At 71.6% G+C, this 56667-nt stretch carries 51 protein-coding genes; 30 read left to right on the forward strand and 21 right to left on the reverse strand.

Going from position 1 to position 56667, the window contains the following annotated elements:
• Positions 1 to 214: 214 nt before the first annotated feature.
• The 3 genes from IEZ11_RS20460 to IEZ11_RS20470 all read right to left on the reverse strand — a co-directional run bounded on the left by IEZ11_RS20460 (position 215) and on the right by IEZ11_RS20470 (position 2547).
• Entirely contained in the window at positions 215 to 958 is a 744-nt protein-coding gene (locus IEZ11_RS20460) for a hypothetical protein (protein WP_229713220.1), read from the reverse strand.
• A 67-nt stretch (positions 959 to 1025) separates the two neighbouring features.
• Positions 1026 to 1946, reverse strand: coding sequence for a radical SAM/SPASM domain-containing protein (locus IEZ11_RS20465; protein ID WP_189264259.1), 921 nt, complete (start codon positions 1944 to 1946; stop codon positions 1026 to 1028).
• A gap of 358 nt (positions 1947 to 2304) precedes the next feature.
• Complete coding sequence (locus IEZ11_RS20470) at positions 2305 to 2547, reverse strand: hypothetical protein (protein WP_189264260.1); 243 nt, start codon at positions 2545 to 2547, stop codon at positions 2305 to 2307.
• Positions 2548 to 2654: 107 nt separating this feature from the next.
• Here IEZ11_RS20470 and IEZ11_RS20475 point away from each other — a divergent pair, with 107 nt between their 5' ends.
• The 3 genes from IEZ11_RS20475 to IEZ11_RS20485 all read left to right on the forward strand — a co-directional run bounded on the left by IEZ11_RS20475 (position 2655) and on the right by IEZ11_RS20485 (position 4962).
• Positions 2655 to 3398 (forward strand): helix-turn-helix domain-containing protein, encoded by a 744-nt coding sequence (locus tag IEZ11_RS20475; RefSeq protein ID WP_189264261.1) that lies wholly within the window; start codon positions 2655 to 2657, stop codon positions 3396 to 3398.
• A 2-nt stretch (positions 3399 to 3400) separates the two neighbouring features.
• Positions 3401 to 3871, forward strand: coding sequence for an NUDIX domain-containing protein (locus tag IEZ11_RS20480; protein WP_189264262.1), 471 nt, complete (start codon positions 3401 to 3403; stop codon positions 3869 to 3871).
• A 545-nt stretch (positions 3872 to 4416) separates the two neighbouring features.
• The gene (locus IEZ11_RS20485) at positions 4417 to 4962 is read left to right on the forward strand and encodes a hypothetical protein (RefSeq protein ID WP_229713222.1); all 546 of its coding nucleotides are present in this window, start codon (positions 4417 to 4419) and stop codon (positions 4960 to 4962) included.
• Positions 4963 to 5081: 119 nt separating this feature from the next.
• Here IEZ11_RS20485 and IEZ11_RS20490 read toward each other — a convergent pair whose 3' ends face one another.
• Both IEZ11_RS20490 and IEZ11_RS20495 read right to left on the reverse strand, forming a co-directional pair.
• Positions 5082 to 7667 (reverse strand): helicase-associated domain-containing protein, encoded by a 2586-nt coding sequence (locus tag IEZ11_RS20490; RefSeq protein ID WP_189264263.1) that lies wholly within the window; start codon positions 7665 to 7667, stop codon positions 5082 to 5084.
• 162 nt (positions 7668 to 7829) lie between these two features.
• The gene (locus IEZ11_RS20495) at positions 7830 to 8366 is read right to left on the reverse strand and encodes a GNAT family N-acetyltransferase (RefSeq protein ID WP_189264264.1); all 537 of its coding nucleotides are present in this window, start codon (positions 8364 to 8366) and stop codon (positions 7830 to 7832) included.
• 108 nt (positions 8367 to 8474) lie between these two features.
• Between IEZ11_RS20495 and IEZ11_RS20500 the strand changes: the two genes are divergently transcribed.
• From IEZ11_RS20500 to IEZ11_RS20515, 4 genes are all read left to right on the forward strand, one after another.
• Entirely contained in the window at positions 8475 to 9377 is a 903-nt protein-coding gene (locus IEZ11_RS20500; protein WP_229713223.1) for an RNA polymerase sigma-70 factor, read from the forward strand.
• A 120-nt stretch (positions 9378 to 9497) separates the two neighbouring features.
• A complete protein-coding gene (locus tag IEZ11_RS20505) occupies positions 9498 to 10244 on the forward strand; it encodes an SDR family oxidoreductase (protein ID WP_189264266.1) in 747 nt (248 codons plus the stop codon).
• Positions 10245 to 10471: 227 nt separating this feature from the next.
• Positions 10472 to 11422: a hypothetical protein gene (locus tag IEZ11_RS20510; protein WP_189264267.1), complete on the forward strand. Its 951-nt coding sequence runs from the start codon at positions 10472 to 10474 to the stop codon at positions 11420 to 11422.
• 125 nt (positions 11423 to 11547) lie between these two features.
• Positions 11548 to 12177 (forward strand): HAD family hydrolase, encoded by a 630-nt coding sequence (locus IEZ11_RS20515; protein WP_189264268.1) that lies wholly within the window; start codon positions 11548 to 11550, stop codon positions 12175 to 12177.
• Here the strand turns inward: IEZ11_RS20515 and IEZ11_RS20520 are convergent.
• Entirely contained in the window at positions 12150 to 12404 is a 255-nt protein-coding gene (locus tag IEZ11_RS20520) for a hypothetical protein (RefSeq protein ID WP_189264269.1), read from the reverse strand. The genes IEZ11_RS20515 and IEZ11_RS20520 overlap by 28 nt on opposite strands.
• A gap of 188 nt (positions 12405 to 12592) precedes the next feature.
• Between IEZ11_RS20520 and IEZ11_RS52215 the strand changes: the two genes are divergently transcribed.
• A complete protein-coding gene (locus tag IEZ11_RS52215) occupies positions 12593 to 12976 on the forward strand; it encodes a cold-shock protein (RefSeq protein ID WP_189264270.1) in 384 nt (127 codons plus the stop codon).
• A gap of 26 nt (positions 12977 to 13002) precedes the next feature.
• Here the strand turns inward: IEZ11_RS52215 and IEZ11_RS20530 are convergent, their stop codons facing one another.
• The 4 genes from IEZ11_RS20530 to IEZ11_RS20545 all read right to left on the reverse strand — a co-directional run bounded on the left by IEZ11_RS20530 (position 13003) and on the right by IEZ11_RS20545 (position 16454).
• Complete coding sequence (locus IEZ11_RS20530; RefSeq protein WP_189264271.1) at positions 13003 to 13854, reverse strand: 1,4-dihydroxy-6-naphtoate synthase; 852 nt, start codon at positions 13852 to 13854, stop codon at positions 13003 to 13005.
• Complete coding sequence (locus IEZ11_RS20535; RefSeq protein ID WP_229713225.1) at positions 13841 to 14563, reverse strand: futalosine hydrolase; 723 nt, start codon at positions 14561 to 14563, stop codon at positions 13841 to 13843. Before IEZ11_RS20535 ends, IEZ11_RS20530 begins: the two co-directional genes overlap by 14 nt.
• Before the next feature lie 11 nt (positions 14564 to 14574).
• Positions 14575 to 15048 carry a DUF2771 domain-containing protein gene (locus IEZ11_RS20540; protein WP_189264273.1) on the reverse strand — a complete coding sequence of 158 codons (474 nt, stop codon included), beginning with the start codon at positions 15046 to 15048 and terminating at the stop codon, positions 14575 to 14577.
• Positions 15049 to 15110: 62 nt separating this feature from the next.
• The gene (locus tag IEZ11_RS20545) at positions 15111 to 16454 is read right to left on the reverse strand and encodes an MFS transporter (RefSeq protein ID WP_189264274.1); all 1344 of its coding nucleotides are present in this window, start codon (positions 16452 to 16454) and stop codon (positions 15111 to 15113) included.
• A gap of 466 nt (positions 16455 to 16920) precedes the next feature.
• On the opposite strand from IEZ11_RS20545, the gene IEZ11_RS20550 reads away from it, so the two are divergent.
• From IEZ11_RS20550 to IEZ11_RS20565, 4 genes are all read left to right on the forward strand, one after another.
• Positions 16921 to 17847 carry a DUF3027 domain-containing protein gene (locus IEZ11_RS20550; protein ID WP_189264275.1) on the forward strand — a complete coding sequence of 309 codons (927 nt, stop codon included), beginning with the start codon at positions 16921 to 16923 and terminating at the stop codon, positions 17845 to 17847.
• A 485-nt stretch (positions 17848 to 18332) separates the two neighbouring features.
• Positions 18333 to 21452: a sacsin N-terminal ATP-binding-like domain-containing protein gene (locus IEZ11_RS20555; RefSeq protein WP_189264276.1), complete on the forward strand. Its 3120-nt coding sequence runs from the start codon at positions 18333 to 18335 to the stop codon at positions 21450 to 21452.
• Between the two features lie 131 nt (positions 21453 to 21583).
• Positions 21584 to 22507 (forward strand): hypothetical protein, encoded by a 924-nt coding sequence (locus IEZ11_RS20560; protein WP_189264277.1) that lies wholly within the window; start codon positions 21584 to 21586, stop codon positions 22505 to 22507.
• A 183-nt stretch (positions 22508 to 22690) separates the two neighbouring features.
• Positions 22691 to 23476: a hypothetical protein gene (locus IEZ11_RS20565; RefSeq protein WP_189264278.1), complete on the forward strand. Its 786-nt coding sequence runs from the start codon at positions 22691 to 22693 to the stop codon at positions 23474 to 23476.
• Positions 23477 to 23549: 73 nt separating this feature from the next.
• Here the strand turns inward: IEZ11_RS20565 and IEZ11_RS20570 are convergent, their stop codons facing one another.
• Entirely contained in the window at positions 23550 to 25949 is a 2400-nt protein-coding gene (locus tag IEZ11_RS20570) for an HAD-IC family P-type ATPase (protein ID WP_189264279.1), read from the reverse strand.
• A gap of 247 nt (positions 25950 to 26196) precedes the next feature.
• A complete protein-coding gene (locus IEZ11_RS20575; protein ID WP_189264280.1) occupies positions 26197 to 26451 on the reverse strand; it encodes a DUF2530 domain-containing protein in 255 nt (84 codons plus the stop codon).
• Between the two features lie 112 nt (positions 26452 to 26563).
• On the opposite strand from IEZ11_RS20575, the gene IEZ11_RS20580 reads away from it, so the two are divergent.
• Complete coding sequence (locus IEZ11_RS20580; protein WP_189264281.1) at positions 26564 to 28015, forward strand: NCS2 family permease; 1452 nt, start codon at positions 26564 to 26566, stop codon at positions 28013 to 28015.
• Between the two features lie 10 nt (positions 28016 to 28025).
• On the opposite strand, the gene IEZ11_RS20585 is transcribed toward IEZ11_RS20580, so the two are convergent.
• A complete protein-coding gene (locus IEZ11_RS20585) occupies positions 28026 to 28220 on the reverse strand; it encodes a ribbon-helix-helix protein, CopG family (protein WP_189264282.1) in 195 nt (64 codons plus the stop codon).
• Positions 28221 to 28373: 153 nt separating this feature from the next.
• Here IEZ11_RS20585 and IEZ11_RS20590 point away from each other — a divergent pair, with 153 nt between their 5' ends.
• Entirely contained in the window at positions 28374 to 28811 is a 438-nt protein-coding gene (locus IEZ11_RS20590; RefSeq protein ID WP_189264283.1) for a MarR family winged helix-turn-helix transcriptional regulator, read from the forward strand.
• A 30-nt stretch (positions 28812 to 28841) separates the two neighbouring features.
• Positions 28842 to 30200: an MFS transporter gene (locus IEZ11_RS20595; protein ID WP_189264284.1), complete on the forward strand. Its 1359-nt coding sequence runs from the start codon at positions 28842 to 28844 to the stop codon at positions 30198 to 30200.
• 46 nt (positions 30201 to 30246) lie between these two features.
• Here IEZ11_RS20595 and IEZ11_RS20600 read toward each other — a convergent pair whose 3' ends face one another.
• A complete protein-coding gene (locus IEZ11_RS20600) occupies positions 30247 to 30798 on the reverse strand; it encodes a GNAT family N-acetyltransferase (RefSeq protein WP_229713227.1) in 552 nt (183 codons plus the stop codon).
• A gap of 68 nt (positions 30799 to 30866) precedes the next feature.
• Between IEZ11_RS20600 and thpR the strand changes: the two genes are divergently transcribed.
• Positions 30867 to 31439: an RNA 2',3'-cyclic phosphodiesterase gene (gene thpR, locus IEZ11_RS20605; protein WP_189264285.1), complete on the forward strand. Its 573-nt coding sequence runs from the start codon at positions 30867 to 30869 to the stop codon at positions 31437 to 31439.
• 200 nt (positions 31440 to 31639) lie between these two features.
• On the opposite strand, the gene IEZ11_RS20610 is transcribed toward thpR, so the two are convergent.
• From IEZ11_RS20610 to IEZ11_RS20620, 3 genes are all read right to left on the reverse strand, one after another.
• The gene (locus IEZ11_RS20610) at positions 31640 to 32632 is read right to left on the reverse strand and encodes an aldo/keto reductase (protein WP_189264286.1); all 993 of its coding nucleotides are present in this window, start codon (positions 32630 to 32632) and stop codon (positions 31640 to 31642) included.
• A gap of 65 nt (positions 32633 to 32697) precedes the next feature.
• Positions 32698 to 33285 (reverse strand): Uma2 family endonuclease, encoded by a 588-nt coding sequence (locus tag IEZ11_RS20615; protein ID WP_189264287.1) that lies wholly within the window; start codon positions 33283 to 33285, stop codon positions 32698 to 32700.
• A gap of 88 nt (positions 33286 to 33373) precedes the next feature.
• Entirely contained in the window at positions 33374 to 34057 is a 684-nt protein-coding gene (locus IEZ11_RS20620; protein ID WP_189264288.1) for a GDSL-type esterase/lipase family protein, read from the reverse strand.
• 100 nt (positions 34058 to 34157) lie between these two features.
• Here IEZ11_RS20620 and IEZ11_RS20625 point away from each other — a divergent pair, with 100 nt between their 5' ends.
• From IEZ11_RS20625 to gcvH, 3 genes are all read left to right on the forward strand, one after another.
• The gene (locus IEZ11_RS20625) at positions 34158 to 35177 is read left to right on the forward strand and encodes a TolB-like translocation protein (RefSeq protein ID WP_189264289.1); all 1020 of its coding nucleotides are present in this window, start codon (positions 34158 to 34160) and stop codon (positions 35175 to 35177) included.
• Positions 35178 to 35348: 171 nt separating this feature from the next.
• Positions 35349 to 35888, forward strand: a complete 540-nt coding sequence (locus tag IEZ11_RS20630) for a hypothetical protein (protein ID WP_189264290.1) — start codon at positions 35349 to 35351, stop codon at positions 35886 to 35888.
• A gap of 108 nt (positions 35889 to 35996) precedes the next feature.
• Positions 35997 to 36380 carry a glycine cleavage system protein GcvH gene (gcvH, locus tag IEZ11_RS20635; RefSeq protein WP_189264291.1) on the forward strand — a complete coding sequence of 128 codons (384 nt, stop codon included), beginning with the start codon at positions 35997 to 35999 and terminating at the stop codon, positions 36378 to 36380.
• A 54-nt stretch (positions 36381 to 36434) separates the two neighbouring features.
• On the opposite strand, the gene IEZ11_RS20640 is transcribed toward gcvH, so the two are convergent.
• Complete coding sequence (locus tag IEZ11_RS20640) at positions 36435 to 36917, reverse strand: hypothetical protein (RefSeq protein WP_189264292.1); 483 nt, start codon at positions 36915 to 36917, stop codon at positions 36435 to 36437.
• Between the two features lie 140 nt (positions 36918 to 37057).
• On the reverse strand, positions 37058 to 38176 hold the full coding sequence (serC, locus tag IEZ11_RS20645) for a phosphoserine transaminase (RefSeq protein WP_189264293.1): 1119 nt from the start codon (positions 38174 to 38176) through the stop codon (positions 37058 to 37060).
• Positions 38177 to 38332: 156 nt separating this feature from the next.
• Between serC and IEZ11_RS20650 the strand changes: the two genes are divergently transcribed.
• The 7 genes from IEZ11_RS20650 (at position 38333) to IEZ11_RS20680 (ending at position 48723) form a co-directional block, all read left to right on the forward strand.
• Positions 38333 to 41557 carry an FAD-binding and (Fe-S)-binding domain-containing protein gene (locus tag IEZ11_RS20650; protein ID WP_229713229.1) on the forward strand — a complete coding sequence of 1075 codons (3225 nt, stop codon included), beginning with the start codon at positions 38333 to 38335 and terminating at the stop codon, positions 41555 to 41557.
• Positions 41554 to 42312: a metallophosphoesterase family protein gene (locus IEZ11_RS20660; protein ID WP_229713231.1), complete on the forward strand. Its 759-nt coding sequence runs from the start codon at positions 41554 to 41556 to the stop codon at positions 42310 to 42312. Before IEZ11_RS20650 ends, IEZ11_RS20660 begins: the two co-directional genes overlap by 4 nt.
• 236 nt (positions 42313 to 42548) lie before the next feature.
• Complete coding sequence (locus IEZ11_RS20665; RefSeq protein WP_189264294.1) at positions 42549 to 43676, forward strand: lipid II:glycine glycyltransferase FemX; 1128 nt, start codon at positions 42549 to 42551, stop codon at positions 43674 to 43676.
• 275 nt (positions 43677 to 43951) lie between these two features.
• Positions 43952 to 44077 carry a hypothetical protein gene (locus IEZ11_RS51980; RefSeq protein ID WP_268239917.1) on the forward strand — a complete coding sequence of 42 codons (126 nt, stop codon included), beginning with the start codon at positions 43952 to 43954 and terminating at the stop codon, positions 44075 to 44077.
• Between the two features lie 93 nt (positions 44078 to 44170).
• Complete coding sequence (locus IEZ11_RS20670; RefSeq protein ID WP_189264295.1) at positions 44171 to 46396, forward strand: ABC transporter ATP-binding protein; 2226 nt, start codon at positions 44171 to 44173, stop codon at positions 46394 to 46396.
• Positions 46397 to 46589: 193 nt separating this feature from the next.
• Complete coding sequence (locus IEZ11_RS20675) at positions 46590 to 47477, forward strand: hypothetical protein (RefSeq protein ID WP_189264296.1); 888 nt, start codon at positions 46590 to 46592, stop codon at positions 47475 to 47477.
• Between the two features lie 223 nt (positions 47478 to 47700).
• Positions 47701 to 48723 (forward strand): EamA family transporter, encoded by a 1023-nt coding sequence (locus IEZ11_RS20680; protein ID WP_189264297.1) that lies wholly within the window; start codon positions 47701 to 47703, stop codon positions 48721 to 48723.
• Here IEZ11_RS20680 and IEZ11_RS20685 read toward each other — a convergent pair.
• Together IEZ11_RS20685 and IEZ11_RS20690 are read right to left on the reverse strand one after the other, a co-directional pair.
• Positions 48693 to 49466, reverse strand: coding sequence for a TIGR03943 family putative permease subunit (locus tag IEZ11_RS20685; protein WP_189264298.1), 774 nt, complete (start codon positions 49464 to 49466; stop codon positions 48693 to 48695). The genes IEZ11_RS20680 and IEZ11_RS20685 overlap by 31 nt on opposite strands.
• Positions 49463 to 50521, reverse strand: coding sequence for a permease (locus tag IEZ11_RS20690; RefSeq protein WP_373294947.1), 1059 nt, complete (start codon positions 50519 to 50521; stop codon positions 49463 to 49465). The genes IEZ11_RS20685 and IEZ11_RS20690 overlap by 4 nt, the downstream gene beginning before the upstream one ends.
• A gap of 231 nt (positions 50522 to 50752) precedes the next feature.
• Here IEZ11_RS20690 and IEZ11_RS20695 point away from each other — a divergent pair, with 231 nt between their 5' ends.
• From IEZ11_RS20695 to IEZ11_RS20710, 4 genes are all read left to right on the forward strand, one after another.
• A complete protein-coding gene (locus tag IEZ11_RS20695) occupies positions 50753 to 51547 on the forward strand; it encodes a TIGR03084 family metal-binding protein (RefSeq protein WP_189264299.1) in 795 nt (264 codons plus the stop codon).
• Positions 51544 to 53259: an acyclic terpene utilization AtuA family protein gene (locus tag IEZ11_RS20700; RefSeq protein ID WP_189264300.1), complete on the forward strand. Its 1716-nt coding sequence runs from the start codon at positions 51544 to 51546 to the stop codon at positions 53257 to 53259. Before IEZ11_RS20695 ends, IEZ11_RS20700 begins: the two co-directional genes overlap by 4 nt.
• Positions 53256 to 54854, forward strand: coding sequence for an acyl-CoA carboxylase subunit beta (locus tag IEZ11_RS20705; protein ID WP_189264301.1), 1599 nt, complete (start codon positions 53256 to 53258; stop codon positions 54852 to 54854). The genes IEZ11_RS20700 and IEZ11_RS20705 overlap by 4 nt, the downstream gene beginning before the upstream one ends.
• Positions 54855 to 54862: 8 nt before the next feature.
• Positions 54863 to 56667 (forward strand): acetyl/propionyl/methylcrotonyl-CoA carboxylase subunit alpha (locus IEZ11_RS20710; protein WP_189264302.1); only part of this gene is annotated, 1805 nt, incomplete at its 3' end.

The following is a 56667-nucleotide window of genomic DNA, read 5'->3' on the forward strand; positions in this document are numbered from 1 at the left end:
AAACGGCGGGGCCACAGCCCCTGAAAACTGCCCAACACTCAGAACAAGCACCGTTGCAGTACTAACTCGCCAACGTAGAAGGTGGGTTGCAGCAGCACCCGAATCAGGGCACGCCAACTGCCCCGGTACTATCGGCACCGGGGTCCTGATCAGGGCTTCCGCGACCGGACCACCCGGATTGCTGTCCAGGCTGAGGGTGGTCCGGTCTTCTGTGCTACTCCACGCTGACGCCTCTGTGTTCGGTCCACGCCCGGCACGCGTCGACCATGGCCTTCAACCAGTCCACGTCGGGCTTCCGGTCGACGGCGGCCTGGTACATCCGCAGGTTGGCGGCAGCGAAAGCATCGACCGCCTGCGGAGCCGCCCCGCGCCATGCGGGCAACCGCTCCGCCCACTTCTCGGCGTTGCCCGGGGTGTGCTCGGCCGCAATGAGCTGGATGACCAGGAGGGCAGGGTCGATGAACCCCGCGCCCCGGGTCGGCCACGCCCAATCGACAACCCACACTCGTCGCTTCATCACGAGGAAGTTGCTCGGATTGATGTCGGTGTAGAGGAGCGAGTCACCCCGGAACAGCTCGGCCTCCGAGCTGTCCGAGGCGAACCGGTCCCATCGTGTCTCGGCCCAGTCATGGGCGATCTGTGGGAGGGGAAGACGACCGATCTCGCCGATCGCGTCGACCACCAGGGCAAGATCAGACGAGTCCGGCGCGAAGTCGGACGACCCACCGTCGACCACATCGAAGCCCAGGACCAACCAGTCTTCGGCCTCCACGTCCCATAGCAGCGGCGGGGAGACGTGCCCGAGGTAGCCGTTGATCCGCCGTTCCCTGATCAGGGACTCCCTCCGGCCACCAGGCCGGTTGCGCATGGCCTTGACGAAGAAGGGCCCTTTGGCGCAGTCGACCACGGCCGTCAGATCCGAGCTGAAGCCGCGCTCGGTCCGGCGGATCGCGGCCACGGAGCCCGTGTGCTCCTCGATCAGGGGGAGGATCGCGGATTCGGGGAGATCGGTGTCCATGGTCCGTTCAGTTCCTCGGGGTGCACTCACTTCCGGGTGTCCCCGGAGAGCACTCGTCGTCGGTGTCGGGAGTACAGGATCGGGCGTCGGCGTTGTCCGGGCCGCAGGGACTGTCCGGGCCGCAGCCGAGGGAGCCGCCGACGTTGCGCCCCGCTCGAATGGTCGCGTTGGCCCGTGCGATCTCGGGGCCGCCGAGGATAGTGCCCAGCGGCGCATCCTGGACGTTTCCCACGCTCAGCCACGTGGAGAACACGCACGGGGAGACCGAGCCGTTCGGGCCGATGGACGCGCGCCCGTCCCCGCATCGCCCGCAGAGTCCGTCCGTGCACGGCTCCTGCCCGTTCGCACCGCGCCCGAAGGGCCGGACGTGATCGACGCGTACGTTGCGAACGCCCAGGGCCAGGAGTTCCCGCCTCGTCTCCTCACCGGTGTCGGACGGGGCGGAGACGATCACGGAAACCCGGATCGGGATGTTCTCCGTCACCGCCTTCACGATGTTCGCTCGGGTGCGGGCGTGGCTGTTCCGTCCGGTGACCGCGTTGTGCGTGTCCTCCTGGCCGTAGTACGACGTGGCCAGGCCGACGTTGTCCCGCCGGAGGAGGCTCCACCAACTCTCGCTCAGGTAGACCATGTTGCTGTACACCTCGACCGTCAGGCCGAGCTTCAGCGCGTACTCGATCAGGGTCGGCGCGTCGGGGTGCATGGTGACCTCACCCCCGGTGAACTGCACGCGGGGGACGCCGGCCGCGGCGGCTTCGTCGAGCACGCGCGTCCAGTCCGCGGTGGTCATCGAGCCGTGCGTTCCGTCCGGGCCGGACTCGTTGTGGCAGTGGCCGCAGGCAAGTTGGCACTTTCGGGTGAGGTCCAGCCACACAAGGCCGGGGGTGTCCGTGGCCTTGGTGATCGGTGCCTCTGCGACGACAGTCATGCGCTTCCCTCTCGTTCGTTGTTTCCGATTGGAGGTGTTGCGTATTGCGCCCCGCTCCGGGCGGAGCATGCGCGGTCCGGCCGCCAAGAGCGGAGTTCAACTGACGGGCTACTGGCCCCAGGTAGGAGAAGGACTTGGACCTCGTCCGTCCTCCACGGGGAGGCGCGACGGACGGGCAAGGAGTTTCAGGAGGCGTCGCGGAAGGCCGGCCCCGAAAGGGGACGGGGGAGCCAAGGCATTGGCACCCCGTTCGGGGCGGCCGGTCTACTGACTGATACCGAGGGCCATGCCGTTCAGCAGGCCAAACGACCCGCTGATCACGACGCTGAACAGCCCCTGTACCGGCCGAGGGTGCGCATCACACGCCATCTCTGCTGCTGGCGTTCTTGATGGCCAGGCGAGCGCTCAGTTCCTCGCGCGCGGTCGGCGCCACCACGTTGTCCGGCCGGGCGTCCCACTCGACGCCGCCACTGATGGGCCGTATCTGCACCCGGGCGCCGATCTCACCCATGACGACACCGATACGCCCATTGGCCGTGTCCTTCGCCAGTTCACCGATGCCCGGTCTGGTCTGCTGGTTGCTCGCCATACGCACGAGCATCCTGCCGCTCATCAGGACGTCGGAACCTCCGACAAACCCCACTTCGGGACGTCCCGGGTCGAGTAGAACGTCCCTAGTGCCGTCCCCGAATGTTGGGAGAGATTGGGATGCCGAACGAGAGGCTACGTGCTGCCATGGCGGCCGGCGGCTGGACGTACGCCGCCCTCGCGGACAAGGTCGAAGTCGATCAAAAGTCCGTCGAACGATGGGTCAATTCGGGGCGTACACCGCGCCGTGCTACGGCCATGTTGGCAGCGGAAACGCTAGGAGAAGACGTGCACGCTCTATGGCCCGCGCTCCGGCAGGCACGCCCTGCCCGCGCTGTCAGTCCGGAACTTGTGGCTCTCTACGACCAGCGGGCAGACATCCCCGTCTCCACCTTCGTGGACATGCTCGCCCAGGCACACGAGCACATCGACGTGTTGGTGTATGCCGCCGTCTTCTTGCACGAGGTGTACCCGCGGCTCAACGACCTGTTGCGAGAGCGGGCTGCTGACGGGTGCGCGGTCCGTATCGCGATCGGTGATCCGGAGAGCGTGAACGTCCAACAGCGTGGCAAGGAAGAGAAGTTCGGCCACGGGATCGAGTCCCGGTGCCGACTTGCCCTCATGCACTATCGCCCACTTGCAGGGGTATCCGGCATCGAGGTGCGGACACACGCGACCACGCTCTACAACTCGATCTATCGTGCAGATGACCAGGCGTTGGTCAATGCCCACGTCTGGGGCGTGAACGCCTACGGTGCTCCCGTGTGGCATCTTCGGCGCAGTGGAGAGGGCGGCATGTTCGACACCTACGCCAGCAGCTTCGACGCGGTGTGGGAGACCGCCACGCCGAAAACAGAAGGGTGACCATGGCACGGACCGAGTACTACGACGACCCGGTGGCACCGGAGCCGAACAGCTTGGTGGTCGCCGCGTCCGCTGTGGTCACCGACGACGAAGGGCGCGTGCTCCTTCAGCGCCGCCGGGACAACGATCTCTGGGCGCTCCCTGGTGGAGGCATGGAGATGGCCGACTCACTCCCGGGAACGGCCGTCCGTGAGGTGAAGGAGGAAACGGGGCTGGACGTGGAGATCACCGGGCTTGTGGGCACGTACACCGACCCTCGCCACGTCATCGCCTACTCGGATGGTGAGGTGCGTAGACAGTTCAACGTCTGCTTCACCGCCCGTATGGTCGGCGGCCGACTCGCTATCTCGGACGAATCCACAGAACTGCGGTTCGTCCAGCCGGAGGAGATCGATCAACTGCCGATGCACCACACGCAGCGGCTTCGGATCCGTCACTTCCTGGAGCACCGTGAGCGGCCCTATCTTGGCTGACTTCGTGGTGTGTGGGTGACGGCAGATTTGTGGCGACGACGATACGCAGAAGCTGTTGATCATGGCCTCCTTCGGTTAGTAGCAGGGAGGCCGAACGCCTGCCTAACTCGTCCTCCAAGTCGTTGAGAGGGTGCCTTGACGGGTTTTAAACCGGCCCCAACCCTCTCAACTGGGGAGTCTGTTGTCGCTCCTCGCCAAGTGCTGCCCGATCCTTCGGATCAGAAGGTTGAAGGCTCGAACGCAGCCAACCGCGCGGTCATTCCGAGACTGGCGGCACCCCTGACCAGGCAAGCCGCTCCACAGTTCACGCGCGGCACGGCACCCTTTCCCTTCGGCTCGTGCGGCCATCGCCATGGCGGCCATCGTCACGGGCCAAAGTTCCAGTGTGCCTCATACCCGAACGATCACCTTCGCCACTGGAGGGAACGTGCACCGCATCCGCCCGGTCTTTGTGGGTGTCTGATCGTCCGGTGCAACCTTGGGCCCGTTTCGGGTGTCATGTCCGAGGGAGCCGCGGACACCCGCGGCTCGGTGGGGAGGTTGGGGTGACGTCCGTACGCATCTGGGGACCCGGCGCGGGGGCCGTGGTGGTGCTGGTGGCGGCCGGGGTGTGGGCGCGCGGTTCCAGCGCGGTGGACGCCGGGCTGTGGGACCAGGTACGTCCCGCGGTCGAGGCGCGGCTGGTGACGCAGTCCGCCGGGACCGGGGCGGGGGAGAGCGAGCCCGCTCTGCGGTCGCGGTGGTTCTGCCGGGCGGAGGCGCTGGACCTTCAGGAGAGCGGGGGCCGGGTACGGGCCGGTGTCAACACCCTGTGCGAGGAGTACGGGGAGCACGCCGGGTCCCTGGTGCTGTGCGGTGGCGCGGAGACACCTGAGGTGGTGCGGCTGGAGCGGGACCCGGCCGACGGCGGCTATCGCGTCGTCTCCGCGGAACGGGCGCCGGAGGACGACGGGTACGGGGAGTGGGAGGAGAGCCACTTCAGCCACTACGCGGCGTCCCGCCTCGACCGGGGGATGTCGTCGACGGGTCTGCGGTCCGTGGCGCGCACCCACTTCGGCCTGCCGGCCGATGCGCCGGTACGGGAGTGTTAGCCGGGGCGGACCGGGACAGCCCCCGAACTGTGCAGCGCCGCGAACCAGGGCGCCCCGAAAGGGGCGCGGGGAACTGCGCGACCGGCCCCCACGGCGCCGCAGCCGAACGACGGCCCGGGTCAGTCCTCCGCGAGTTCGGCGACGCCCGTCACGCGGTGCAGGGGGTAGGTGCGTACCTCGTCGGCGGTGTGGTCGTAGGCCGTGACGAAGCCGCCCTCGACCCGGACCGGGGCGATGACGCGCTGGGTGGCGGTGCCCTCGGCGTTCACGTAGCCGATCCAGACGGTGTCGCCGGTGAGGACGGCGGCCTGCATGGTGGCGAGGGTCTCGGCGGGGGTGGTGCGGGGGAGTTCGCCGCCCTTGACGGCGCTGCTGCCGGTGGACTTGCGCGGGGTGGTGGCGGCGAGGTCGCCGGCCCGGATCGCGCGGATCGCCGCCGTGAGCAGGGTGGAGTCCGGTGGCGGCGGGCCGTCCGGGACCGGCTCGGGGGCGGTGCGCGGCGGGGTGCGGTGGGCGTGGGCGCGGGTGATCAGGACGTCGCCCTCGGCGGATTCGGCGGCGGGCGCGTAGCCCATCGCGCGCAGGCCTTCCAGGAGGGCGGCCGGATCGGCCTGGGTGGCCAGCACCGTCGGGGCCAGGCGGCGCAGGCGCAGGCCCGACGCCCGCTTGTCGGCCATGATCTCGTTCAGGATGCTGTCGTCGTCGCAGCGGACGTACGCCGAGGCCGCGCCCACCCGGAGATGGCCGTGCCTGCGGGCCACGTCGTCGATCAGGTACGCGAGCGGCTGCGGGACCGGTGTGCGGGAGTGCTCGGTGAGGAAGGCGTGCAGGTCGGAGGCGGTCCGGCCGGCGTCCAGGGCGCGGCGGACGGAGGCGGGGGTGAACCGGTAGACGGTGGCGCCGCCCTTGGACTCGACGTCGGCGAGGACGCCCAGCGCGTCGGCGAGCGGCCGGCGCAGCGGGCCCGGGGCGACCGCGGTCAGGTCGGCCTGGAGCAGCACATGGTCGAGGGGTTCGGGGAGGAGCGGGGCGAGCAGCCGGCCCGCGGCCGCGGCGGCGACGGCCTGCTCGGGCGGCGAGAGGGGGGCGGGGGTGAGGAGGCCGGGGGCGGGATGGTGGTGGTGCACGGGGAGCTTGTCGCCGGGGCCGGCGGACCGCGCGGGCGAGGCCGCCTTCGGCCCGGACGCGGCCGGTGCGCCGAGCAGGGCGCGGCCGTGTGCCGACAGCGCCCCGCGTCCCGTCACGCCCAGCAGCTCGGCCTCCGACAGGGTCCAGCGGGCCAGCCGGCCGCGCAGGTCGTCCTCGCTCCCCCACGCTCGGCTTCGCTCGCGCGGGGGGACCCCCACCTGCGGGCCGCGCAGCGGGCGTTCCCAGCGCAGCCGGGCCAGCACCGAGTCGGCGGCCGGGGCGGTGCCCTCCGGGAGCGCGGCGAGCAGGGTCAGCACCCGGTGCCGTACCTCGGGCGCGGCGGAGCGGTCGAGGCCGGGGCCGAGCGCCGACAGGGCGCGGTCCTTGGCGTCCCGGCCGCCGACCAGGCCCGAGGTGCGGGTCGCGGTCAGCCAGGCCTCCGCCAGCTGGGCCCAGCGTTCGGCCGGCGGGCGGTCCAGCCACTCGTCGTAGGCGGGGGTGGCCGCGAACCGCTCGTCGGCCTCGCCGTCGGAGGCGAGCAGCCCGGCGGCGTACGCCAGCTCGACCCAGAAGGCGGCGATCGGCTCGGGCACGTCCAGGGCGACGGCCGTCCGCTTGAGGTCCCGGACGCTCAGGCCGCCGGCCCGCAGCACCGCGGGACCGCCCTCGTCCCAGTCCTTCAGCAGCTCCTCGACGGTCGCGAGGGTGGTGTACGCCTGCCCCGCCGCGGTCGCGTCCACAACCTGTGGACGGTGGGCGGCCGCCGGCTCGACGGGCGGAGGCACCGGCTCCGGTTCGCGGTGCGCCCGGCCCTCGCGCAGGTGCAGGGCGACCTCGCGGGGCAGGACCACGGTGCCGGGCGCGGTCGGCAGCAGCAGGCCGCGGTCGAGCAGCCAGCGCAGGTGGGCGGCCGGTTCGGGGGTGATCTGGCCGTACGGCGGCCCCCAGACCAGCCGGGAGAGGACCTCGCGGGACTCGGCGGGCGCGGCGGCGAGCAGCTTCGCCATCTTCTTGCGGTGCCCGAACAGCCCGGTGAGCGCGTCCACCGCGGAGACCGGGTCGTGCGTGGAGGGCAGCCCGGCGGCGGCCACGATCTCCTGGACCCGGCCCGGCGACATCCCAGAGGTGGCCTCCCGCACGGTCGGGCCGAGGCCGGTGGGCGACGGGTGCTGCGGGGACGGGGCGAGCACCTCGCGCGCGGTCCGCACCAGCCGCAGCCGGTCGTCGTCGCCCCACACCAGCGCCTGGTCGCGGAGTACGGCGACGGCACGCGGCAGCTCGCCGGCGACGGCCGGGTCCCCGCCGTCCCCGGCCATCAGGCCCAGCAGTTCCTGGTACGACGCCGGGTCGCCCGCCACCGCCAGCGCCTCCGCGGTCTGGAGGGCGAAGCGGTCCAGGCGTTCCAGGGCGCGCAGTACCGAGGCCCGGGTGCCGGCCCGGGTGGCCAGCTGGGTGAGGTCGGTGGGGACGGGGGTGATGAGGTCGGGGCGGGCACGCAGGAGTACGGCCAGGGAGATGTCGTCCCTGGCGCGAAGCGCCTCCGCGAGGGAACGCGGCGGGGTGGCCGGGTTGCTCATCCGACCCACGGTAGCGGGTGCGGGGCCGGCACCGGGATCACCTGTACCGCCGCCGTCGCCGCGCGAGGGGGCGGACGACGGGCGGCCGGCGGCCCTCTTTCAGGACCGCGGACAACATGACGGGGTGGGCGGACCCCTGTCGCCGCGCCGGGTGGCTCTCCGTCACATGGGGAGCGAGAGCAGCCGTACTGGCCCTGGGGGCCAGCGGGCGTCGTCGCGCAGGGGCGTCACCATGGTCCGCAGCGGCATGGTCACCAGGCGGCCCTCGGGTTGTTCGACGAGCACGTCCGTGTCGAGCGGGTGCCATCCGAGACGCTGGTAGAGCGGCACGAGGGGAGGCCGGCAGAACAGGAGTGCATGCTGGGGACCCATCGTGCGGGCGTGCTCCAGGGCGGCTGTGACGACGAGCCGGGCCAGGCCCTGACCTTGCATGCCGGGGGCGACGGCAACTCCGCCGACGCCCACCACCGCTGTCCTGGTGTCGCCGGCCGAGACAGGCAGTCGCAGCAGGCCAGTGTGTGCCACGAGCCGGCCTTGGTGTCTGATTCCGAAGTGCACTTCTTTCGGCAGCCAGGTCAGACCGGTCGATGCGACGCCGAAGGGATCGTCGCTCTTGCCGAGGATCTCTTCCTGGTCCGCCTTCGTGTACTGGGGGAGCCGCACCACAGCCGGTGTCGCAGAGGATCGGGTCTCGGACATTCCCACATGGTGACCCCTCCGCCGGGCACCGGCCAAGTCACCCGGTGATGAACCCGGTGATGAAGGGGACCGTGCCGGATGCCTTCACGCCTCTGGCATTGTGGGCGCGTGACGCCAGCCCCCGGGACCGCCGAGGAGTTCGCCTCCCACCGCCCTCGGGTGTTCGGCCTCGCCTACCGGCTGCTCGGTTCCGCCGAGGACGCGGAGGACACCGTCCAGGAGGTGTACCTGCGCTGGGGCAAGGCCGACCGTGCGGCGATCGGACACCCTGGGGCCTGGCTCGCCAGGGTCGCCACCAACCTCTGCCTCAACCGACTCACCTCGGCCCGTGCACAGCGCGAGCGGTATGTGGGGTCGTGGCTGCCGGAGCCCGTGTTCACCGAGGACGGGACGCTCGGCCCGATGGAGTCGGCGGAGCAGCGCGACGCCGTGTCGACAGCCCTGCTCGTGCTGCTGGAGCGACTCACCCCGACCGAGCGCGCGGTCTACGTCCTGCGTGAGGCGTTCGCCTACAACCACCGGGACATCGCCGCGGTGCTCGACCTGAGTGAGGCCAACTGCCGCCAGTTGTACCGCAGGGCGGTGCAGCACGTGGCGGCGGCGCGCACCCGCTTTGAGCCTGCGCCCGGGCGGCAGCGCGCGCTCGTGGAGTCCTTCGTGGCGGCGGCCCGTGAGGGAGACCTGGCCGGACTGGAGAGAGTGCTCGCCGATGACGCCACCTGGTGGAGCGACGGCGGCGGCAATGTCAGCGCGGCCCTGCGCCCCGTCGTCGGCCGGGAAAAGGTCATGCGCTTCCTGGGCGGCGTGCGACGGTTCGCGAGCGGCTGGGCCCTCACCGTCGCCGAGGTCAACGGCGCGCCGGCCCTGGTGGCGCACGCGGCGCAGCAACTCGTCGCTGTCGCGTCCTTCGAACTGCGCGACAGCGGTATCGCCGAGGTGCGGGTCGTCATGAACCCGGACAAACTCGTGTTCGCGGGTCGGCAGTTCGCCGCGATGTCTCCCGGGGCGTGACCCGCAGGGGGAGCGGGATCACGGGGGGAGGCTGTCACATCCGCGGGCGGTCGTCGGTTCCCAGTGGATGACGTGCGCTCCACCGGGGAGCGCACGCCCACCGAAGGGACAGCAACTGCGATGACCACGATCCTGGTGACTGGTGGCACCGGAACGCTCGGCGGGCTCCTCAGCGAGCGGCTGCGCGCGGACGGGCACGAGGTGCGAGTGCTGAGTCGGCACTCCCAGCCGTACGCCGTGGACCTTCGTGAGGGCACCGGCCTGGCCGCGGCTGTCGCGGGCGTGGACACGATCGTGCACTGTGCGTCGTCACCGCGCGGCGGTGACGAGCGGGCGGCCCGCAACCTGATCGAGGCGGCCCGCCAGGCCGGGGTGCCGCATCTGGTGTACATCTCGATCGTCGGCGTCGACCGGGTGCCGTTCGGCTACTACCGGACCAAGCTCGCCGTCGAGAGGCTGGTCGAGGAGTCGGGGCTCGGCTGGAGCATGCTACGGACGACGCAGTTCCACGACCTGGTACTGCAACTCCTGCGGCGCTCGGCGAAGCTGCCGGTCATGCTGCTCCCGGCGGGAGTCGCCGACCAGCCGATCGAGGCGGCGGAGGTCGCTGCCCGGCTGGCCGAGATCGCCACCGGGGCGCCCACGGGGCGGGTGCCGGACATGGGCGGCCCCGAGGTCCGTACGTTCCCGGAGCTGGCCCAGGCCTATCTGCGCGCGAGCGGACGGCGCCGTCCGCTGCTGAACGTGCGCCTGGCCGGCAAGACCTACCACAGGTTCCGGGCGGGCGGGCATCTGGCGCCGAAGCGGGCCGTGGGCAAGGTCACCTTCGAGCAGTTCCTGGCGGGCCGTTCTCCTGAGCGGGACTGACGCCTGGACCGGGGGTCCGATACGGGTACGCCGGACTTCCGCCACCGGGGGTCTGTTCTGGCCGGGCCGGGTCACATCAGCCACGGCAACCCCGGGGCCCGGAAATCACGCCTCGATCCGATGACAGCGCAAAGGCACCCGGTGGTGTGCCAGCCGACATGAGCCTGGGCCTGCGCTACCGTCGTTCCGACGGGGGTATCCAACGCACCGGCCCCGGAGGGGACTTCGTGGGTATCGAGAGCGATCAGGTCGTCTACGAGTATCTGAGCCGTGTCGGGGACATCGCGCACCAGCGCCAGTTGTCGTCGGCCGAGCGGATGCGGCTGGTCTCCGGGCTGCGCAACGACATCGACCGGCAGCGGGCGAAGGCGATCGTCGACAGCCCCGCCGCGGTACGGCGCATCCTGGACCGGCTGGGCACGCCCGACGAGGTCGTCGAGGCCGCGGGGGGTACGGCGGGCGGCGGGCCCCAGTCGCCGTCGGCGGCCGCGGTCCCCGTCCAGCGGGACGGCGGGCCTCAGGTACCGGCCGAGGACCTGCGCCGCGTCGTACCGCGTCCCCGGCCCGCCGAGGCGGACGGCTCGGGGCCGCCGCCCGACTGGTGGCGGGTGGACAGCAGCCCGTTCGGGGACGGCGACGCGGTGCCGGGGTTCGTCGGCGGGGTGGAGATCCCCGAACTGCTCCGCAGGCCGCGGTTCCGGAAGGAGGAACCGGAGGACGGGCCGGACGCGAAGGGCGAGCCGGGCGGGAAGGGGGAGCCGGGCGAGCCGGTGGCGGCTCCCGTGGTGGAGGAGGCCGGGGCGCCGCGACGCCGGTTCCGCGTCGTCCCGCGCCCGGCCGTCGGCTGGAGCAACCCGCTGCTGCTGCTCGCCGCCGCCGCGCTCGTCGTGGGCGCGGCCCTCGGCAACTGGTTCGTGCTGCTCCTCGGCTGGCTCATCGCCTACGGCTCCCGGCGGCTCACCCCGACGGAGACGAAGCTGGCGGTGATGTGGGTACCGGGGCTGTCCGTCACGGCCGGGCTGGTGTGGCTGTGGGGACGCAGCGCCGGGCGCTGGGGCGCGCCCATCGCCCAGGGGCAGATGAGCGGTGCGGTGGGGGAGACATGGCCGTGGGTGGTGCGCGGCGCCGCGCTGGCCTCGGCCGTTTTCGTGGTGTGGCGGTCACAGAGGACGCGGTAGCGGGAGGGCGGGCGCGCTGTCGGCCGCGGGTGGGTGGGGGCTGGTCGCGCAGTTCCCCGCGCCCCAGCCGTGTCCCGCACAGCAGCGGGGGCACCCTGCGAGCGCCGCCCGGCACAATGGCGCATATGACTTCTCGTCCGTTCACCGTCGGTTTCGATCTCGACATGACGCTCATCGACTCCCGGCCCGGTATCCATGCCGCCTACACCGCGCTCGCCGAGCGGACCGGGACGTACATCGACGCCGATCTGGCGATCACCCGGCTGGGGCCGCCGCTCGTCGAGGAGCTGCGCCACTGGTTTCCGGCCGAGCGGATCGCGGAGATGACGGATCTGTACCGGGCGATGTACCCGGAGATCGCCATCGCGACCACGCCCGCGATGCCCGGCGCCCGGGAGGCGATCGCCGCGGTGCGGGACGCCGGGGGCAAGGCCGTCGTGGTCACCGCCAAGTACGAGCCGACCGCGAAGCTGCACCTCAGCCATCTCGGCATAGTCCCCGACGCGGTCGTCGGGGACCTGTGGGCCGAGCAGAAGGCCGTGGCGCTGCTTGAGCACGGCGCGGGCGTGTACGTCGGCGACCACGTGGGAGACGTACGCGGGGCGCGCACGGCGGGAGCCCTGTCGGTGGCCGTGGCCACCGGGCCCTGCGATGCCGAGGAGCTGCGTGCGGCCGGTGCCGACGTGGTGCTCGGCGACCTCACCGAGCTGCCCGCCTGGCTGGCCGGCTACCGGGCGGACGCCTCCCGCGCCTGACGGCGCCCGGCCGCGGCCGACTGGAGCACTCCCGCGCCCGCGACCAGGAAGCCGACGCCCATGAGCATGCTCAGCAGGTACATGTACGTCGGAAAAGGCTTCGCACCGAGGAACAGCGGTATCACGGTGACGAGTGTGGCCACCGCACCGATGAAGAAGACCACGGCACCGGCGCGGATCAGTCGGTCACCGGGCCCGGCGGAATTCGCTTGGGTTTTGTCACGCACTCGACCAGGGTAGTTCCTTGCCCGAAGGAACAACCGGGCGACGTCTTGTCACGCGCCCGAAGACCATTAGCCTTGGTACCGGCGGGTCATGGTCGACCCGCCCGAGTGCTATCAAGGCCCGTTCCAGAGCTGTTGCATTCAGAAGTTTCCCGAGCAGTTTCCGACGAGATACGAGGACGAGGACAGACGTGCCTACCGGCAAGGTCAAGTGGTTCAACAGTGAGAAGGGCTTCGGCTTTCTCTCCCGCGACGACGGCGGTGACGTCTTCGTCCATTCCTCGGTTCTCCCCGACGGGGTCGACGTACTGAAGCCCGGCCAGCGCGTGGAGTTCGGCGTCGTCGCCGGTCAACGCGGTGACCAGGCACTGTCCGTGGTGCTGCTCGACCCCACCCCGTCGGTCGCCGCGGCCCAGCGCAAGAAGCCGGACGAGCTGGCCTCGATCGTGCAGGACCTGACGACCCTGCTCGAAAACATCACGCCGATGCTGGAGCGCGGCCGCTACCCCGAGAAGACCGCCGGGAAGAAGATCGCCGGGCTGCTGCGCGCGGTCGCGGACCAGCTGGACGTGTAAGCGACGGGCTGCTGTCCTAAGCCTTTTTACGGGAAATCGAGTGCGTGCGGACCGAGGGGCGGGACGAGTCCCTCGGCCGCGGCACGGGTGAGCAGTCCGCGCACCGCCGCGTAACCGTCCTCGCCGAGTTCCGAGGTGAACTCGTTGACGTAGAGACCGATGTGCTGGTCGGCGACGGCCGGGTCCATCTCCTGGGCGTGCGCCATGACATACGGCCGGGAGACCTCGGGGTCGTCCCAGGCCGCGTGGACGGAGGCCCGGATCGAGCCGGCGAGGCGGGTGAGCGTCCCGGCGCCCAGCGACCGCTTGGCGATGATCGCGCCCAGCGGGATCGGCAGGCCCGTGGTGTCCTCCCAGTGCTCGCCCATGTCGGCGAGCCTGTGCAGGCCGTAGTTCTGGTACGTGAAGCGCGCCTCGTGGATCACCAGTCCCGCGTCGACCTTCCCGTCCCGCACGGCCGGCATGATCTCGTGGAACGGCATGACCACGATCTCGCCCACGCCACCGGGGAGCGTGTCCGCGGCCCAGAGCCGGAACAGCAGGTACGCCGTCGACTTCTCGCTGGGTACGGCGACCGTGCGGCCGGTGAGGTCCACGCCGGCCTCCCGGGTCAGCACCAGCGGCCCGCAGCCCCGCCCCAGCGCGCCGCCGCAGGGCAGCAGGGCGTACTCGTCGAGGACGTAGGGCAGCACGGCGTACGACACCTTCAGCGCGTCCGACTCGCCGCGCTCGGCCATGCCGTTGGTGATGTCGATGTCCGCGAAGGTCACGTCCAGCGCGGGCGCGTCCGGGACGCGGTCGTGGGCGAGGGCGTCGAAGACGAAGGTGTCGTTCGGGCAGGGCGAGTACGCGATGCGCAGCGGGTCAGCGGTGGTCATACGGGTTCCAACTCTCCAGGGCGGGCACGAGCTTCCCGAAGGCCTCGGTCAGGGCGGCCAGGGCGTCGCCGATGCGCCAGGCGGCACGGTCGCGGGGGCCGACGGGGTTGGAGACCGCCCGTATCTCCAGCACGGGCACGCCGTGTGCGGCGGCCGCCTCGGCGACGCCGAAGCCCTCCATGGCCTCGGCGAGGGCGTGCGGGTGCCGGGCCAGCAGTGCGCTCGCGCGGGCGGCGGTTCCGGTCACCGTGGAGACGGTGAGTACCGCTCCGGGGTGCGCTCCGGTGGCCTGCTTCGTCACTCGTACGAGTGAATTTGGTGGACGGTGGCTGACGGTTCCGAAACCCAGTTCGGTGACCGGCAGAAATCCGTCGGCCGTCTCGGCGCCCAGGTCGGCCGCGGTGATCTCGTCGGCCACGACCAGGGAGCCGACGGGTGCCATCGGCTGGAAACCGCCCGCGATCCCGGCGGAGACGACCAGCGTGTACGGACGGCCGTCGAGAGCGGCGGCGGTGAGGGCGGTCGCGGTGCCGGCGGCGGCCGGGGCCGGTCCGACCCCGGCGGCGAGCAGGTCGTACCCCTCGGCGGTGCGCAGCAGCGCCGCGCCCGGCAGCCGTACCTCGTGGGGGCCCGTGAACGCCCGGGCCACCGCGTCCCGTTCGGCCGGGACCGCGGTGGTGACGAGGACGCGTGCGGCGGACGTGGTCACTCCGGTGGCGGTCAGGCGTCCTTCTTGAGCTTGAAGGACCACAGACCCAGCACCGTCTTGTCGCCCTCCTTGAGGGAGACGAGGGTCGAGTTGCCGGAGGCACCGTACTGGGCGTTGAAGAACACGCTGCCCGGGATCGTGCGGTAGGTCTTGGTGCTGGAGTCGGTGAGGGCCTGACCGTTCATCAGGATCGTCCAGCCGTTGTCCGCGATCTTCGGGTCGACGCCGAAGCGGACCGTGTCGTCCGGGTCCACCTTGATGGACTTGATCCCGGTGTCCTTCAGGCACTTCGTGAGGGAGGCCGTGTCCAGGGCCTTGCCGTCGTTGTAGCAGGTGGCCTCGGAGTTGACCGAGTTCGTACCGACGGTGATCGTGGCGATGGGGGTCGGCTTGTCACAGGCCGACAGGACGAGCAGTCCGGCGGAAACGGCGCCGGCGGCGGCGACGACGCGGCGGCGTCGCGAGCGGGAGTGCAGCGTGGTCATGGCCGAAGGCTATCGGGCGCTCCCGGCCGTCTCCCCATGTGGGGTACGGCGTGCCCGGTTCGTTACGCCACTCGCGGTCGGGGGTGGGTGCCGTGCCGGGCGGAGGCGATCAGACCGCGCAGGGTGGTCAGCCAGCCGACCGCCACGATCACGGCGGCCACCACCAGCCCCAGGGTGCCGTTCAGCGGCATCACGATGCCCACCGCGCCCCCGAACACCCAGGCCACCTGCAGCAGCGTCTCCGAGCGCGCGAACGCAGAGGTGCGCACCAGCTCCGGCACGTCCCGCTGGATCAGCGCGTCCAGGGACAGCTTGGCCAGCGCCTGCCCGAAACCGGCCACCGCCGCCAGCACCGCCACCAGGAAGGCGCCGAAGAACAGCGCCGCGACGGCCGCCGTGCCCAGTACCAGGGCCACCGCCGCCACGATGATGATCTCCGGCGCCCGGGAGCGCAGCCATGACCCCACCACCGTGCCGAGCGCGTTGCCGGCGCCCGCCGCGACCCCCACTATCCCCAGCGACACGGCCGCGCTCTCGCCGGTCAGCGGGTGCTCGCGGAGCAGGAACGCCAGGAAGAAGATCAGGAAGCCGGAGAGGCAGCGCAGCGCGGCGTTGGCGCCGAGGGCGTGGGTGACGGCGGGCCCGACGGTCCGCAGCCCCGGCCGCTTCGCCCCCTTGCGCAGCGGGCCGTGCAGATGGTCCTCGTCGGCGGCGAGCAGCGCCACGTCCTCGCCCTTGGCCGAGTCGACCTTGGGCGGCAGCGAGAAGGAGAGAAACGTCCCGGCAACGAAGATCACGAAGGCGCCGTAGAGCGGCCACGGGTCGCCGACGGCATGCAGCCCGGCCCCGATCGGGGCGGCCACGCCGGTGGCGAGCAGCCCCGCGAGGGTGACCCGCGAATTCGCCTTCACCAGCGAGAACCGCGGCGGCAGCAACCGGGGGACGACGGCACTGCGCACCACGCCGTACGCCTTCGAGGCGACCAGCACGCCGAGTGCGGCCGGGTACAGCTCCAGGCCGCCGCCGGCCACCGCGCCCGCGATGATCAGCGCGAGCAGCGCCCGCGCGAGCATGGCGCCGGCCATCGCGGCGCGCCGCCCGTGCGGCAGCCGGTCGAGCAGCGGGCCGATGACCGGGGCGAGGACCGTGAAGGGCGCCATCGTGATGGCGAGGTAGAGCGCGACGCGGCCGCGGGCCTCGTCGGTGGGCACGGAGAAGAACACGGTGGAGGCGAGAGCGACGGTGATCATGACATCGCCCGCGCCGTTCACCGCGTGCAGTTCGATCAGTTTCCCCAGCCCGGACTCGCCGGCGCCGTGCGCGTGGGTGGCCTTGCGGATGGAGCGGGCGGTGCCGGTCACCGGGAGGTGCAGGGCACGGCCGACCGAGCGGACGGCACCGCGCATCCGGCCCGCACCGCTACCTACCCCTACGGCGCGTTGGGGTGACCTCGCGGTTGCCACGTGCTTCATAGTGCCCTGAGAGGGCAGTCCCTAGTGCACTTTGTGACCAAGCGAGTCGTGGGGGGAGGGGGGTAGATCTTTTAGGGGCGCGGGGAACTGCGCGATCAGCCCCCACCCACCCGCACCCACCCCACACCCGCCACCGCCCCAAAAAGACATTCCCCGCCCGTGAAAGCCCCTCGCGACACCCCCTCGTCGGCTCTCTCCTGCCCCGCAGGCACGCCGGACTGTCCCCCACCACCGGCGACGGGGTAGCGTGCCTATCTCAGCCATAGCGCAGAATGGATGGCATAGGTGCGCCCGAGCGCGATCGGACGCGGACGTCGATGCGGCCCACAGGTCCGCTCCGTCCGCCCCACCGCCGGAGGCGACCGCACTCGTGAGACGGCGTAGGAGAGAAGCGATACCTGTGAGCGCAGCGACAACGCGAAGCCGCACCCCCGACCGTCTGTGCGCCGAGGCGGTCGACCTCGCCCGTGCCGCCGCCGAGGAGGCGGCCGCACCGGGAGTGGTCGGTGAGCACGCCGGAGCCGTGGCCGAGGGTGATCGCGTGGTCACGCACTTCTTCGAGTGCAAGGAACTCGGCTACCGCGGCTGGCGCTGGGCGGTGACGGTGGCCCGCGCCTCCCGCGCCAAGGTCGTCACCCTGGACGAGGTGGTCCTCCTCCCCGGCCCCGACGCCCTGCTCGCCCCCGAGTGGGTGCCGTGGAGCGAGCGGCTGCGCCCCGGCGACATGGGCCCCGGCGACCTGCTGCCCACCGAGGCCGAGGACCTCCGCCTGGAGCCCGGCTACACCGGCGAGGACGAGCCGGAACCGAGCTCCCCCGTCTCGCAGGAGATGGAGGAACTCGCGGAGGCGGAGGACGCGGAGGTCACCGCGGGCACGCCCGCGCACCTGCCGACGGTCCCCTCCCGCGGCACGATCGCCTCGATCGCCGAGGAACTCGGCATGCGCCGTGCCCGGGTCCTGTCCCGCTACGGCCTGCACATCGCGGCCGACCGCTGGGAGGAGTCGTTCGGCTCCCAGACCCCCATGGCCCAGGCGGCGCCCGCGACCTGCGTGAGCTGCGGCTTCCTCACCCCCATCGGCGGCTCCCTGGGCCAGGCCTTCGGCGTCTGCGCCAACGAGTTCTCCCCGGCCGACGGCCGGGTCGTCTCCCTCTCCTACGGCTGCGGCGGCCACTCGGAGGCCGCGGTCATGCCGAAGACCCCCCAGCCGGCCCCGCCGGTCATCGACGAGACGCGGGTCGACCCCTTCCCGCTCCGGCCCGCCTCCGACTCCGGTTCGGTACCGGCTGCGCAGGACGAGACGTCGGCGGAGCTGGGCCACTCGTAGTCGGCCGCCGGGCGGCCGGGATCCTGCGCGCCACGGCACCACGGGCCCTGCCGGGCCGCGGTGGGCCACGATGGGCCGTCGTTCGGCTGCGGCGCCGTCGTGGCCGGTCGCGCAGTTCCCCGCGCCCCTGACGGGGCGCTTCCCTGAGCCGCGGTGAACATGGTCCGGCGCTCCTGACGGGGTGCTTCCGTGGGCCGCGGTGAACATGGTCCCGCGCTCCTGTCGGGGTGCTTTCGTGAGTCGTGATATCCGGCGCGCGTCCGCGCGGCGGTAGCGCCCCCCGGGCCGCCCCCGGCTGCTGCCGGGCCGGTGGCCGGATCGGCTTCCGCAGGCGCACGTCCGGGCGGGACGGCCGGTGCGGTGCGGGGGTGTGCGGGGCCGCTCGGTGCCGGGGCCGGGGTTCGCTTGCCGGGCGGGTCGGGTTGGCGGGTGGGCGGTACCCCGGCGCGCGGTACCTTCTCCTCACGTCGACGAGGAGAGTGAACGTGAGCAAGTTCGTGCGGCCCGCCGCCGAGGGCGCCGACCCCTTCGGCACCGCCCGCCTGCGCCGCGGTGTCCTCGACGCCTGGGCCACCAGCCCCGCCCGGTTCCGGGAGGACGCCAACGCCGAGGAGGACCTGGTCCTCGGGGGATACCGGGACCGGCTCGTCGTGGAGCTCGCGCAGAACGCCGCCGACGCGGCCGCCCGCGCCGGGGTGCCCGGCCGGCTCCGCCTCACCCTCCGCGACGGCGTCCTGTTCGCCGCCAACACCGGTGCCCCGCTGGACGCGGCCGGTGTCGAGTCGCTCTCCACCCTGCGCGCCTCCGCTAAGCGGGGGGACAGCGACAGCGCCGTCGGACGGTTCGGTGTCGGGTTCGCCGCCGTGCTGGCCGTCACCGACGAGCCCGCGGTCGTCGGGCGGCACGGCGGGGTCCGCTGGTCCCTCGCCGAGGCCCGCGAACTGGCCGAGGAGACCGCCCGGCACAGCCCGGGGCTGGGCGACGAGATCCGTCGGCGGGACGGTCATGTCCCCCTTCTCCGGCTCCCGTTCGCCGCCGAGGGCACCGCCCCGGACCCGTACGACACGGTCGTGATCCTGCCGCTCAGGGACACCGCGGCGGCCGATCTCGCCGAGCGGCTCCTGGACGCCGTGGACGACGCCCTGCTGCTCGCCCTCCCGGGGCTGGAAGAGGTCGTGGTCGAGACCGCCGACACCGTGCGCACCCTGCGCCGCCGGACCGACGGCGCGCTCACCGTCGTCGAGGACTCGCAGGCCGGTACGACCCGTTGGCGTACCGTCTCCGCGCACGGGCCGCTCACCCCCGACCTGCTCGTCGGCCGCCCGGTCGAGGAGCGGCTGCGGCCGCACTGGTCGCTGACCTGGGCGGTGCCCACGGACGGGCAGGGCGCCCCGGACCGGCCGCGCTCCGCGGCCGTCCTGCACGCCCCCACCCCCAGCGACGAGCCGCTCGGCGTGCCCGCCCTGCTCATCGCCTCGTTCCCCCTCGACACCACCCGCCGGCACACCGCCCCCGGCCCGCTCACCGACTTCCTGGTGCAGCGCGCGGCCGACGCGTACGCCGAACTCCTCGCCGACTGGCGGCCGGTGGGGGAGGGCATCATCCACCTGGTGCCCGGCCCGCTCGGCAAGGGCGAACTGGACGGCGCGCTGCGCCAGGCGATCCTGGAGCGGCTGCCGCGCACCGCGTTCCTGCCGCCCGCCGTCGAGCCCGGTGACGACAGCGAGCTTCCGGAGGCGCTGCGGCCGCGCGACGCCGAGATCGTGGAGGGAGCGGGGGCCGACACGGTCCGCGTGCTCGCCGAGGTACTGCCCACCCTCCTGCCCGCCGGTCTCGAACGCCGCGTCGAGCTGCGGACGTTGTCCGTGGCCAGGCTGCCGCTCGCCGACGCCGTCGACCGGCTGGCCGGTCTGGAGAAGGATCCGGACTGGTGGTGGCGGCTCTACGACAGCCTCGCGGGCGTCGACCCGGAGCGGCTCTCCGGCCTGCCGGTGCCGCTCGTGGACGGCAGGACCACCATCGGTCCCCGGCAGGTTCTGCTCCCCACCCCGGACGCGACCGCCATCGACCCCGAGGTGCTCACCCGGCTCGGCCTCAAGGTCGCCCACCAGGACGCCGCCCACCCGCTCCTGGAGAAGCTCGGCGCCCTGCCCGCCTCCCCGCGCGCGGTCCTGACCACCCCGCAGGTGCGGGCCGCGGTCGCCGCCTCGCTCGACGACGAGGGGGGTCTGAACTGGGAGGAGGACACCCTGGACGCCGAGGAGTTGGCGGACGCGGTGCTGGCGCTGGTCCGGGACGCCGGTCTGGAACCCGGTGACGAGCCCTGGCTGGGCGCCCTCGCCCTGCCCGACGAGGACGGCGAGCCGGCCCCGGCCGGTGAACTGGTCTTCCCCGGCAGCGCTTTCGCCCGGGTCATCAGGGAGGACGAACTGGCCTCCGTGGACGCCGAGCTGGCCGAGAAGTGGGGCGAAGGCCCGCTCGCCGCCTGCGGGGTCCTCGCGAACTTCGCGCTCGTCCGCGCCACCGACGTGGTCCTGGACCCGGACGAACTGGAGCCCCGCGAGGGTGACTTCGCGGAGCCGGACGACGCCGGCCTGCTCGACGCCGTGGACGTCTGGTGCGAGGACATCCTCGACCGCTTCCCGGACACCCCGGTGCCGCCGGTCGCCACCGAGCTGATCGCCGTCCGCGACCTCGACCTCGTCGACGAGGACCGCTGGCCCGAGGCCCTCGCGATGCTCGCCCAGCCGCCCCTGCGCGACGCCCTCACCCAGCCGGTCCGCATCCTGCTGCCCGACGGCACGCACGAGGTGGTACGGCCGTACACCGCGTGGTGGCTGCGCGGGCACCCGGTGCTGGACGGCCGCCGTCCCGCCGGCCTGCTGGCCGCGGGCGGCGACCCGCTGCTGCGCGGTCTCTACGAGGAGGCCGACGCGACCGGCTTCGAGGACGAGCAGGTGCTGCGGGCGCTGGGCGTACGGACCTCGGTGGCCGCCCTCCTTGACGAGCCGGGCGGCGCCGCCGAGCTCCTGGACCGCCTCGCCGACCCGGACCGGGGTGTCAGCGGCGCCCAACTGCACGCGCTGTACGGCGCGCTGGCGGATCTGGACCCCGATCAGGTGACGCTCCCCGACGAGTTGCGGGCGGTGACCGACGGCCGGACGGAGGTCGTGGACGCGGCGGACGCGGTGGTCGTCGACTCGCCCGATCTCCTGCCGTTCACGGCCGGTGTGCCGCTGCTGCCGGTACGGCCGTCCCGGGCCGCCGAACTGGCCGAGCTGTTCCAGGTGCGGCGGCTGAGCGAGTCGGTGACGGGGTCGGTCGACTCGGAGGGCACGGAGCACGACGTCCCCGAGCCGGTGCACGTCCTGCTCGGCCCCCGCACCCCGGGGACGTACGTCGAGCACGAGGAGCTGGTGGTCGACGGCGTCGAGATCGACTGGCGCCTCACCGGCGACGGCGTCCTGCACGCCGCCACCCTGGAGGGCGTGGCGGCCGGTCTGGCCTGGGCGGCGGGACAGTGGCCGCGCCGCTTCGAGGTGGCGGCACTGCTGGAGGACCCGTCCCGGACGGAGGAACTGGCGCGGGACCGCTGGTTCGACTGAGCCGCCGTCCGTACCGGCCCTCGACAGTCTCTGCCCACAACTTTCAGGACACGTACAACCTTTGTTCCCCCGCGCGGATCTGAAGAGGGGAGTCATCCAGACTCCCCGATCACTTCCATGCAGGGGAACGCATGCGTATACGCGCCACTGTGGCCGCCGTCTCCGGCGCCCTGGCACTCTCGGCTCTCGCGATACCGGCCGCGCACGCCGCCGGCGGTTCGTCCTTCGGCGCCGACGCGACGAAGCTCTTCGCGGCCGCTCACCCGACGTCCGGCAAGACCGCGTTCAGCGCCGCCACCGCGGCCGACGACGGTCCGTACGCCATGAACGTCACCTTCTCCGACGTCAAGATCGCCAAGGCGGTCACGGTCGGTACGACGGCCCACGTCGCCACGTCGGTCACCTACACGCTCACCCACGGCGCCGATGTCGACATCACCGCCGCGGACTTCTTCTCGGGCGCCTACATCTACAAGGGCTCCTACGACGACCCGGCCAACTTCCTGATCGGCGACGACCCGGCGAAGTGCACGGTCACCTCGGCGACCACCGCCAGCTGCAAGGGGAACATCGACGTCTACCCCGGTGACGGCGAGCTGTTCAACTCCGACGCCGGCCTCTGGCACGCCGGTGCGCTGGCCGTCGCGTACAACGGCCAGGACCCGACCAGCAGCGACTTCGACATCACCAAGATCGGGTACGCCGACCAGGGCGCCCTCGGCAGCACCCAGGTCCAGCGCCTGTCGAAGCTGACGGTCAACGCCGCCCCGGAGCCGGTCAAGAAGGGCAAGACCATCACGGTCACCGGCAAGCTGTCCCGCGCCAACTGGGAGGACGGCAAGTACCACGGCTACACCAACCAGTCCGTGCGGCTGCAGTTCCGCAAGAAGGGCAGCACCACCTACACCAACGTCAAGGGCATCAAGTCGTCCTCGACCGGCACGCTGAAGACGACCACGAAGGCGACGGTGGACGGCTACTACCGCTTCTCCTTCGTCGGTACGTCCACGACCCCCGCGGTCAACGCGACGGGTGACTACGTCGACGTGAAGTAGCCGCACGGAGCAGCACTGGGAGTAATCCCAAGGAGACGTAATCCGGTCGTAAAAGAAATAAAACCTGGCCGGATTACGTCTCGCTCGTACAACCTCACTCACCCCTCGTGGATCTGATCAGCCGAGTCAACAGACTCCCTAGATCACTTGGGCCTCGCGCCCACTTTTCCCACTGGGGAATTCATGCGCATTCGTGCCACTGTGGCCGCCGTCTCCGGCGCCCTGGCCCTCTCCGCGTTCGTCGCGCCGGCCGCGCACGCCGCCGGCAGCTCGCCGGACGTCACCTTCTCCAACATGAAGGTCAACAAGGGCAGCAGCATGGTCGTCGGCACGGCCAAGGCGTCCTTCTCGGTCACGTACACCGTCACGCACGCGGCGAGCCTGCCCGCCAGCGACTTCGCCACCGGTCCGGTCATCTACCGCGGCAGCTCCGTGACGTCGCCCACCGACCTCTTCGCCAGCGACGACCCGGGCACCTGCACCGCCGCTTCCTCGACCGTCCTGAACTGCAAGGCCACCCTCGCCTTCACGGTCGGCGGGGACTCCGACCTGGACAACTCCGAGGCGGGCTCCTGGTCGGTCGGCGGTGTCGCCGCCGACGCGGACAGCAACGTGAAGTGGGTCGGCGGCCTCGGCACCACCAAGGTCCTGCGCGCCGCGAAGCTGACCGCCGACGCCACCCCCGAGCCGGTCAAGAAGGGCAAGACCATCACGGTCACCGGCTCCCTGACCCGCGCCAACTGGGACACCCACAAGTACGGCGCCTACACCGGCCAGTCGGTCAAGCTCCAGTTCCGCAAGAAGAGCGCCACCACCTACACCACGCTGAAGACCGTCAAGTCGTCGTCCACGGGCGCCCTGAAGACCACGACCACCGCGACGGCCGACGGCTACTACCGCTACTCCTTCGCGGGCACCTCGACGACCGCGGCGGTCAGCGCCACGGGCGACTACGTCGACGTGCAGTAGGACAGCGCCCCGTCAGGGGCGCGGGGAACTGCGCGATCAACCCCACCGGGCCGCGCGGTTCCCCGCCACCGCATCACACGGGATACCGCCGCTCCACCCACTTCCAGAGGAACTCCAGCACCGCCGACCCCACCACGGCCACGCCGACGGCGGTCCACGGCATCGCCGCCCCCACCAGCTTCAACGCGAAGAAGCTCTGCAGCGCGGGCACCACGAGCACGAACACGAAGGCCACGCCCATCGAGGCCACCAGGGCCACCCGCCACCACGTGTACGGGCGGGCGATGATCGCCAGCACCCACATCGAGACCAGGAACAGGGTCAGGGTCGCGGCACTGGTCTCGGCGTCCAGGGACCCCGTGCCCGTGTAGTAGTGCCGGGCGATCAGATACGTCACGAAGGTCGCGACACCGGCCACCACGCCGCCCGGGACCGAGTAGCGCATCACCCGGCGGACGAAGTGCGGCCGCGCCCGTTCCGTGTTCGGCGCCAGGGCCAGGAAGAAGGCCGGGATGCCGATGGTCAGGGTGGAGAGCAGGGTCAGATGCCTCGGCAGGAAGGGGTACTCGACCCGCCAGCAGACCACGAGCACCGCGAGCAGCACCGAGTACACCGTCTTGACCAGGAACAGCGTGGCGACCCGGGTGATGTTGCCGATCACCCGCCGGCCCTCGGCCACCACCGAGGGCAGTGTGGCGAAGCTGTTGTCGAGCAGGACGATCTGGGCGACCGCCCGGGTGGCCTCGGAGCCCGAGCCCATCGCGACCCCGATGTCGGCGTCCTTGAGGGCGAGCACGTCGTTCACGCCGTCGCCGGTCATCGCCACCGTGTGCCCGTGCGCCTGCAACGCCCCCACCATGTCCCGCTTCTGCTGCGGGGTGACCCGTCCGAAGACGGTGCCCGAGTCGAGGGCCTCGGCCATCTCGCCGGGCTCGGCGGGCAGGTGGCGCGCGTCCACCGTCGTACCGCTGAGGCCGAGCTTGGCCGCCACCGCCCCGACCGAGACCGCGTTGTCGCCGGAGATGACCTTCGCGCGGACGTCCTGGTCGGCGAAGTAGCGAAGGGTGTCGGCGGCGTCCGGGCGGAGCCGCTGCTCCAGGACCACCAGCGCGGTGGGGCGGGCGCCCTCGGCCACCTTCCCGTGGTCGAGGTCCCGGGCGGCGCGGGCGAGCAGCAGCACCCGCAGCCCCTCCTCGTTGAGGCGCGCGGTTTCGGCCAGCGCCGGGTCGTCGGCGCCGAGGAGCACGTCCGGCGCCCCCAGCAGCCAGGTGCTCAGCTCCCCGTCGCCCTCGCTGAAGGTCGCCCCGCTGTACTTGCGGGCGGAGGAGAAGGGCAGCGACTCCACGCACCGCCAGTCCTCGCTGTCCGGGTAGGCGTCGATGATCGCCTGGAGGGAGGCGTTGGGGCGCGGGTCCGACTCGCCGAGCGAGCCCAGCACCTTCCTTATGTACGTCTCGTCGACCCCGTCCAGCGCCCGCAGCTCGGTGACGTCCATGCCGCCCTCGGTGAGGGTGCCGGTCTTGTCGAGGCAGACGGTGTCGATCCGGGCGAGGCCCTCGATCGCGGGGAGCTCCTGGACCAGGCACTGCCGGCGGCCCAGCCGGATCACGCCGATCGCGAAGGCGACGGAGGTGAGCAGGACCAGGCCCTCGGGGACCATCGGGACGATGCCGCCGACCGTGCGGGCGACGGCGTCCTTGAGGCCGTTGTTCTTCACGACCAGCTGGGTGACGACCAGGCCGATCGCGGCCGGGACCATCATCCACGTCACGTACTTGAGGATGGTCGAGATACCGGAGCGCAGCTCGGAGTGGACGAGCGTGAAGCGGGACGCCTCCTCGGCGAGCTGGGCCGCGTACGCCTCCCGGCCGACCTTGGTCGCCGCGAACGCGCCACCGCCGGCCACCACGAAGGAGCCCGACATCACCGGGTCGCCGCGGCGTTTGACGACCGGGTCGGCCTCGCCGGTGAGCAGCGACTCGTCGATCTCCAGCCCGTCGGCCTCGGCGCACACCCCGTCCACGACGATCTTGTCGCCGGGGCCGATCTCTATCAGGTCACCGAGCACGATCGCGTTCGTGGCCACTTCGACGGCGGCCCCGTCCCGGCGCACGGTGGGCCGCGTCTCGCCGATCACCGCGAGCGAGTCCAGGGTCTGCTTCGCCCGCCACTCCTGCACGATGCCGATGCCCGTGTTGGCGAGGATCACGAAGCCGAAGAGGCTGTCCTGGATCGGCGCCACGACCAGCATGATCAGCCACAGCACACCGATGATCGCGTTGAACCGGGTGAAGACGTTCGCGCGCACGATCTCGCCGAAGGAGCGGCTGCTGCGTACCGGTACGTCGTTCACCTGGCCGCGTGCGACCCGCTCCGCGACCTCGGCGGCGGTCAGCCCGGTCGGCCTGACCGCCGCCGGCAGCGGTACGGGATGCACGGGGTCGAGCTCGGCGCCCGCGTCTATGTGCTGCATGCCTTCGACGGTACGTGCGGATTTGCGCGCTCACCTGCCGAGTGCCCGGAAGATCCGACCGTGGGAGGAGCGAAGTCGTGCGCAGGTTGTAGACGCCGACATTCCCTGCCCAGTCGACGGAAACGAAGCCGGCGCCCCGTAAGGGGCGCGGGGAACTGCGCGACCAGCCACGACGGCGCCGCAGTCGGCAGATCGCGGCACCTTCGGCGGAGCGCCCGGCCCGTCCGGCCGGCCTCGCGGTGACTGCCTACTCGGCCGCCGCGAGATGCGCCTTGATCGCCGCGTCCCGGCGCCGCACGTAGTACACGCCGATCAGGCCGAGGCCGCCGCCGGCCAGGCAGGTCCAGATCCACCAGGTGTGGCCGTGGTCGGAGTACCAGCCGTAGAAGGGGAGCTGGGCCAGGAAGAGGACGAACCAGATGATCGTGCCGCCGATGATCGTCGGGACGACAGGGCCCTCAAGGGGCTCGGGTGCCTCGTGCTGGGGGGTCCACTTCGCCATGGCGCTCAGCTTACGCACCTGTGGGGTCTACGCGCGGAGATAGCGAAGTGGACATCATACGTTCATACTGAAACCGTTTGTGTTTGACCACTTCTGATCGTAGGAACATCCAATGTCGACCCCGGCTTCCACTCAGGCCCCCGCCCCCGAACAGCCGGGTGCGACCCCCGCGTACGGTGCGCTGGACCGTTACTTCAAGATCTCCGAGCGGGGCAGCACCCTCGCCCGCGAGGTGCGTGGCGGCTTCGCCACGTTCTTTGCGATGGCGTACATCATCGTGCTGAACCCGATCATCCTCGGCAGCGCGAAGGACATGTACGGCCACCAGCTCGACCACGGTCAGCTGGTCACCGCCACCGTCATCACCGCCGCGTTCACGACGCTGCTCATGGGTGTCATCGGCAACGTCCCGATCGCCCTCGCCGCCGGACTCGGCGTGAACTCCGTCGTCGCGCTCCAGCTGGCCCCCCGGATGTCCTGGCCGGACGCCATGGGCATGGTGGTGCTGGCCGGCATCGTCGTGATGCTGCTGGTCGCCAGCGGTCTGCGGGAGCGCGTGATGAACGCGGTGCCCTACAGCCTGCGCAAGGCGATCTCGATCGGTATCGGCCTGTTCATCATGCTGATCGGTCTCGTCGACTCCGGCTTCGTCACCCGCATCCCGGACGCCGCCCAGACCACCGTCCCGCTCCAGCTCGGCACCGACGGTCACCTCAACGGCTGGCCGGTCCTGGTCTTCGTCCTCGGCACGCTGCTGACCCTGGCGCTGATCGTCCGCAAGGTCTCCGGCGCGATCCTGATCTCGATCGTCGCGATGACCGTGCTGGCGCTGGTCATCAACGCCGTCGCGCACGTGACGACCTGGGGCCTGACCGTCCCGACGTGGCCCGGCAACCCCGTCGCCACCCCGGACTTCGGCCTGCTCGGCAAGGTCAGCCTCTTCGGCGGCTTCGGCAAGGTCGGCCTGCTGACCGGCATCCTCTTCGTCTTCACCGTCCTGCTGTCCTGCTTCTTCGACGCCATGGGCACGATCATGGGTGTCAGCGACGAGGCCAAGCTGACCGACGCCCAGGGCTACATGCCGGGCATCAACAAGGTGCTGTTCATCGACGGTGTCGCGGTCGCCGCCGGCGGTGCCAGCTCGTCCTCCGCCACCACCTGCTTCGTGGAGTCGACGGCCGGCGTCGGCGAGGGCGCCCGCACCGGCTTCGCCAACGTCGTCACCGGCGGGCTGTTCGCCGTGGCGCTGTTCCTGACCCCGGTCGCCACCATGGTCCCCTCGCAGGCGGCCACCCCGGCGCTGCTCGCGGTCGGCTTCCTGATCCTGGCCGGCTCGGTCAAGGAGATCGACTGGGCCGACTACACCCTCGCGATCCCGGCCTTCGTGACCATGGTGATGATGCCGTTCACCTACTCGATCACGAACGGCATCGGGATGGGCTTCATCACCTTCGTGGTGCTCCGTCTGGCCGCCGGCCGGTCCAAGGAGATCCCGGCCGCGATGTACGTGGTCTCGGCGGTGTTCGCTTTCTACTACCTGATGCCGGCCCTCGGCCTCACGTGACCTCCCCGGGTCAGGTGGCTTTCACCTGGTCGCCGTAGAACCTCTCCGTCTCCTCGACGGCGGCCGAGAACCGCTCGTCGAAGTCGTCCCGAATGAGCGTCCGGACCACGTAGTCCTGGACGCTCATTCCTCTTTTCGCCGCATGACGCCGGAGCCGGTCGAGCAGCTCCTTGTCTATCCGCAGACTGAGCACACTGGTCCCCATGGATACGAGGGCGCCACATCCGCGCGCCCGATGCGTCACTTTCCGGATCTGACTCACTCGTACGAGTGACGAGGTGATTCAGTGGCCGAGGTCACGGGCATATCGGCGCGTTCGAGTGGTCCTTAGGCAGAGTAATGAGTTACTCTAAAGAACATGCCGGACCTTACCCATGGCGACGACGCGGCCGCCGTGAACTCCCTCCGCTCCGCCGTGATGCGACTCTCGCGACGGCTCAAGCACCAGCGGGTCGACGAGTCACTGAGCCCCACCGAGATGTCGGTGCTGGGCACCCTCTCCAACTGCGGCCAGGCCACCCCCGGTGAGCTGGCCCGCAAGGAGCACGTCCAGCCGCCCTCGATGACCCGCATCGTGGCGCTGCTGGAGGCCAAGGGGCTGGTCCGGCTGGAGCCGCATCCGGAGGACCGCCGCCAGAAGGTCGTCACCCGGACCGAACAGGCCGAGGCGATGCTCGAGGAGAGCCGCGCCAAGCGCAACGCGTTCCTGGCCGGCCTGGTCGACGGCCTCGACGAGGACGAGTGGGCGAAACTCCGTGCCGCCGCCCCCGTGCTGGAGAAGCTCGCACACCTGTGATTCCCCGATAGAAGGAGGAGGCGAATCCGTTTGAGTACGGGACCCGGAACACCTTCCGCCCCCGCACCGACCGCCCCTACTACCCCCACAGCCCACAGGTCCTCGATGTTCAGCTCGCTGAAGGTCAGGAACTACCGGCTGTTCTTCGCCGGCCAGGTCGTCTCGAACATCGGCACCTGGATGCAGCGCATCGCGCAGGACTGGCTGGTCCTGAGCCTCACCGGCTCCGCGACCGCCGTCGGTGTCACCACCGCCCTCCAGTTCCTGCCGATGCTGCTCTTCGGCCTCTACGGCGGCGTCCTGGTCGACCGCCTGAACAAGCGGCGGGCCCTTCTCGTCACCCAGACCTCGATGGCCCTCACCGGCATCGCGCTCGCGCTGCTGACCCTCTCCGGCCATGTCCAGGTCTGGCACGTCTACCTCGCCGCCTTCGTCGTCGGCCTCGCCACGGTCGTCGACAACCCGGCCCGCCAGTCCTTCGTCTCCGAGATGGTCGGCCCGGACCAGCTGCAGAACGCGGTCAGCCTGAACTCCGCCAACTTCCAGTCCGCCCGCCTGGTCGGCCCGGCCGTCGCCGGCCTCATGATCACCGGCGTGGGCACCGGCTGGGCGTTCCTCTTCAACGGCCTGTCCTTCGTCGCCCCCCTCGTCGGCCTGCTGCTGATGCGCGCCCGTGAGCTGCACGTCGTGCGGCGCGCGCCGCGAGGCAAGGGGCAGCTGCGGGAGGGCCTGCGCTATGTCGCCGGGCGCCCGGACCTGACCTGGACCATCATCCTGATCGGGTTCATCGGTACCTTCGGCTTCAACTTCCCCGTCTACCTCTCCGCCTTCGCGGACGACGTCTTCCACGCGGGAGCCGGCTCCTACAGCCTCTTCAACACCCTGATGGCGGTCGGCTCGCTGGCCGGCGCCCTGCTCGCGGCCAGACGCGGCACGGCCAGGCTGCGGGTGATGCTCGCGGCGGCGGTGGCCTTCGGCGGGCTGGAGCTGGTGGCCGCGGCCGCCCCGTCCCTCTGGCTGTTCTCCCTGCTCATGGTCCCCATAGGCATGTTCGGCATGACGGTCAACGTCACGGCCAACACCACCGTCCAGATGGGCACCGACCCGGCCATGCGGGGCCGGGTGATGTCCCTGTACATGATGGTGTTCATGGGCGGCTCGCCCATCGGCGCACCGATAGCCGGCTGGATCACGGACGCGTACGGCGTCCGGGCGGGCCTGGCGGTGGGCGGCGCCGTCGCGGCCGCGGCCGCCGTGGTGATCGGCCTGGTCCTGGCCCGGGTCGGCAACCTCCGGCTGTCGGTCGGCTGGCACGGCGGCCACCCGCGGGTGCGGTTCGTGCCGAGAGAGCCGGCGGAGCAGCAGGAACAGCTGGCACCGGTGGCGTGAGAGCCGCCCGGGACAGACACGGACAGGTACCGGCCCGGAGGCGGACTTACAGCCTCCGGGCCAGTACCTGTCCGGGCCAGCTGTCGTCGCCCGCGACGGCGACGGTGAAGGCCTCGGTCGGGACGAAGCCGTTGTTCTCGTAGAAGGCGACCAGCTTGCGGTCGTCGCCCGCGTAGCAGTCGACACGGAGCAGGGAGACCCCGGCCCGGCAGGTCTCCGCGGCCGCGTGGGCGAGCAGCGCGGCGCCGGTTCCGGTGCCCTTGAACCGGCGGTCCGAGGCCAGGATGTGGATGTACCGCTCGGGCTCGGCGGCGGGTGCCAGGTAGGAGCCCGGCGCGTCGGTGAGGGTGAGGGTGGCGGCCGGCACACCGTCGTACTCGGCGATGTACGGGCTGCCCTCGGCGAAGTACCGGTCGATCATCTCCACGGCCCGCGGATTCGCCGACCAGGGTGTGGTCCCCCACTGCCGGGTCCGGCCCTGGGACACCAGCCACTCCACGGCGCTGTCGAACATCCCGAGGACCACCGGGATGTCGTCGGCGCGGCCGTCCCGGATCCTGATCTTCCCGCTGCCCGCCATGCTGTCCATGCTGTCCATGCGCTCCATCCAGCGATTCACGTCGTCGTGCGTGCCGCGCGCAACCGGTTTTTTGGCAGGGTTGCCCCATGAGACTCTTCGCAGCCGTGCTGCCCCCGCCGGAGGTGGCCGCGGAACTCGGTGCCGAGATCGACAGGCTGAAGCGGCTGCCGGGTGCGGAGGCGCTGCGCTGGACCGGCCGGCCCGGCTGGCACTACACGCTCGCGTTCTACGGCGAGGTCGAGGACGACGTCGTACCGGACCTGTCGGAGCGCCTGGGCCGGGCGGCCCGCCGCACCCCGCCGTTCGCGCTGGCCGTCACGGGCGGCGGGCAGTTCGGACACGGCAGGGCCCTGTGGGCGGGCGCCGACGGAGACCTGGACACCCTGCGCCTGCTGGCCGGCCGTGCGGAGGCGGCGGCCCGGAAGGCGGGCCTGCCGATGGCGGAGCACCGCCGCTACAAGGCTCATCTGACGGTGGCCCGGAGCCGGGACGCGACGGAGGTACGGCCGTACCTCGCGCTGCTCGCGGAGTTCGCGAGCCGGACCTGGACGGTCGGGGAGCTGGCGCTGGTGCGGAGCAGTCTGCCGGTGTCCGGGGTGCCGGGGGAGCAGCCGCGGTACGAGGTGGTCGGCCGCTGGGGGCTGGGGGCGGCCGGTTAGGCTCGGTGCCGTGGACCCGAAGACCCGGAACCGGATCATGGCCGGTGCGCTTGTGTTGTTGTTCGTGGTGGTTGCCGTGGCCTCTGCGATGAGGTGAGGACCGGCGGACCGGGGAACTGCGGCCGGTTTTCGGCCGCGAGCGGCCGATGGCTGGTCGCGCAGTTCCCCGCGCCCCTGTGGGGCGCCGGTCCTGAGGTCGGCTACCAGGCGAAGGCCTCCGGCGACGGGCCCGGGCCCGGGAAGATCTCGTCCAGGCCGGTCAGCAGCTCGTCGCTCAGCTCCAGTTCCACGGCCCGCAGCGCCGAGTCGAGCTGTTCGGCGGTGCGCGGGCCGACGATCGGGCCGGTGACCCCGGGACGGGTGAGCAGCCAGGCCAGGGCGGCCTCGCCGGGCTCCACGCCGTGCTTGTCCAGGAGGTCCTCGTAGGCCTGGATCTGGGCGCGGATGGTGGTGTTGGCGAGGGAGTCGGCGGCCCGGCCACCGGCCCGGCGCCCGCCCTCGACCTCCTTCTTGATCACACCGCCGAGCAGTCCGCCATGCAGCGGCGACCAGGGGATGACCCCGAGGCCGTACTCCTGCGCGGCCGGGATGACCTCCATCTCGGCACGGCGCTCGGCGAGGTTGTAGAGGCACTGCTCGCTGACCAGCCCGATGGTCCCGCCGCGCCGGGCGGCGATCTCGTTGGCCTGGGCGATCTTGTACCCGGGGAAGTTCGAGGAGCCGACGTAGAGGATCTTCCCCTGCGTGACGAGGGTGTCGATCGCCTGCCAGATCTCCTCGAAGGGAGTCCGCCGGTCGACGTGGTGGAACTGGTAGACGTCGATGTAGTCGGTCTGCAGCCGCTTGAGGCTGGCGTCGACCGCGCGCCGGATGTTCAGCGCGGAGAGCTTGTCGTGGTTGGGCCAGGCGTCGCCGTCGGCGGCCATGTTGCCGTACACCTTGGTGGCGAGGACCGTCCTGTCGCGGCGGCCGTCGCCCTTGGCGAACCAGTTGCCGATGATCTCCTCGGTACGGCCCTTGTTCTCACCCCACCCGTACACGTTGGCGGTGTCGAAGAAGTTGATGCCGGCGTCGAGGGCCGCGTCCATGATCGAGTGGCTGTCGGCCTCGTCGGTCTGCGGGCCGAAGTTCATGGTGCCGAGGACGAGTCGGCTGACCTTGAGTCCGGTACGTCCGAGCTGCGTGTACTTCATGGTCACCCAGCCAACGGCGTGGAGTGCGCTCTAGGCAAGGGCTTCGGGCCGGTTGGCCGGGAGAGCTAGTCGGTCGGGAACTTGTCGGTCTTGAGGACGAGGCCGACCACCGTGCCGGTCAGATCGATGTCGGTGCCGAAGTCCACCCGCGTCGGTTCGTCGTAGTCGCCGTCCTTGGGGGCGGTGTAGACGTGGCAGCGTCCCTGGTAGGGGTCGGCGACGACATAGACGGGGACCTCGGCCTCCGCGTACGCGGTTCGCTTCGGGCCGTAGTCGTTGGCGGCCGTGCCCTTGGAGATCACCTCGGCGACGAACTGGACGTCCTGGTAGCGCCAGTGACCCGTGTCGTCGGGCTTGGCCGAGTCCTTGAGCAGGGCGATGTCCGGGCAGAAGCCGTTCTCGAAGCCGGGGAAATCGACACGGACGTCGCTGAAGACCAGGACATCCTCCCCGAACCTGTCTTCCAAGGCCCGCAGGATCTGGCGGATGATCTGCCAATGCGTGTTCCGCTGCGGCACCATGAATACGTTGCCCCCGACGACCTCGACCCTGAATCCTTCGGGGACGGGCATCCGCTCAAGGCGCTCGAACCACTCGTCCAGGCGCTTGGTGTTGGCGTCGGCCATCTCGATCCTGTCCTCCAGGACGGTCATCGTGGCGCTCCTCCCCGGCCGTCCTCCACACGAGTGCGGCCGCGCGGTTCAACGATACGTACGGTGACCGGGCAACGGCGGAATTCGGTCAGTCCGTTCCAGGCTCGTATTCCTGGCCGATTCCCCACCCCTGCCACATCGCCTCCGCGAACGCCTCCGCGATCCGGTGCTCGCCGTTCGCGTTCGGGTGGGTGCCGTCGTAGGTGTCCGTGTGGATGTCGTACGACTCCGGCGGCGAGGCCATGAGGATCGGGGAGCGGGGCTCGTCCAGATCGGCCGCGGCCTTCGCCAGCAGCTCGTTGAAGAGGGACACCTGCTCCGCGAACGGGCCGTCCGAGGTGGCGCGGATGTTCGGGATCACCGGCAGCAGCACCATGCGGACGCCGGGCCTGGCCGCCCGCGCGTTCGCGACGAAGGCCCGTGCGTTCGCCGCCGTCTGCTCCGCGTTCGTGTAGAAACCCAGGTCGATCAGACCGAGGGAGACGAGCAGGACGTCGGCGCGGCAGGAGCGCACCGCCTCCCCGATCAGCGGCGCCATGTGCAGCCAGCCCTCGCCCCAGCCGGCCAGGTGGGCGCGCGGGAAGCCGGGGTCGGCGTAGCCGTACGAGACGGGCGCCTCGGCGAGCTTGTCGTACAGCGTCTCGCGGGGCCCGACCAGGGTGAACGGGCCGCCGTACGTCTCGCACAGGTGCTGCCACATGCGGTACCGCCAGGTGTGTTCGCCCGTGCTGCCGATGGTCATCGAGTCCCCGACGGGCATGAACCTGAGCATCCGCTCATGATGGACGATCAGGAGGTGGACTGGGGTCCGGTGTGAGGACCGCCACGTCCCCCCGCGCCCGGACACAGCGCGGGATGGCAGGCTTGTGCCCATGCGTCCACGATCGCTCGCCCTGCTCGCCGGGATCCTGCTCACGGGGGCGCTGGCCTCCGCGCCCGCCACCTCCGCCTCCGCCGCCGACGGCACCGGCACCGGCGCCGGCGACAAGGGGTTCACGATCACGGACCCGCGCATCACCGAGTCCAGCGGTCTCGCCGCCTCCCACCTGCACCCCGGCATCTACTGGACGCACAACGACAGCGGCGACGGCCCGTACGTCTACGCCGTCGACAGCGCCACCGGGAAGACCGTCGCGAGGATCACGCTCAGCGGTGTCGGAACACCCCGTGACGTCGAGGCCATCTCCATCGGCCCCGACAACCAGATCTACGTCGGCGACATCGGGGACAACCTCGACGGCAGCTGGCCCTACGTCTGGATCTACCGGCTGCCCGAGCCGAAGAAGCTGGTCGACCAGACCGTCCGGGCCACCCAGTACGTCGTGAAGTACTCGAACGGCGCGCGGAACGCCGAGTCGCTGATCGTCCACCCGAAGACCGGGCGGGTGTACATCATCGACAAGAAGGAGAACGGCGGCCATCTGTACGAGGGTCCGGCGACCCTCTCCGCCTCCGGTACCAACATCTTCAAGCCGGTCGCCGCCGTCGACCTCTGGGCCACCGACGCGGCCTTCTCGCCCGACGGCAAGCAACTCGCCGTGCGCGGCTACTTCGGCGGCATCTACTACGACTGGAACGGCGGCGACATCAAGCGCGAGGGGCGGCTCGACGTGCCGCTGCAGAAGCAGGGCGAGTCGGTCAGCTACTCCGCCGACGGCACCAGGCTGATGTACGGGAGCGAGGGGACCGACAGCCCCGTGCAGGCCGAGGACGTGCCGGGCGGGTCGGACAAGGCGTCGCCGTCCTCGGGCGGCGGGAGTTCGGCGGCCGGCAAGGACAGCGGCGGGTTCGCGGGCGGCGGGGCCAAGGCCGGTGCCGTCGCGGTCGGGGTCGCCGTGCTCGCCCTCTTCGGGCTGCGACGGCTGCGCCGACCCTCCGCGCGCCGGCACTGACGCGGCCCCGCGTCGCCCCAGGCCGCCCCGCGTCGCCCCGCGTCGCCCCGCGTCACCCTTACGGGTCACCGGCGAGGCGGGCGTACCCGGGTCCGGGCAGGCTGGGAAGCGTCCCGCGGGACGGAGGCACCGACAGAGCACCGGGTCCCGCCTCACGGAATGGGAGCACCCATGCGCCGCACCGCCCTACGCCTGGCCGGGAACGTCTGCCTGCTCACGGCCGCCCTCGGCCTGACCGTCCCGGTGGCCGCCGGCACCGCCACCGCCGAGCCCGCCTGGACGGACCGGGCGGCGGCCACCGTCCTTCCGCAGTTCCGCTCGGTCAGGCTGCCGATCAGCGGCACCTTCACCGGACCGAGTGAGCAGATCGCGCTCACGGGCACCCTCGACGTCTCCGTCATCACCCTCCCGAACGCCGCGGGCGGCGGCACCGCCCAGATCATCAGCAGCCTGGACGACACCTCCGGTACCGGTGCCACCAGCGGCGGGAGGTACGACCTCGTCGGCGCGCACCGGGACGACCTGCCCTTCTCGGCGGCGGCCACCACGACGCTCAAGGTCAGACCGGCCTTCCTGCTGATCTCTCCCGTCGTGCCGCCCAACCCGGTCGTGCCGCCGAACCCGGTCCAGCCGGTCACGGTCTCGGTCACCGTCGGCAGCACCGGTGTGATCGGCGCGATCACCGCCACGGTCGGCACCCCCGCGCCCTGACACGCCGTCACCTGCATGGTCGACCGCGGTGCCGGAAATGTAGCGATATGTGGATCGGTGGCGGCAGGCTGTTCCCGATCGCACCGCGACCGCCGAAGGAGCCCTGACATGTCCGACGTGCCCGCCGACCTCCGTTACACCGACGAACACGAGTGGATCCGTACCGGTACCGACGGCACCGCGACCGTCGGTATCACCGACCACGCCCAGAAGGCGCTCGGTGACATCGTCTTCTTCGAGCTGCCCGCGGTCGGCAGGAAGGTCGAGGCCGGGGAATCCGTCGGGGTCGTGGAGTCGGTGAAGGCGGCGTCCGACCTGTTCAGCCCGCTCGCCGGGGAGATCGTCGAGGCCAACTCCGACCTCGTCGACGAGCCCGAGTCGGTCAACGACATGCCGTACGAGATGTGGCTGTTCAGGATCAGGACCAAGAACGGGGTGTCCTCCAACGGGCTGCTGGACGCCAAGGCGTACCGGAAGCTCATCGGGGAGTGACGGCACCGGGGCGCCCGCGGTGGTCCGCCGGGCGCCCCTCGGTGTGCCCGGCGCTCAGCGACGTACCGGCCTGATGCTGTGCCGGCGGCGTGGCTTGGGGGCGTCCAGCAGGGTGACGCCGTTGTAGACGCGGCTCCGGATGGCGAGCGCGGGGGTGACGGCGAACGTGACGAAGATCGAGACGACGCTGACGGGGAACAGGGTCGGCAGCGACTGGCCCTCGGGCAGGGTCTTGCCGCCCTCGTGCACGGCGTAGGCGAAGGCGGCGAAGAAGACGATCGCGCAGAGGGCGGCCAGGACGCCGAAGACGACCCTGGTCCGGCGGGTGCGCGCCTCGGTGCGGACCTCGGCCAGCAGGGACGCGTCGCAGACGGGGCAGTTGAGCTCCACGGTCTGCTTGCCCGACTGCGGGCGGCGTACCCGGAAGATGCCGTCCTTCCAGGTGATGCGGCGGGTTCGGACGAGGAAGCCGGTGACCTTGTCACTGAGGATGTGACGCACCCCAACCTCGACGGTGCCCGGTATCGGTCTGTTCATGTGCGCGTGGATCTCCTTCGTCGCATGGGGCACACAGTGTCCGGTGTGCGACGAAGGAGAACTCAACGACACGCGGAAGGCTTTGCCTTGATCATGCCTTCCGGGCAAACCAGCAACTTTTGACGGGAGTTGCCGTACCGCTAGAGCTTCTCGATCACGTAGTCGATGCACTTCGTCAGCGCCTCGACGTCCGCCGGGTCGATCGCCGGGAACATCGCGACGCGCAGCTGGTTGCGGCCGAGCTTGCGGTAGGGCTCGGTGTCGACGATGCCGTTGGCGCGCAGCACCTTGGCGACGGCGGCCGCGTCGATCTCGTCGGCGAAGTCGATCGTGCCGATGACCTGCGAGCGCTTGGCCGGGTCGGAGACGAACGGGGCGGCGTACTTGCTCTCCTCGGCCCAGGTGTAGAGGCGGGTCGAGGAGTCCTTCGTGCGGCCGGTGGAGAAGGCCAGACCGCCCTGGCCGTTCAGCCACTCCAGCTGCTGGTTGAGCAGGAAGAGGGTGGCGAGGGCCGGGGTGTTGTACGTCTGGTTCTTGCGGGAGTTGTCGATCGCCGTGGGGAGGCTGAAGAACTCCGGGACGTGCCGGCCGGACGCGTGGACGCGCTCGGCGCGCTCGATCGCGGCCGGCGAGAAGACGCCGATCCACAGGCCGCCGTCGGAGGCGAAGGACTTCTGCGGGGCGAAGTAGTAGACGTCGGTCTCGGCGATGTCGACCGGGAGGCCGCCGGCACCGCTGGTCGCGTCCACGAGCACCAGCGCGCCCTCGTCGGCGCCCGCGACCCGCTTGATCGGCATGGCGACACCGGTCGAGGTCTCGTTGTGGGTGAGGGCGTACACGTCGACGCCGGCCTCGGCCCGCGGCTCCGGGTGGGTGCCCGGGTCGGAGGCGATGACGGTGGGCTCGGCCAGCCAGGGGGCGAGCTTGGCCGCCTTGGCGAACTTGGACGAGAACTCGCCGAAGTTCAGGTGCTGGGACCTGGCGTCGATCAGGCCGTGCGTGGCGACGTCCCAGAAGGCGGTGGAGCCGCCGTTGCCGAGGACGACCTCGTAGCCGTCCGGGAGCGAGAAGAGGGAGCTGATGCCCTCGCGGACCTGGCCGACCAGGTTCTTGACCGGGGCCTGGCGGTGGGAGGTGCCGAGCAGGGACGTACCGGTGGCGGCCAGCGCGTCCAGCGCCTCCACCCGCACCTTGGAGGGACCCGCGCCGAACCGACCGTCCGCGGGCTTGATGTCAGCAGGAATCTGGATGTCAGCCACGAGTCGGAGGGTAGCCGTTGGGCGAAACGGGACGGAACCGTGTCCGTTCGATGAGACGAGATCGCCAAGCCCTGGACTTGTGGGGTTGTACGACGATATTGGCGTGGCTGTGGAAAAGGTGCGGTGACTGTACGTGATCGGATGCATCCTGGACGCATGACGGATCTGGCGGGACTCGAGACGGAACTGCGGGGTGCGGTCCGGGGTGAGGTCGGCTTCGACGTCACGTCCCGGGCGCTGTTCACCATGGACGCGTCCAACTACCGACGGGTCCCGGTGGGGGTGGTGGCCCTCCGGGACGCGGACGACGTGGCGGCCGTGCTGGAGGTGTGCCGGACCCGCGGGGTCCCGGTGGTGGCGCGCGGCGGCGGCACCTCGATCGCGGGACAGGCGACGGGCACCGGCGTGGTGCTGGACTTCACCCGGCACCTGAACCGGCTGGTCGACCTGGACCCCGCCACCCGTACGGCCGTCGTCCAGCCGGGGCTGGTCCTGGACCGGCTCCAGGAGGCGGCCGCCCCTCACGGCCTGCGCTTCGGCCCCGACCCCTCCACCCACGGCCGCTGCACGCTCGGCGGAATGATCGGCAACAACTCCTGCGGCTCGCACAGCGTGGCCTGGGGGACCACCGCGGACAACGTGCGCGGACTGGACGTGATCACCGCGCGGGGGCGGCGGCTGCGGCTGGGGCAGGACTGGGCCGGGGCCCCGGAGGGGCTGCGCGAGCTGGTGACGGGCGACCTGGCCCGGCTGCGCACCGGCTTCCCGGAGCTGCCGCGCCGGATCTCCGGGTACGCGCTGGACGCCCTGCTGCCCGAGAAGGACGCCGACGTCGCCCGCTCCTTCTGCGGCAGCGAGGGCACCCTGGGCATCCTCACCGAGGCGACCGTACGGCTCGTCGAGTCGCCCCCGGCGCGTGCCCTGGCGGTGCTGGGTTATGCCGACGAGAGCGCGGCGGCGGAGGCCGCGGCCGGACTGCTCGCCCTCGCGCCGCTGACGGTGGAGGGCATGGCGGCCGACCTGGTGCCCTCCCCGGCCGGACTCCCGCGCGGCGGCGCCTGGCTGTTCGTCGAGACGGGCGGCGGGACGGCGGCGGAGGCACGCGCGCGTGCGGAGACGGTCGTCCGGGCCGCGGACGTTCTCGACGCACGGCTCGTCACCGACCCGGCCGCGCAGCGCGCGCTCTGGCGCATCCGCGAGGACGCCTCCGGCACGGCGACCCGGATGCCGGACGGCCGGGAGGCCTGGCCCGGCTGGGAGGACTGCGCGGTACCGCCGGCCCGACTCGGCGCCTACCTGCGGGACTTCAGAAGCCTCCTGTCGGCCCACGGCCTGCACGGCACCCCGTACGGCCACTTCGGTGACGGCTGCATCCACGTCCGTATCGACTTCGACCTGCTCAGCGAGGCGGGCGTGGCTCGCTTCCGCCGTTTCTCGGAGGAGCTGGCCGGGCTGGTGGTGGCGCACGGCGGCTCGCTCTCCGGGGAGCACGGGGACGGCCAGGCACGGGCGGAGCTGCTTCCGAGGATGTACGGGCAGGAGATGGTGGCGCTCTTCGAGCGCGCGAAGCGCGTCTGGGACCCGGACGACCTCCTCAACCCCGGCATGCTGGTCCGTCCCGCCCCGCTGGACACCAACCTCCGCTTCGCCGTCCTGCCCCGCGAGCCGCTGCCCGTCGTCTTCGGCTACCCCGCCGACGGCGGCGACTTCTCGGCGGCGGTCCGCCGCTGCGTGGGCGTGGCGAAGTGCCGTACGGCCGGACCGTCCGGCGCGTCCGGCGCGTCCGTCATGTGTCCGTCCTTCCGGGCCACGGGCGAGGAGGAGCACTCCACCCGCGGCCGGGCCCGGCTGCTGCACGAGATGCTGGCGGGCGAGCTGGTGACGGACGGCTGGCGCTCCACCGAGGTCCGGGACGCCCTCGACCTCTGTCTGTCCTGCAAGGGCTGCCGGTCGGACTGCCCGGTCGGGGTGGACATGGCGACCTACAAGGCGGAGTTCCTGCATCACCACTACGCGGGCCGGCGCCGTCCCGCCACCCACTACAGCATGGGCTGGCTGCCGAGATGGCTGGCCTGGACGTCCCGTACCCGCACGGCGGGTCTGGCCAACGCCCGCGCCTCGGTACGGCCGTTGGCGGCGCTCGCCAAGCGGCTGGGCGGAATCGCGCCGGAACGGCGGATCCCCCGCCTCGCGACCGAGCCCTTCAGCCGGTGGGAGCGGCGACGGGAGCGCGGGCGCCTGCGCGCCTGGCGGGCGGACGCGCGGGCCGGACGGCGGATCGACCTGCCGAGGCGGATGGCGTTCCTGTGGCCGGACACCTTCACGGAGCACCTGTCACCGTCCGTGGGCCGCGCCGCGGTACGGGTCCTGGAGGCGGCGGGGGTGGGGGTGATGGCACTGCCGACCCGTCCGGGCCGTCTCCTGCGGTCGGCCGACGGCGAGTTGCGGGGCATCGGAGTGTTCCCGTGGAGGACCCGCCGGGCCCGCGCCTGCTGCGGACTGACCTACCTGTCGACAGGCCAACTGGACCGGGCCCGCGAGGTGTTGCGCCGGACACTGGACCTGCTGGAGCCGTTGCTGCTGCTGCCGTCGGACGTGGAGGCGGACGCGGAGGTGGAGGCGGACGCGGAGGTGGAGGCGGTCCAGGGGCTGGAGCCGGAGCCGGACCGGGAGCCGGATCGGGAGCCGGACCTGGGCGTGGACCCGGACTCGCAGCCGGGGTCGGCCCCGAAGTCGGACCCGGACCCGGACCCGGAGTCGTCGCCGGACCCGGAGCCGGAGTCGTCGCCGGAGCCGGAGCCGGAGCCGGAGCCGGAGCCGGAGCCGGACCCGGAGTCGTCGCCGGACCCGGACCCGGAGGCGGACGGTGATTTTCCGTACCCGTTGCCGATCGTGGTCCTGGAGCCCAGTTGTGCTGCCGCTCTCCGGGTCGACCTGCCGGAGCTGCTCCCGGACGACCCCCGGGCGGCCCGCCTCGCCGCGCGGGTGCTCACCTTCGCGGAGGCACTGGAACGCCTGGCCCCCGACTGGACCCCGCCCCACCTGGACCGCCCGGTCACCGGGCAGACCCACTGCCACCAGCACGCGGTACTGGGCGACGCCCCGGACCGCCGCCTGCGGGCCGCCGCCGCCCTCACCGGCGACCTGGCCGGCGGCTGCTGCGGACTGGCAGGCGACTTCGGTTTCGCCAAGGGCCACTTCGAGGTGTCGAGGGCCTGCGCGGAGGAGCAGCTCCTGCCGGCGGTACGGGAGGCGGACCCGGACACGGTGGTCCTGGCCGACGGCTTCTCCTGCCGGACGCAGCTGGAGCAACTGGCGGGGGTGCGGGGGAGACACCTCGCGGAGGTGCTGGCGGAAGGGCTGGAGAGGGAGGCGAAGTGACGGGCGACGTGGACGGGTTGAGCCGGGTGGCGGTGCTCTCCGACATCCACGGGGTGCTGCCGGCGCTGGAGGCGGTGCTGGCGGAGCCGGACGTGACCGCGGCCGACCGTGTCGTCCTCACCGGCGACATCACGGCGGGCCCGCAGCCGGCCGGGACGATCGACGCGCTGCGCGCACTGGGCGACCGGGTGCTGTGGCTGTCGGGCAACGCCGACCGGGAGCTGGTGGAGTACCGCAGGGGAGAGCGCGCCGAGATCCCGGACCCGATAGGCACGTTCGCGGCGGACGCGCTCCGGGACGACCAGGTCGACTTCCTGGCCGCCCTTCCCGGGACGGCCACCCTGACGATCCGGGGCCTCGGCCGGGTCCTCTTCTGCCACGCGACCCCGCGCGACGACGAGGAGGTCGTCCTGGTCGACTCCCCTCTGGACCGCTGGGCGGAGGTCTTCGCCGCCGTCGCCCCCGACATCGGTACGGTCGTCTGCGGCCACACCCACATGCCCTACCTCCGCCTCGCCCACGGCCGCCTGGTCGTCAACCCCGGCAGCGTCGGCATGCCGTACGGCCGCCCCGGCGCCCACTGGTGCCTGCTCGGCCCGGGTGCCGACCTGCGCGTCACGCCGTACGACATCCCGACGGCCGTCGCCCGTGTGGTGGCGGAGTGCGCATACCCCGGCATCGAGGGCTGGGCCGACTACTTCCTGCGGGCCAGGGCGTCGGACGGGGAGGCGCTCGGGGTGTTCGGGGCCGGGTAGCGGGCGAGGGCCTCGCCCTCGTGCGGGCATCCGCCCCGCCGGGGTCGGGTGCCTGTCACCCGCCCCGGTTCCTCCGCCCGGCCGACACGCACCCGTCCACCCGCGCGCCGAAACGATTCCCGGCAGGCCCGTGTCTGTTGTCCTTGAAGCAGACGCCGCCGGTCCCGTCCCGTCCGCTGTCCCGATCGGTGAGTGTCGTCAGTGAGCCGTCGCCGACCTGCCCAGGAGCACCGCCCATGACAGCAGCCCTTCGTCTCCAGCCCATCTCCCGCGCCGACCATCTCGCCTTCGCCGGTTCACGTCCGTCCGTCAGTCATCTGCAGCTGCCGTCCTGGGGGGACGTGAAGCCCGACTGGCGGGCGGAGAGTCTGGGGTGGTTCGACGGGGAGGGGCGCATCGTCGGCGCGGGGCTCGTGCTGTTGCGGGCGGTGCCCAGGGTGAGGCGGTGCCTGGCGTATCTGCCGGAGGGGCCCGCCATCGACTGGCACGACCCCGACCTGGCGCGATGGCTCGATCCGATGCTGGCGTACCTGAAGGGGCGTGGGGCGTTCGCGGTGAAGATGGGGCCGCCGGTCGTCGTACGGCGGTGGAGCGCGGAGGCCGTGAAGGAGGCCATCGCCGATCCCGCCGCCCGGCGGCTGGGGGACGCCGAGCCGACGTCGTACGACAGCCGCGCCGCGGACCTCGCCGAACGGCTGCGCCGGACCGGGTGGCGGCCTGCGGCGGCGGGCGGGGAGGAGGGGTTCGCGGCCGGGCAGCCCCGGTACGTGTTCCAGGTGCCGTTCGCGGGGCGGTCGTTGGACGACATCCAGCGCGGGCTCAACCAGCAGTGGCGGCGCAACGTGAAGAAGGCGGAGAAGGCGGGGGTCAAGGTGGTGCGGGGCGGGTACGAGGACCTGCCCGCCTTCTACGGCCTGTACACGGAGACCGCCGAGCGGGACCGCTTCGTGGCGCGCCCGCTCTCCTACTTCCAGCGCATGTGGACCGCGCTCACCGCCGAACACCCCGACCGCATGCGGCTCTACCTCGCCCACCACGACGGCGACGTCCTCGCCGCGGCCACCATGCTCACCGTCGGCGACCACTCCTGGTACTCCTACGGCGCCTCCACCGGCCGCAGGCGCGAGGTCCAGCCCAACAACGCCATGCAGTGGCGGATGATGTGCGACGCCCATGGACTCGGCGCCGCCGTCTACGACTTCCGGGGCATCACCGACACCCTGGAGGAGTCCAACCACCTGCTGGGGCTGCTGCGCTTCAAGGTGGGGGCCGGCGGCGAGGCCGTCGAGTACGTCGGGGAGTGGGACTTCCCCCTCAACAGGCTGCTCCACAAGGCGTTCGACCTCTACCTGGCCCGCCGCTGAGGCCCGTCCGGCCCGGGTTCATAAGCTGGCTCTCAGGTTCATAAGAGAACTCTCAGCCTGGGGGTCGTTATACAGCTGTTACATAGGTATTCACAGCACCTGCTTGCCGTTCGCTTGCCGACTTTGCCGTCGCTTGGGATTCAGGCCGTGTAAGTTCATCGGTGTCGGGCGGCGGGGATTGCCGAGGATGACGATCCAAAATCCCCGGACGTTGCCCCAAGAGAATTCTCGTACCATCCTGCACCAATTGCACTTCGAACTCTCAAGGAGTCGGAATGAGCCTCAAGAAGCTCGCCCCGCTGCCCCCCAAGCCCAACAAGCAGCTCCCCCCGCCGCCGCCGAAGCCCAAGAAGCGGGCCCCGAAGCCGGCTCCGAAGCCCATCCCGGGTCAGGACAACTGAGTTAGCTGCAAAAGGACCGACGGTTTGCCGTCGGTCCTTTTGCACTCCCTGGTTTTCAGTAATTCCGGCGTCGGAGAGCGGAGGTAGTGTGAAATGCGCGTGAAGGAGAGTGACGGCACAGAATACGAGTACGAAGTCACCGACCCGCAATACGAGGGCGACGATGACGAAGACGATGACGAAGACGGCGAGTACGAGGACGAGTACACGCCCACCATCCCGGCCCGCGTCGCCTTCCGCCGCTTCTGGCCGCTGACCAAGGGCCTGCGCGGCTGGCTGGTGATCGTCTGGGTGTGCACGGTGATCGCCGCGCTGGCCGAGACCGAGGCCATTCTCCTCTTCAGCGAACTCACCGACCACGCCCTCCAGAAGGGCTCGCTGAGCGCGTTCTGGAGCCCGGCGAGCAAATGGCTGGCCATCGCGATCGTCGGCGCGATCGTCGCGTACGCCGGCAACTCGCTGGCCGCCTGGGTCACCGAACGCTTCGTCATGCGGCTGCGCGAGCACGTCTTCGACCACGTCCAGCAGCTGCCCCCGCACTTCTTCCAGCGCCACCGCCAGGGCGACCTGCTCTCCCGCCTGACCAGCGATGTCGAGGCCATCGAGACGATGGTGGTGTCCGGGCTGGTCGGCGCCGCGTCGGCGCTGTTCAGTGCCATCTTCTACGCGGCCGCCGCGTTCTGGCTGCGCTGGGACCTGGCCGCCGCCACCTTCGTCCTCGCGCCGCTGTTCTGGCTGGCCGCCCGCCGCTTCTCCGGCTCCATCAAGGACGTCTCGCGGGCGGGCCGGGTCGCCGACGGCGCGATCACCTCCGTCGTCGAGGAGTCCCTCGGCAACATCGTGCTGACGCAGGCGTACGACCGGCGCGACGCCGAGCGCCGCCGACTGCACGAGGAGGCGAACGCCTGGTTCCGCGCCTCCGTCCGCTCCACCCGCCTCAACGAGGCCTACGAGCAGCTCGTCCAGGTCATCGAGACGATCTGTGTCCTCGCCGTCATCGGCATCGGCGCCTGGGAGATCTCCACCGGCCGTATGACCCTCGGCCAGCTCCTCGCCTTCTCCGCCTTCCTCGGCTACCTCTACCCGCCGGTGCGCGGTCTCGCCCAGCTCGGCCTCACCGTCACCGCCGCCACGGCGGGCGCGGAGCGGCTGATCGAGATCCTGGACGTGCGGCCGTCGGTCGCCGACCCCCGGCGCGGCGCCGGCACCGACACCGGCCGCCCGGACGGCGCCATCGAGGTCCGCGACGTCGGATTCCGCTACCCCGGCGCCGACCGGACCGCCCTGGAGGGCCTCTCCTTCACCGTCAGCCCCGGCGAGCTCGTGATCATCACCGGCCCCAGCGGTGCCGGCAAGTCGACCGTCTCCAAGATGCTGCTCCGCTTCTACGACCCCGACAGCGGCGAGGTCCTCCTCGACGGCGTCCCCCTCGGCGACTTCCCGCTGGCCCGGCTGCGCGAGTACATCACCCTGCTCCCGCAGGAGACCCTCGTCCTGCACGACACCGTGCGCGCCAACATCGCCTGCGGCCGGCCCGGCGCCAGCGACCAGGCCATCGAGGACGCGGCCAGGGCCGCCGACGCCCATGACTTCATCGTCCGGCTGCCCGAGGGCTACGACACCAAGGTCGACCCCAACTCCGCCCGGCTCTCCGGCGGTCAGCTCCAGCGCCTGGCCATCGCCCGCGCGATCCTGCGCGACGCCCCCGTCCTCGTCCTCGACGAGCCGACCACCGGCCTGGACGCGATGGCCGCCCGCCGGGTCGTCAAACCGCTGCGCCGTCTGATGACCGGCCGTACCACCATCATGATCACCCACGACCTCAACCTCGCCCCGGACGCCGACCGCATCCTCGTCGTCGACCGCGGCCGCATCGTCGAGACCGGCCGGCACGACGAACTCCTCGCCCGCGGCGGCGCCTACTCCAGGCTCCACCGTTCCCAGAACAACGCGATGATGGACACCGGCGAACTGCGGCTGCCGCTGTTCGTGGAGCAGGGCGGCGCGGCCCCGGTGGCAGCGACCATGGCGGCCGGAGCGCCCCAGGCCTCCTACGCGGCGGCGCAGGGCGGTGGGGACGGCGGCTACGCCTACCAGCAGCCGTACGGGAACATGTACGACTACAACATGTACGCGGCGGCCGGGCTATGGCCCCAGCCCATGTACGAAGCCCATATGGGAGCCGCCCCCACGGGAGCCGCCCCCATGGAGGTCCAGACAGCGGTCCCCATGGAGGCCGACTACGGGGCGAACATGCCCACCACGCTCCCCGACGGCCGGCCCCTGTTCCGCGACGAGGAGCCCTGGCCCGGCATCTGAGTCGCCGTCACCAGCCGCCGGGACAGGCCCCGGACGGTGCGCCGCTCCGGTGAGTGCCCGTCATGTGAGTCTTGTTACACACCTATTGCACAGGAGATCTTCAAGAATCCTCCACTTCGTTCGTAGGCTGCGTACGCCAATGGGCTCGGCCGGGGCGACCCGCCGGGCCCCTCGCGATCCCAGGGGGATTCACATGCGTATACGCGTCGCGGCCACCGCTCTGTCCGGTGCGGTCGCGCTGTCCGCACTCGCTGTCCCGGTGGCCGCCCAAGCGGCGGCCCGCCCGAGCGCGAAGGCGCAGCTCAGCTCCTTCGCCGCGAACTCCGCGCACGCCACGCACGCCGCGAACTCCGCGCGGACCGTCCGTCCGAAGGACGGGATCGGAAGCATCACCTTCTCGAAGGGCGTCGTCAACGGCGGCAAGGACGTCGTCCTCGGCACCACCACGAAGAAGGCCGTCACCGCGACCTACACCGCCACCAGCTCCAGCGGCGTCGCGGTCACGGAGGCCTTCCTCTGGCAGGGCACCGACCCCTCCAGCACGGACACCATCACCGGCGCCCTGGGCACCGACGACGACCCGGTCTGCACCGAGTCGACCACCCAGACCGGCGTCTACAGCTGCACGGCCGTCTTCAACATCGACGCGGCCGTCGACATGCCGGACAACGGTGCCGCCGGCACCTGGAAGCTCGCCCTCGGCGGCTACGACCTCTACGCGAGCGCCAGCTTCGACGACAACGTCGGCACCGGCAAGATCAAGAAGGCGTCCAAGCTGACCGTCGACGCCACCCCGGAGCCGGTGAAGAAGGGCAAGACCATCACCGTCACCGGCAAGCTGACGCGCGCCAACTGGAACACCGGCGCGTACTCCGGCTACGCGTCGCAGAAGGTGCAGCTGCAGTACCGCAAGAAGGGCAGCACCACCTACACCACGCTCAAGACCATCACCGCGGGCACCGGCGGCGCCCTCAAGACCACGGTCAAGGCCACGGCCGACGGGTACTTCCGCTACTCGTTCGCGACCAACGCCACCACCGGCGCGTCGACGGCGACCGGCGACTACGTCGACGTGAGGTAGCGTCCGGCCGCCACCTGAAGATTCGTTTCACCGCCGTTCGGCCCCGCCCCGCACAGGGGTGGGGCCGAACGTGTCTCGCGGCTTCTCCGGCTTCTCCGGCTTCTCCGGCGGTGTGGCATCTCAGCATCCAGGACAGTTCCATAAGGGGTTCACGCGCCTGTCTCGGTCCATTACCCTGGACTGAGAAGTGCATCGTACTGAACAACGAATCTCTGGACCGCCCGTGACCACGCCCAGCACCTCGCAGCCGACGTCCACACCCGTGCCCAGCCCGCTGCCGACGCCCGCCGCCACCGGCATCCCGGGCCGGCTCGGCTCGCTCGGGCCGGTCGGGCTGGTGCTGGCCGGCGGGATCTCCGTGCAGTTCGGCGGTGCTCTCGCGGTGACCCTGATGCCCCGGGCGGGCGCGCTCGGCGTGGTCACCCTGCGGCTCCTCGCGGCCGCCGTGGTCCTGCTCGTGGTCTGCCGGCCCCGGCTGCGCGGCCACTCCCGCACCGACTGGGGCACGGTGATCGTCTTCGGCATCACCATGGGCGCGATGAACGGCCTCTTCTACGAGGCCGTCGACCGGATCCCGCTGGGCCTCGCCGTCACCCTCGAAGTGCTCGGACCGCTCGCCCTGTCCGTGCTGGCCTCCCGGCGCCTGATCAACGCCCTCTGGGCGGGACTGGCGCTCGGCGGTGTCTTCCTGCTCGGCGGCGGAGACTTCAGCGGCCTCGACCCCGTGGGTGTCGGCCTGGCCCTGGGGGCCGGCGCCATGTGGGCCACCTACATCATCTTCAGCGCCCGCACCGGCCGCCGCTTCCCGCAGGCCGACGGCCTCGCCCTGGCCATGGCGGTCGCGGCACTGCTGTTCCTGCCGCTGGGGATCGTCGACGCCGGTACCAAGCTCCTCGACCCGACCACCGTCGCCCTCGGCTCGGCGGTCGCGATCCTCTCCTCGGTCCTGCCCTACACCCTCGAACTCCTCGCCCTGCGCCGCCTTCCCGCGCACACCTTCGCCGTCCTCATGAGCCTGGAACCGGCCATCGCCGCCACCGCCGGCTTCCTCATCCTCGGCCAGGCCCTGTCCGCCACCCAGGCGGCCGCCGTCGCCCTGGTCATCGCGGCCAGCATCGGCGCGGTCCGCTCCCAGGTGGGCCGCGGCCGCCGGCCGGCCGCCGCGGCCCAGCCGGACCTGGCGGCAGGCGCCCAGCCGGACCTGGCGGCAGCCGCTCAGCCCGAGGGGAACGGCAGCGCGTCCTGATAGCCGTTCGAGGGCCGCTGGATCTTCTTCACGGTCTGGGCGTCCAGCGCGACCGGCGCGGACTTCGTGCCCAGCTTCCCGCCGGGATGCCAGTTCCCCGTGACCGACACCCAGGTGTTGGCCGGCGGGATGCTGTCGCTGTAGATCCGCACCTTCACGGACTGCGCGTCGGCCGCGCAGCACGAGATGATGATCCGGGTCAGATCCCAGCTCCCGCCCCCCGGGACGGGCGTGACCAGCCCGCTCATCTGCACGGTCCGCGCCTTGATGGCCAGCGAGCGGTCCTGCTGCACCCGCGTGGTGAAGTCCGTGAGCGTGAGGGGCAGCGGTGAGGTCTTCGGCAGCGGATCGAAGCCGTCCTGCTCCGCGATGACCTTGGCGGGCTGCCGGGCGGCGGTGTACGCGCCGAGCGCCGGCGGGGCGTAGAAGAGCAGGCTCAGCGCGGGCAGCAGGAGCAGCCAGGCGATCCGGGGAACGGCCGAGTGGTCGTGACCATGATGGTGTTCGGACTCGCTGTGTGGTCCGGCGCCATGTGCGGGGCCACCATGCCTGCCGTGCCCCTTCCCGCCCTCCCGTACCGCCGCCTCCACGATGCCCAGCACCAGCAGCACGAACCCGGACAGGATCAGCAGCGGCCGCATGCCGGGCTTCACGTAGCGCAGGCACAGGTCGGTGAAGAGGGAGGCGTGCAGCAGGCCGAGGCCGCTGAGGACCAGCAGGGTCACCTGGAGCGGACGTCTCACAGCAGCACCCCTCCGACCAGCACACTGCACAGGACCGCGACCACCGTCGTGGCGGTCGAGAAGCGGGCCGCGAAGGCCCGGCCGAACGTGCCCGCCTGCAACGCGATCAGCTTGAGGTCGACCATGGGTCCGACCACCATGAACGTCAGCCGGGCAGTGGGCGAGAAGCCCGTGAGCGACGACGCCACGAACGCGTCCGCCTCCGAGCACACCGCGAGGATGACCGCCAGCGCGGCCAGGAACAGCACCGACAGCCAGGGCGAACCGGAGAAGGTGTCAAGGACCGAACGCGGTACGGCCACGTTGAAGGTGGCCGCGGCCATGGCGCCGACCACCAGGAAGCCGCCCGCCTGGAGGAAGTCGTGCTGGAAGCCGCGCCGGAACTCCGTCCAGCGGTTGTGCCCCTGCTGGTGCCCGGTGTGCCGTACGGCGGGCCGCAGCCACTCCTCCCGGCCCAGCCAGAGCCACAGCCAGCCCATCACGGCGGCGGTGACCAGCGAGGCGAGCAGCCGGGCCAGCACCATCAGGGGGGCGCCGGGGAAGGCGATGGCGGTGGCGGTCAGCACCACCGGGTTGATGGCGGGCGCGGAGAGCAGGAACGCGAAGGCGGCGGCCGGGGTGACGCCGCGCCCGATCAGACTGTTCGCCACCGGCACCGACGCGCACTCGCACCCCGGCAGCACCACCCCGGCGACTCCGGCGACCGGCACGGCGAGCGCGGGCCGCTTGGGCAGCAGCCGGGTGAACACCCGCTCCGGCACGAACGCGTTGATCGCCCCGGACAGCGCCGTACCGAGCAGCAGGAACGGTGTCGCCTGCACGATCACGGCGAGACACACCGTCTGCCAGGCCTGCAGCGCGGCCCTGCTGACGCCCTGGCCCACGAGGAAGAGAGCCGTACCGGGCAGCACCGCGGCGGCCACCAGGAGGAACGGCCAGAAGCGGGGAGGCTCACGTGGCGGCGGGTCCTCGACGCCCGTCGGGTGGCCGCTTGCCGGGGGTGCCAGGACGGCAGTCGTCTCGGCCCCCACGGCGAGTTCATCTGTCCTCCGCACGCCCCGCACGCCTCACACATCACTCCATCGCCGGATGTTCGCATCGAACATAGGGCATGCCGGTCCCCCTGCCACGACGGGTCGTACCAAGGATTGCCCCAGAGCGCCCCCGGATGTCACCAAGGGACACCCCGTCCCGGGGCCGGTCGCGCCTTCCGCCGCCCGTCTCGGGTTCCCGAATTCATGCAAGCGTGCTTGATTGTTTCCGGGCCCGCTGCCATGCTCCTCCCCATGTCCGATCCGACGCCCGTCATCGACGACCTGTGTGAGGAGAGCGCGGAACTCGACCGGCTGGTAGCCGAGTTGAGGCCCGAGCAGTGGGACCTCGGCACGCCCGCGCCCCGCTGGACCGTCGCCCACCAGATCGCGCACCTCGCCTGGACCGACCACTCCTCACTGCTGGCCGTGACCGATCGGGACGCCTTCGCCCGTGAGGTCGAGAAGGCGCTGACCCAGCCCGGGGACTTCGTGGACAACGGGGCGGAGGAGGGCGCCGCCAAGCCCCCCGAGCAGTTGCTGGCGGACTGGCGGGCCGGCCGCGAGGCCCTGGACCAGGCGCTGCGCGCGGCACCCGCGCGGGCGCGTTTCCCCTGGTACGGCCCCCCTATGTCGGTCGCCTCCATGGCCACCGCCCGGCTCATGGAGACCTGGGCGCACGGCCTGGACATCGCGGACGCGCTGGGTGTGCGCCCCACCCCCACCGACCGGCTCCGGCACATCGCCCGCCTCGGCGTCCGCACCCGCGACTTCGCCTTCGGCGTGCACGGACTGCCCGTGCCGTTCGAGGAGTTCCGCGTCGAACTGACCGCCCCGTCCGGCGAGCGGTGGACGTACGGCCCCGAGGACGCCGACGACCGCGTCACCGGCCCCGCCCTCGACTTCTGTCTCCTGGTCACCCAGCGCGCCCACCGCGCCGATCTGGCGCTCGAAGCCGTCGGCCCCGACGCCGACCGCTGGCTGGACGTCGCCCAGGCCTTCGCCGGCCCGCCCGGCCCCGGCCGCACCCCGCGGGGCGGCACCCCGTGACCCTGCGGATAGGCAACGCCTCCGGCTTCTACGGCGACCGCTTCGACGCCCTGCGCGAGATGCTCACCGGCGGCGGACTCGACGTCCTCACCGGCGACTACCTCGCCGAGCTGACCATGCTCATCCTGGGCCGCGACCGCCTCAAGGACCCCGGCGCCGGATACGCCCGCACCTTCCTGCGCCAGCTGGAGGACTGCCTGGGCCTGGCGCACGAGCGGTCCGTCAAGATCGTCACGAACGCCGGCGGCCTCAACCCCGCCGCACTCGCCGACGCCGTACGGAAGCTGGCCGACCGGCTCGGCATACCTGTGCGCGTCGCACATGTGGAGGGCGACGACCTGACCGCCGCCCACCCCGGAAGCCTCGCCGCCCACGCCTACCTCGGCGGCTTCGGGATCGCCGAGTGCCTGCGGGCCGGCGCCGACATCGTGGTCACCGGCCGGGTCACCGACGCCGCCCTGGTCACCGGGCCCGCCGCCGCCCACTTCGGCTGGCAGCCGGGGGAGTACGACCGGCTCGCGGGCGCCGTCGTCGCCGGGCACGTCCTGGAGTGCGGGACCCAGGCCACCGGCGGCAACTACGCGTTCTTCGCCGAGGCCGGGGCCGGGGCAGGGGCAGGGGCCGGGGCCGCCGGCCGCGACCTGAGGCGGCCCGGCTTCCCGCTCGCCGAACTCCACGAGGACGGCAGCTGCGTCATCACCAAGCACCCCGGCACCGGCGGCTTCGTCGACATCGGCACGGTCACCGCCCAGCTGCTGTACGAGACCGGCGGCGCCCGGTACGCCGGACCCGATGTCACCGCCCGCCTGGACAGCGTCCGGCTCAGCCAGGACGGTCCGGACCGGGTGCGGATCGAGGGCGTCCGGGGCGAGGCGCCGCCCCCCACCCTCAAGGTCGGCCGCAACCGGCTGGGCGGCTTCCGCAACGAGGTCGTCTTCGTGCTCACCGGGCTCGACATCGAGGCGAAGGCCGCGCTGGTACGGCAGCAGATGGCCGACGCGCTCGCCAAGTCCCCGCCGTCCGGCGTCCGCTGGGAGCTGGTCCGCACCGACCGCCCCGACGCGGACACCGAGGAGACCGCCAGCGCGCTGCTGCGGCTCGTCGTACGGGACCGGGACCAGGAGACCGTCGGCCGGGCGCTGAGCGCGGCCGCCGTGGAACTGGCGCTCGCCAGCTACCCCGGCTTCCATGTGCTCGCACCACCCGGGAAGGGCGCCCCCTATGGGGTCTTCGAGGATGTGTACGTCCCACATGGCGAGGTGCCCCATGTGGCCGTCCTCCAGGACGGGCGACGGATCCCTGTGCCGCCGGCCCAGGACACCCTCGTACTCCAGGACCCGCCCGAACCACCGCTGCCCGAGCCGTACCCGGCCGGTGGTCCCACCCGGCGGGCGCCCCTCGGGCTCGTCGCCGGGGCCCGCAGCGGCGACAAGGGCGGCAACGCCAACGTCGGCGTCTGGGCGCGCTCGGCGGAGGCCTGGCGCTGGCTCGCCCACACCCTGACCGTCGACACCTTCTGCCACCTCCTGCCCGAGACCCGCGAACTGGCGGTCACCCGGCATCCGCTGCCCAACCTCCGCGCCCTCAACTTCACCGTCGAGGGCGTGCTCGGCGAGGGGGTGGCCGCCCAGCACCGTTTCGACCCGCAGGCCAAGGCCCTCGGCGAATGGCTCCGCTCCCGCCACCTGGACATCCCGGAGGCCCTGCTGTGACGGTCATCGAGACCACCCTCGACCTGAACACCCCCGAACACCGGGCGAACCGCGAGGCCATGCTCGCCAAGCTCGCCGACCTGGAGGCCGAGCACGCCAAGGCCCTCGCGGGCGGCGGCGCGAAGTACGTCGAACGGCACCGGGGGCGCGGCAAGCTCCTCGCCCGCGAGCGCATCGAACTCCTCCTCGACCCGGACACCCCCTTCCTGGAGCTGTCCCCGCTGGCAGCCTGGGGCAGCGACTACGCCGTCGGCGCCTCCCTGGTCACCGGGATCGGGGTGGTCGAGGGCGTGGAATGCCTGATCACCGCCAACGACCCGACCGTGCGCGGCGGCGCCAGCAACCCCTGGTCGCTGAAGAAGGCCCTGCGCGCCAACGACATCGCCCTCGCCAACCGGCTGCCCTGCATCAGCCTGGTCGAGTCGGGAGGTGCCGATCTGCCGTCCCAGAAGGAGATCTTCATCCCCGGAGGCGCCATCTTCCGCGACCTCACCCGGCTGTCGGCCGCCGGCATCCCCACCATCGCCGTCGTCTTCGGCAACTCCACCGCCGGCGGTGCCTACATCCCCGGCATGTCCGACCACGTGATCATGGTCAAGGAGCGCGCGAAGGTCTTCCTCGGCGGACCGCCGCTGGTGAAGATGGCCACCGGCGAGGAGAGCGACGACGAGTCGCTGGGCGGCGCGGAGATGCACGCGCGCGTGTCGGGCCTCGCCGACTACTTCGCCGTCGACGAACCGGACGCGCTCCGGCAGGCCCGGCGCGTGGTGGCCCGCCTCAACCACCGCAAGGCGCACCCCGATCCCGGCCCCGCCGAACCGCCCAAGTACGCGGCCGACGAACTCCTCGGCATCGTCCCCGGCGACCTGAAGATCCCCTTCGACCCGCGCGAGGTGATCGCCCGCCTGGTCGACGCCTCCGACTTCGACGAGTTCAAGCCGCTGTACGGCACCAGCCTCGCCACCGGCTGGGCGAACCTGCACGGCTACCCGGTCGGCATCCTGGCCAACGCCCAGGGCGTGCTGTTCAGCCAGGAGTCCCAGAAGGCCGCCCAGTTCATCCAGCTCGCCAACCAGCGCGACATCCCGCTGCTCTTCCTCCACAACACCACCGGCTACATGGTCGGCAAGGAGTACGAGCAGGGCGGCATCATCAAACACGGCGCGATGATGATCAACGCGGTCAGCAACAGCCGCGTCCCGCACCTCTCCGTCCTCATGGGCGCCTCCTACGGCGCCGGGCACTACGGCATGTGCGGCCGCGCCTACGACCCCCGCTTCCTGTTCGCCTGGCCCAGCGCCAAGTCGGCCGTCATGGGCCCGCAGCAGCTCGCCGGCGTCCTGTCGATCGTCGCCCGCCAGTCGGCCGCGGCGAAGGGGCAGCCGTACGACGACGAAGGCGACGCGGCCCTGCGCGCCATGGTCGAGCAGCAGATCGAGTCCGAGTCGCTGCCCAAGTTCCTGTCCGGGCGGCTGTACGACGACGGCGTCATCGACCCGCGCGACACCCGCACCGTCCTCGGCCTGTGCCTGTCCGCCGTCCACACCGCCCCCTACGAAGGCGCGCGGGGCGGCTTCGGCGTCTTCCGGATGTGAGGGATCACGTGATTTCGACCCTGCTGGTCGCCAACCGCGGCGAGATCGCCTGCCGGATCTTCCGCACCTGCGCCGAACTCGGCATCAGGACCGTCGCCGTGCACTCGGACGCCGACGAGAACGCGCTCCACGCGCGCGTGGCCGACACCGCCGTACGGCTGCCGGGCGCGACACCCGCCGACACCTACCTCCGCGCCGACCTGGTGGTGAAGGCCGCCGTGAGCGCCGGCGCGGACGCCGTGCACCCCGGATACGGCTTCCTCTCCGAGAACGCCGACTTCGCCCGTGCCGTCCTCGACGCCGGCCTGGTCTGGATCGGACCGCCCCCGGCGGCGATCGAGGCGATGGCGTCCAAGACCCGCGCCAAGGAACTGATGGGCATCGCCCCCCTGGGCGAGGTCACCGAGCCGGACCTGCCGGTACTGGTCAAGGCGGCCGCGGGCGGCGGCGGGCGCGGCATGCGCGTCGTGCGCCGCCTCGACGAACTGGGCGCCGCACTGGAGGCCGCGCGCGCCGAGGCCATGAGCGCCTTCGGCGACGGCGAGGTCTTCGTCGAGCCCTACCTCGAACGCGGCCGCCACGTCGAGGTGCAGATCCTCGCCGACACCCACGGCACGGTGTGGCCGCTCGGCACCCGCGACTGCTCACTCCAGCGCCGGCACCAGAAGGTGATCGAGGAAGCCCCGGCACCCGGCCTCCCCGAGGGGCTGGTCAAGGAGCTGTACGCGCAGGCCGTACGCGCCGCCCGTGCCGTCGCGTACGTCGGTGCGGGCACCGTCGAGTTCCTCGTCGCCGACGGCCGGGCCCACTTCCTGGAGATGAACACCCGCCTCCAGGTCGAACACCCCGTCACCGAGGCCGTGTTCGGCCTCGACCTGGTCGCGGAACAGATCCGCGTCGCCGAGGGCCACGCCCTCCCCCTGGACGCCCCACCCGCGCGCGGCCACGCGATCGAGGCCCGCCTCTACGCCGAGGACCCCGCCCGCGGCTGGGCCCCGCAGACCGGCACCCTGCACCGCCTCGCCGTACCGGACGGCGTCCGCCTGGACACCGGCTACACCGACGGTGACGAGATCGGCGTCCACTACGACGCGATGCTCGCGAAAGCGGTCGCCCACGCCCCCACCCGCGCCGAGGCGCTGCGCAAACTGGCCCGCGCCCTGGAACAGGCCACCCTGCACGGCCCCGCCACCAACCGCGACCTCCTCGTCCGCTCCCTGCGCCACCCGGAGTTCGCCTCGGCCCGCATGGACACCGGCTTCTACGACCGCCACCTCACCGAGCTGACGGCGCCCGCCCCCGACCCGCACGCCCCCCTCGCGGCCGCCCTGGCCGACGCCCACGGCCGCTCCCGCTTCGGCGGCTGGCGCAACCTGCCCTCCCAGCCGCAGACCAAGCGCTACCTGATGGCCGGCGAGGAGCACGAGGCCCGCTACCGGCACACCCGCGAGGGCCTCACGGCGGACGGCGTACGGGTCGTGCACGCCGACGCCCGTCTCGTCGTACTCGACATCGACGGCGTACACCGCAAGTTCGAGGTGACGAGCTACGGCACCCAGGTCCACGTCAACAACACCCTCCTCACCGCCCTGCCCCGCTTCCCCGATGCCAAGGCTCAGTTGGCACCGGGGTCGTTGCTCGCGCCGATGCCGGGGACGGTCGTACGGATGGCGGAGGGCCTGGAGGCGGGCGCGACGGTGGAGGCCGGCCAGCCGCTGCTGTGGCTGGAGGCGATGAAGATGCAGCACCAGATCACCGCGCCGGTCACGGGAACCCTCAGTGAATTGCGGGTCGTCGTCGGCCAACAGGTAGA

Origin of the sequence: Streptomyces fuscichromogenes (assembly GCF_014645815.1) — a bacterium.
GTDB classification, from domain to species: Bacteria; Actinomycetota; Actinomycetes; order Streptomycetales; family Streptomycetaceae; genus Streptomyces; species Streptomyces fuscichromogenes.

Coding starts and splice junctions, on each gene's coding strand:
- IEZ11_RS20490 (WP_189264263.1), bottom strand. CDS start 7,667: ATGAGCAACCCGGCCACCCCGCCGCGTTCCCTCGCGGAGGCGCTTCGC.
- IEZ11_RS20610 (WP_189264286.1), bottom strand. CDS start 32,632: ATGAAGTACACGCAGCTCGGACGTACCGGACTCAAGGTCAGCCGACTC.
- IEZ11_RS20615 (WP_189264287.1), bottom strand. CDS start 33,285: ATGACCGTCCTGGAGGACAGGATCGAGATGGCCGACGCCAACACCAAG.
- IEZ11_RS20515 (WP_189264268.1), top strand. CDS start 11,548: ATGACTTCTCGTCCGTTCACCGTCGGTTTCGATCTCGACATGACGCTC.
- IEZ11_RS20495 (WP_189264264.1), bottom strand. CDS start 8,366: ATGTCCGAGACCCGATCCTCTGCGACACCGGCTGTGGTGCGGCTCCCC.
- IEZ11_RS20575 (WP_189264280.1), bottom strand. CDS start 26,451: ATGGCGAAGTGGACCCCCCAGCACGAGGCACCCGAGCCCCTTGAGGGC.
- IEZ11_RS20675 (WP_189264296.1), top strand. CDS start 46,590: ATGCGTATACGCGTCGCGGCCACCGCTCTGTCCGGTGCGGTCGCGCTG.
- IEZ11_RS20505 (WP_189264266.1), top strand. CDS start 9,498: ATGACCACGATCCTGGTGACTGGTGGCACCGGAACGCTCGGCGGGCTC.
- IEZ11_RS20480 (WP_189264262.1), top strand. CDS start 3,401: ATGGCACGGACCGAGTACTACGACGACCCGGTGGCACCGGAGCCGAAC.
- IEZ11_RS20650 (WP_229713229.1), top strand. CDS start 38,333: ATGACGGATCTGGCGGGACTCGAGACGGAACTGCGGGGTGCGGTCCGG.
- IEZ11_RS20530 (WP_189264271.1), bottom strand. CDS start 13,854: ATGACCACCGCTGACCCGCTGCGCATCGCGTACTCGCCCTGCCCGAAC.
- IEZ11_RS20640 (WP_189264292.1), bottom strand. CDS start 36,917: ATGAACAGACCGATACCGGGCACCGTCGAGGTTGGGGTGCGTCACATC.
- IEZ11_RS20665 (WP_189264294.1), top strand. CDS start 42,549: ATGACAGCAGCCCTTCGTCTCCAGCCCATCTCCCGCGCCGACCATCTC.
- IEZ11_RS20465 (WP_189264259.1), bottom strand. CDS start 1,946: ATGACTGTCGTCGCAGAGGCACCGATCACCAAGGCCACGGACACCCCC.
- IEZ11_RS20565 (WP_189264278.1), top strand. CDS start 22,691: ATGCGCATTCGTGCCACTGTGGCCGCCGTCTCCGGCGCCCTGGCCCTC.
- IEZ11_RS20570 (WP_189264279.1), bottom strand. CDS start 25,949: ATGCAGCACATAGACGCGGGCGCCGAGCTCGACCCCGTGCATCCCGTA.
- gcvH (WP_189264291.1), top strand. CDS start 35,997: ATGTCCGACGTGCCCGCCGACCTCCGTTACACCGACGAACACGAGTGG.
- IEZ11_RS20695 (WP_189264299.1), top strand. CDS start 50,753: ATGTCCGATCCGACGCCCGTCATCGACGACCTGTGTGAGGAGAGCGCG.
- IEZ11_RS20585 (WP_189264282.1), bottom strand. CDS start 28,220: ATGGGGACCAGTGTGCTCAGTCTGCGGATAGACAAGGAGCTGCTCGAC.
- thpR (WP_189264285.1), top strand. CDS start 30,867: ATGAGACTCTTCGCAGCCGTGCTGCCCCCGCCGGAGGTGGCCGCGGAA.
- IEZ11_RS51980 (WP_268239917.1), top strand. CDS start 43,952: ATGAGCCTCAAGAAGCTCGCCCCGCTGCCCCCCAAGCCCAACAAGCAG.
- IEZ11_RS20620 (WP_189264288.1), bottom strand. CDS start 34,057: ATGCTCAGGTTCATGCCCGTCGGGGACTCGATGACCATCGGCAGCACG.
- IEZ11_RS20540 (WP_189264273.1), bottom strand. CDS start 15,048: ATGACCACGCTGCACTCCCGCTCGCGACGCCGCCGCGTCGTCGCCGCC.
- IEZ11_RS20600 (WP_229713227.1), bottom strand. CDS start 30,798: ATGGACAGCATGGACAGCATGGCGGGCAGCGGGAAGATCAGGATCCGG.
- IEZ11_RS20580 (WP_189264281.1), top strand. CDS start 26,564: ATGTCGACCCCGGCTTCCACTCAGGCCCCCGCCCCCGAACAGCCGGGT.
- IEZ11_RS20470 (WP_189264260.1), bottom strand. CDS start 2,547: ATGCTCGTGCGTATGGCGAGCAACCAGCAGACCAGACCGGGCATCGGT.
- IEZ11_RS20625 (WP_189264289.1), top strand. CDS start 34,158: ATGCGTCCACGATCGCTCGCCCTGCTCGCCGGGATCCTGCTCACGGGG.
- IEZ11_RS20560 (WP_189264277.1), top strand. CDS start 21,584: ATGCGTATACGCGCCACTGTGGCCGCCGTCTCCGGCGCCCTGGCACTC.
- IEZ11_RS20630 (WP_189264290.1), top strand. CDS start 35,349: ATGCGCCGCACCGCCCTACGCCTGGCCGGGAACGTCTGCCTGCTCACG.
- IEZ11_RS20670 (WP_189264295.1), top strand. CDS start 44,171: ATGCGCGTGAAGGAGAGTGACGGCACAGAATACGAGTACGAAGTCACC.
- IEZ11_RS20590 (WP_189264283.1), top strand. CDS start 28,374: ATGCCGGACCTTACCCATGGCGACGACGCGGCCGCCGTGAACTCCCTC.
- IEZ11_RS20545 (WP_189264274.1), bottom strand. CDS start 16,454: ATGCGCGGTGCCGTCCGCTCGGTCGGCCGTGCCCTGCACCTCCCGGTG.
- IEZ11_RS20475 (WP_189264261.1), top strand. CDS start 2,655: ATGCCGAACGAGAGGCTACGTGCTGCCATGGCGGCCGGCGGCTGGACG.